Source organism: Acinetobacter sp. LT1 (assembly GCF_059800965.1).
Genome location: NZ_JBBAXE010000014.1, coordinates 1 through 57,671, shown reverse-complemented (window position 1 = coordinate 57,671; position 57,671 = coordinate 1). Strand labels below are relative to the sequence as shown.

General features: G+C 40.6%; 46 protein-coding genes and 1 pseudogene (1 of these 47 running past the window's edge). 11 read left to right on the top strand and 36 right to left on the bottom strand.

Going from position 1 to position 57,671, the window contains the following annotated elements; translation table 11 throughout:
* From WBW42_RS14000 to abaR, 8 genes are all read right to left on the bottom strand, one after another.
* Positions 1–948, bottom strand: the 5' portion of a protein-coding gene (locus tag WBW42_RS14000) for an alpha/beta fold hydrolase (RefSeq protein WP_032063976.1). It extends 918 nt beyond the left edge of the window; 948 of the gene's 1,866 nt are visible here — the first part of the coding sequence; the start codon lies at positions 946–948; its stop codon lies off the left edge, out of view.
* A gap of 53 nt (positions 949–1,001) precedes the next feature.
* Entirely contained in the window at positions 1,002–2,273 is a 1,272-nt protein-coding gene (locus WBW42_RS13995; protein WP_032063977.1) for a DUF1302 family protein, read from the bottom strand.
* The gene (locus WBW42_RS13990; protein ID WP_032070599.1) at positions 2,270–6,016 is read right to left on the bottom strand and encodes an outer membrane lipoprotein-sorting protein; all 3,747 of its coding nucleotides are present in this window, start codon (positions 6,014–6,016) and stop codon (positions 2,270–2,272) included. Before WBW42_RS13990 ends, WBW42_RS13995 begins: the two co-directional genes overlap by 4 nt.
* Positions 6,017–6,040: 24 nt before the next feature.
* Positions 6,041–10,000, bottom strand: coding sequence for a non-ribosomal peptide synthetase (locus WBW42_RS13985; RefSeq protein WP_032070598.1), 3,960 nt, complete (start codon positions 9,998–10,000; stop codon positions 6,041–6,043).
* Positions 9,997–10,257 (bottom strand): acyl carrier protein, encoded by a 261-nt coding sequence (locus WBW42_RS13980; RefSeq protein ID WP_002118032.1) that lies wholly within the window; start codon positions 10,255–10,257, stop codon positions 9,997–9,999. Before WBW42_RS13980 ends, WBW42_RS13985 begins: the two co-directional genes overlap by 4 nt.
* Positions 10,254–12,029 carry an acyl-CoA dehydrogenase family protein gene (locus WBW42_RS13975; RefSeq protein ID WP_080777024.1) on the bottom strand — a complete coding sequence of 592 codons (1,776 nt, stop codon included), beginning with the start codon at positions 12,027–12,029 and terminating at the stop codon, positions 10,254–10,256. Before WBW42_RS13975 ends, WBW42_RS13980 begins: the two co-directional genes overlap by 4 nt.
* A gap of 50 nt (positions 12,030–12,079) precedes the next feature.
* The gene (locus tag WBW42_RS13970) at positions 12,080–13,969 is read right to left on the bottom strand and encodes a fatty acyl-AMP ligase (protein WP_032013093.1); all 1,890 of its coding nucleotides are present in this window, start codon (positions 13,967–13,969) and stop codon (positions 12,080–12,082) included.
* A 687-nt stretch (positions 13,970–14,656) separates the two neighbouring features.
* Complete coding sequence (gene abaR, locus WBW42_RS13965; protein ID WP_032012783.1) at positions 14,657–15,373, bottom strand: LuxR family transcriptional regulator AbaR; 717 nt, start codon at positions 15,371–15,373, stop codon at positions 14,657–14,659.
* Positions 15,374–16,155: 782 nt separating this feature from the next.
* Here abaR and WBW42_RS13960 point away from each other — a divergent pair.
* Together WBW42_RS13960 and abaI are read left to right on the top strand one after the other, a co-directional pair.
* Entirely contained in the window at positions 16,156–16,572 is a 417-nt protein-coding gene (locus WBW42_RS13960; RefSeq protein WP_002118068.1) for a DUF4902 domain-containing protein, read from the top strand.
* A gap of 63 nt (positions 16,573–16,635) precedes the next feature.
* Positions 16,636–17,202 carry an acyl-homoserine-lactone synthase AbaI gene (abaI, locus tag WBW42_RS13955; protein WP_080777020.1) on the top strand — a complete coding sequence of 189 codons (567 nt, stop codon included), beginning with the start codon at positions 16,636–16,638 and terminating at the stop codon, positions 17,200–17,202.
* A gap of 126 nt (positions 17,203–17,328) precedes the next feature.
* Here abaI and pdxR read toward each other — a convergent pair whose 3' ends face one another.
* Positions 17,329–18,840, bottom strand: a complete 1,512-nt coding sequence (gene pdxR / locus WBW42_RS13950; protein WP_032012781.1) for a MocR-like pyridoxine biosynthesis transcription factor PdxR — start codon at positions 18,838–18,840, stop codon at positions 17,329–17,331.
* Between the two features lie 272 nt (positions 18,841–19,112).
* On the opposite strand from pdxR, the gene WBW42_RS13945 reads away from it, so the two are divergent.
* The 4 genes from WBW42_RS13945 (at position 19,113) to WBW42_RS13930 (ending at position 23,415) form a co-directional block, all read left to right on the top strand.
* Positions 19,113–19,508, top strand: a complete 396-nt coding sequence (locus tag WBW42_RS13945; protein WP_005804779.1) for a nuclear transport factor 2 family protein — start codon at positions 19,113–19,115, stop codon at positions 19,506–19,508.
* 11 nt (positions 19,509–19,519) lie between these two features.
* Positions 19,520–20,956, top strand: a complete 1,437-nt coding sequence (locus tag WBW42_RS13940) for an NAD(P)/FAD-dependent oxidoreductase (RefSeq protein ID WP_032012780.1) — start codon at positions 19,520–19,522, stop codon at positions 20,954–20,956.
* A 58-nt stretch (positions 20,957–21,014) separates the two neighbouring features.
* Positions 21,015–22,454, top strand: a complete 1,440-nt coding sequence (locus WBW42_RS13935) for an amino acid permease (protein ID WP_005071933.1) — start codon at positions 21,015–21,017, stop codon at positions 22,452–22,454.
* 64 nt (positions 22,455–22,518) lie between these two features.
* Positions 22,519–23,415, top strand: coding sequence for an EamA family transporter (locus WBW42_RS13930; protein WP_005071928.1), 897 nt, complete (start codon positions 22,519–22,521; stop codon positions 23,413–23,415).
* Between the two features lie 123 nt (positions 23,416–23,538).
* Here WBW42_RS13930 and WBW42_RS13925 read toward each other — a convergent pair whose 3' ends face one another.
* The 7 genes from WBW42_RS13925 to WBW42_RS13895 form a co-directional block, all read right to left on the bottom strand.
* Positions 23,539–24,900, bottom strand: a complete 1,362-nt coding sequence (locus WBW42_RS13925; protein WP_029768578.1) for an MFS transporter — start codon at positions 24,898–24,900, stop codon at positions 23,539–23,541.
* 120 nt (positions 24,901–25,020) lie between these two features.
* On the bottom strand, positions 25,021–26,046 hold the full coding sequence (locus WBW42_RS13920; RefSeq protein WP_014208100.1) for an enoyl-CoA hydratase/isomerase family protein: 1,026 nt from the start codon (positions 26,044–26,046) through the stop codon (positions 25,021–25,023).
* Positions 26,047–26,058: 12 nt separating this feature from the next.
* Positions 26,059–26,832, bottom strand: a complete 774-nt coding sequence (locus tag WBW42_RS13915) for an enoyl-CoA hydratase (protein ID WP_032070596.1) — start codon at positions 26,830–26,832, stop codon at positions 26,059–26,061.
* 21 nt (positions 26,833–26,853) lie between these two features.
* On the bottom strand, positions 26,854–27,981 hold the full coding sequence (locus tag WBW42_RS13910; protein WP_005804783.1) for an acyl-CoA dehydrogenase family protein: 1,128 nt from the start codon (positions 27,979–27,981) through the stop codon (positions 26,854–26,856).
* 11 nt (positions 27,982–27,992) lie between these two features.
* Positions 27,993–29,642 carry an AMP-binding protein gene (locus tag WBW42_RS13905; protein WP_032070595.1) on the bottom strand — a complete coding sequence of 550 codons (1,650 nt, stop codon included), beginning with the start codon at positions 29,640–29,642 and terminating at the stop codon, positions 27,993–27,995.
* Between the two features lie 77 nt (positions 29,643–29,719).
* On the bottom strand, positions 29,720–30,610 hold the full coding sequence (gene mmsB / locus WBW42_RS13900) for a 3-hydroxyisobutyrate dehydrogenase (RefSeq protein ID WP_032070594.1): 891 nt from the start codon (positions 30,608–30,610) through the stop codon (positions 29,720–29,722).
* Between the two features lie 11 nt (positions 30,611–30,621).
* Positions 30,622–32,139: a CoA-acylating methylmalonate-semialdehyde dehydrogenase gene (locus WBW42_RS13895; RefSeq protein WP_005071922.1), complete on the bottom strand. Its 1,518-nt coding sequence runs from the start codon at positions 32,137–32,139 to the stop codon at positions 30,622–30,624.
* A 165-nt stretch (positions 32,140–32,304) separates the two neighbouring features.
* On the opposite strand from WBW42_RS13895, the gene WBW42_RS13890 reads away from it, so the two are divergent.
* A complete protein-coding gene (locus tag WBW42_RS13890) occupies positions 32,305–33,186 on the top strand; it encodes a LysR family transcriptional regulator (RefSeq protein ID WP_017387402.1) in 882 nt (293 codons plus the stop codon).
* A 62-nt stretch (positions 33,187–33,248) separates the two neighbouring features.
* Here the strand turns inward: WBW42_RS13890 and WBW42_RS13885 are convergent, their stop codons facing one another.
* The 5 genes from WBW42_RS13885 to WBW42_RS13865 all read right to left on the bottom strand — a co-directional run bounded on the left by WBW42_RS13885 (position 33,249) and on the right by WBW42_RS13865 (position 39,410).
* The gene (locus WBW42_RS13885; RefSeq protein WP_032012773.1) at positions 33,249–34,679 is read right to left on the bottom strand and encodes an amino acid permease; all 1,431 of its coding nucleotides are present in this window, start codon (positions 34,677–34,679) and stop codon (positions 33,249–33,251) included.
* A gap of 370 nt (positions 34,680–35,049) precedes the next feature.
* Positions 35,050–36,489, bottom strand: a complete 1,440-nt coding sequence (locus tag WBW42_RS13880) for an amino acid permease (RefSeq protein ID WP_032012772.1) — start codon at positions 36,487–36,489, stop codon at positions 35,050–35,052.
* Between the two features lie 161 nt (positions 36,490–36,650).
* Complete coding sequence (locus tag WBW42_RS13875) at positions 36,651–37,010, bottom strand: RidA family protein (RefSeq protein WP_000071347.1); 360 nt, start codon at positions 37,008–37,010, stop codon at positions 36,651–36,653.
* Between the two features lie 10 nt (positions 37,011–37,020).
* The gene (alr, locus tag WBW42_RS13870; RefSeq protein WP_032070593.1) at positions 37,021–38,124 is read right to left on the bottom strand and encodes an alanine racemase; all 1,104 of its coding nucleotides are present in this window, start codon (positions 38,122–38,124) and stop codon (positions 37,021–37,023) included.
* A 20-nt stretch (positions 38,125–38,144) separates the two neighbouring features.
* Positions 38,145–39,410, bottom strand: a complete 1,266-nt coding sequence (locus WBW42_RS13865; RefSeq protein ID WP_032012770.1) for a D-amino acid dehydrogenase — start codon at positions 39,408–39,410, stop codon at positions 38,145–38,147.
* A gap of 136 nt (positions 39,411–39,546) precedes the next feature.
* Here WBW42_RS13865 and WBW42_RS13860 point away from each other — a divergent pair, with 136 nt between their 5' ends.
* Entirely contained in the window at positions 39,547–40,014 is a 468-nt protein-coding gene (locus tag WBW42_RS13860) for an Lrp/AsnC ligand binding domain-containing protein (protein WP_005804788.1), read from the top strand.
* A 41-nt stretch (positions 40,015–40,055) separates the two neighbouring features.
* Here WBW42_RS13860 and WBW42_RS13855 read toward each other — a convergent pair whose 3' ends face one another.
* Complete coding sequence (locus WBW42_RS13855) at positions 40,056–41,201, bottom strand: acetyltransferase domain-containing protein (protein WP_032070592.1); 1,146 nt, start codon at positions 41,199–41,201, stop codon at positions 40,056–40,058.
* 75 nt (positions 41,202–41,276) lie between these two features.
* Between WBW42_RS13855 and WBW42_RS13850 the strand changes: the two genes are divergently transcribed.
* Positions 41,277–43,376: a TonB-dependent receptor gene (locus WBW42_RS13850; protein WP_199953044.1), complete on the top strand. Its 2,100-nt coding sequence runs from the start codon at positions 41,277–41,279 to the stop codon at positions 43,374–43,376.
* Between the two features lie 43 nt (positions 43,377–43,419).
* On the opposite strand, the gene WBW42_RS13845 is transcribed toward WBW42_RS13850, so the two are convergent.
* The 5 genes from WBW42_RS13845 to WBW42_RS13825 all read right to left on the bottom strand — a co-directional run bounded on the left by WBW42_RS13845 (position 43,420) and on the right by WBW42_RS13825 (position 46,393).
* Positions 43,420–43,797 (bottom strand): nuclear transport factor 2 family protein, encoded by a 378-nt coding sequence (locus WBW42_RS13845; RefSeq protein WP_032070590.1) that lies wholly within the window; start codon positions 43,795–43,797, stop codon positions 43,420–43,422.
* 28 nt (positions 43,798–43,825) lie between these two features.
* Complete coding sequence (locus WBW42_RS13840) at positions 43,826–44,203, bottom strand: ribonuclease E inhibitor RraB (RefSeq protein WP_017399750.1); 378 nt, start codon at positions 44,201–44,203, stop codon at positions 43,826–43,828.
* A 127-nt stretch (positions 44,204–44,330) separates the two neighbouring features.
* Positions 44,331–44,996 (bottom strand): RluA family pseudouridine synthase, encoded by a 666-nt coding sequence (locus tag WBW42_RS13835; protein WP_032070589.1) that lies wholly within the window; start codon positions 44,994–44,996, stop codon positions 44,331–44,333.
* 111 nt (positions 44,997–45,107) lie between these two features.
* Positions 45,108–45,809, bottom strand: coding sequence for a DUF1003 domain-containing protein (locus WBW42_RS13830; protein ID WP_017399751.1), 702 nt, complete (start codon positions 45,807–45,809; stop codon positions 45,108–45,110).
* An 80-nt stretch (positions 45,810–45,889) separates the two neighbouring features.
* A complete protein-coding gene (locus WBW42_RS13825; protein ID WP_014208083.1) occupies positions 45,890–46,393 on the bottom strand; it encodes a DUF2867 domain-containing protein in 504 nt (167 codons plus the stop codon).
* A 609-nt stretch (positions 46,394–47,002) separates the two neighbouring features.
* On the opposite strand from WBW42_RS13825, the gene WBW42_RS13820 reads away from it, so the two are divergent.
* A complete protein-coding gene (locus tag WBW42_RS13820; protein ID WP_126117784.1) occupies positions 47,003–47,704 on the top strand; it encodes an SDR family NAD(P)-dependent oxidoreductase in 702 nt (233 codons plus the stop codon).
* Positions 47,705–47,792: 88 nt separating this feature from the next.
* On the opposite strand, the gene WBW42_RS13815 is transcribed toward WBW42_RS13820, so the two are convergent.
* From WBW42_RS13815 to WBW42_RS13785, 7 genes are all read right to left on the bottom strand, one after another.
* The gene (locus tag WBW42_RS13815; protein ID WP_032070587.1) at positions 47,793–48,269 is read right to left on the bottom strand and encodes a hypothetical protein; all 477 of its coding nucleotides are present in this window, start codon (positions 48,267–48,269) and stop codon (positions 47,793–47,795) included.
* Between the two features lie 45 nt (positions 48,270–48,314).
* Entirely contained in the window at positions 48,315–48,689 is a 375-nt protein-coding gene (locus tag WBW42_RS13810; protein ID WP_126117785.1) for a hypothetical protein, read from the bottom strand.
* Position 48,690: 1 nt separating this feature from the next.
* Entirely contained in the window at positions 48,691–49,101 is a 411-nt protein-coding gene (locus WBW42_RS13805) for a hypothetical protein (protein ID WP_032070585.1), read from the bottom strand.
* The gene (locus tag WBW42_RS13800; protein ID WP_045126743.1) at positions 49,098–49,910 is read right to left on the bottom strand and encodes an alpha/beta hydrolase family protein; all 813 of its coding nucleotides are present in this window, start codon (positions 49,908–49,910) and stop codon (positions 49,098–49,100) included. The genes WBW42_RS13805 and WBW42_RS13800 overlap by 4 nt, the downstream gene beginning before the upstream one ends.
* A gap of 2 nt (positions 49,911–49,912) precedes the next feature.
* The gene (locus WBW42_RS13795) at positions 49,913–52,675 is read right to left on the bottom strand and encodes a type VI secretion system Vgr family protein (protein WP_032070583.1); all 2,763 of its coding nucleotides are present in this window, start codon (positions 52,673–52,675) and stop codon (positions 49,913–49,915) included.
* A 438-nt stretch (positions 52,676–53,113) separates the two neighbouring features.
* Positions 53,114–54,343 carry a beta-ketoacyl synthase N-terminal-like domain-containing protein gene (locus tag WBW42_RS13790; RefSeq protein WP_032070582.1) on the bottom strand — a complete coding sequence of 410 codons (1,230 nt, stop codon included), beginning with the start codon at positions 54,341–54,343 and terminating at the stop codon, positions 53,114–53,116.
* 920 nt (positions 54,344–55,263) lie between these two features.
* A complete protein-coding gene (locus WBW42_RS13785; protein WP_032070581.1) occupies positions 55,264–55,683 on the bottom strand; it encodes an NUDIX hydrolase in 420 nt (139 codons plus the stop codon).
* Between the two features lie 115 nt (positions 55,684–55,798).
* Here WBW42_RS13785 and WBW42_RS13780 point away from each other — a divergent pair, with 115 nt between their 5' ends.
* A complete protein-coding gene (locus tag WBW42_RS13780) occupies positions 55,799–56,143 on the top strand; it encodes a CdiI-like immunity protein (protein ID WP_032070580.1) in 345 nt (114 codons plus the stop codon).
* Between the two features lie 230 nt (positions 56,144–56,373).
* Here the strand turns inward: WBW42_RS13780 and WBW42_RS13775 are convergent, their stop codons facing one another.
* Positions 56,374–56,874 carry an NUDIX hydrolase gene (locus tag WBW42_RS13775; protein WP_032070579.1) on the bottom strand — a complete coding sequence of 167 codons (501 nt, stop codon included), beginning with the start codon at positions 56,872–56,874 and terminating at the stop codon, positions 56,374–56,376.
* A 269-nt stretch (positions 56,875–57,143) separates the two neighbouring features.
* Positions 57,144–57,560: pseudogene (locus WBW42_RS13770) on the bottom strand (GNAT family N-acetyltransferase); the annotation flags it as partial.
* Positions 57,561–57,671: the final 111 nt, after the last annotated feature.

Sequence of the window (57,671 nt, the reverse complement as noted above, 5' to 3'; positions counted from 1 at the left end):
GACATGATAGTTTTCATTAGAAATAAAAGCGAGCTGCTCTTTTGAGCCACCAAGCAATACCTCAGGTAATTTCTCGAGCAGAACTTTAGGTATTTGCAAATGTGGTGCGCTAACCCCTAAGTGCTCGGCAGCTAGGTTAACTAGACGATGACATTTAGGTGTCGCAGGATCAAGTAATACATACTCCTGAGCAATAGTCTCAGGAAAAGATATCGTTCGGATGAGAAAGCTCACGATATATTGCATATTGCAGAGTGGCAGGAATGTATCACTCCCACCAGGCAGCGCCAGCAGACGTCCTTGATATAACTTATCAATCATTTCGGCAATACCAATATATTGCATATCACCATAAGTATAAAAACCATCAATGACTGTCGCCGGATTTATTGCGGTCCATGGCACATTTAAACGCTTACATGTCTCAATAAAAGCTTGATGCCCTAAAATTTTCGAAGCTTCGTAACCACCATATTTATAATACAAATCATCAGCAGACTCTTGCGGCGGGGTAGCGACACGATATCCACCAATCCAGATAAATCGCTCAAGCTGCTTCAATGTCGCAGCCCATTCAATCAGAGCAAGTCCTGATTTTACATTCGTACGCTGAGCTTCAGCTTTGCTAATGCCCCAATTAAATGATGCAGCAAGATGATAAACAACATGGATCTTTGTTTGAGCATCCGTTAGTAGAGAGTCCAGCTTAAAGTCACGGCTTAAATCATATTCAACAAACGAAATAGATGGATCAACTAGCCCTTCTGTTGCAATAAAACCTAACAGCTTATCTTTCTTGGTTGCAGCATTGCGCAGTGCAGCAATCACCTGATGACCTTCACGTAGAAGATCAACGATCAGTCTACTGCCAATGAAACCCGCTGCACCTGTTACTAATATGGTCTTCTGTGAAAAATTATCTTTTTTTGCGTTATTTAAATTATCCATATATCACCTTATTAGGTACTGGGCACTCCAGCATTGTTTTGGAGCGAATTGTCTTAAAAGTTATATCGAACCTGGCCATATACCAGACTGTTATCTCTAAATTGTCCTAACACCGTATCATTTCTGCCCCAGAAGCGATCTCCACCTACATTAAACTGCCAGTGATCATTAAGGTTGTAATTAATACGAACTCTCAACATCTCATTGGGCTCTGGTGCAAAATAGAAACCTGTTACTTCTAACTTTAGGTTGTCATTCAGGAGGTTAAGTGCATAGCGCAGCATAGCTCCATACTGATCGCGCTCATATTGGTTACTGATGGTTTGCTGATAACGGTAAACTTCTCTCAATAATGGATTTGTTAGACTATCGGCAGATCTTAAGTCCTCCGTATGTTTATAGACACCTACTAAACTCACGGTGGAATTCTTCAATGCTAATTCTGGACCGATGACTACAGCCAGATTATTTTTTTTGTGCGTAAGATCTTCACTACCTTCTGAGTCAGTTTGGGTATAGGCTGCTTCACCGCGCCATACGATATCGTTATGGTTATAACTGAAATCAAATCCATAGACAGACATAGGATTATTTTTCAGTTGTAAAGTTGCTCCTGTTTGAGATAACGACTGGAGTGACAGATCGGGCATATGATCCAAACCCGAGAAATATGATGCACCAACATCTAAACCATCTACAGAATAATCCCAGCGCACTGCAAATGCAGGTCGGCTCTTATGGTCTATGTCATATTGAACACCAGCAATCTGACGCAATGGAATTACATCTGAACGACTACGCGGATACCACAACGCTGTCCATTTATTGGTTCCAGATTCAGGAATATACGTCAATTTGATTGCATCATTTCCAAGACGTTGATCTGTTTCATCTGGTACTAGGCGCGTATAATCACGGGGTGATAGATTATCTGTTGGATTAATCCCATCAGCTCTCCCCCAGACTACAATCTGGCGGCCAACATCAAGATAGAACGTCTGATCCCAGTTGTAAGAGGCGTACAACTCACGTAAGTTGCGATTCACCTTACTCACCTGATCTGGGTTTACAGTATGGTCCGTTTCGTCTCCAATATTTATGTCGTAATGGATCTTAAACTCAGGGTTAAACTTGAGCGTACCATTGGACCAGAAACTTGCTTGCCCAATGTTTTTTAACGAACTTAAATCACGATCTGATGACCAGACATCGAGTCTGGCTGAGTTCTGGCTTACAAAACTCATTTCGCTGTCATCTGCATAAGCATGCTGCAGTAGCATAAAGCTACTGCAGCATGCAAATACCCAATAGGCACCTTGCGTCATTTTTCAAGGCTCTGCGGTGAGAAAATCTTATCGGATAAAGTTTTCTCTGCGACAAAATCATTAACGATCACTTGTGTCATATGCTGAGTTTGCAGATTCTTCGCCATAGATTTCATGGCTTGCCATCTTGGTTTTACTTTGCCGTAAGGGCGGATATCCGTGAACTCAATATGCTTTAACGGTTTGCCTGCTGTGTCCCATATATCGATGGTTGCTGTAACAAAGTTGTCTTTGAGAATGCACATGCGACGTTTGCTATAACCAAAGTCACTCTTCACCGTATTATTGATTGGCGTTGCTTCGATCATATAGCAATCTTTGCCATTAAATTTGCCATCTGCAAGTTTCGTGTACTTCCAGTCACTTAACTTATAGCCAAGGACATCACCATAACTAAAGTCCGTGCCAATAAAAGCATCACCCTTATTCGCTGATGCAAGACGGCGTACTTTTTTCAATGCAGGCAAATAGACAAACATGCTATCACTGCCTTTTACATTCTCAATCAATAACGTCGTGGTTCCCTGTACATCTGCAGGCGAGATAAACTCGGTCAAACGCATATTATTCTGAGTATTTCCAGCAAGCTTGGTCATATTTTTAGTCAAGCGCACACGTTGCTCACCATTTTTAGAAGTCAAAATAAATTTGGCACTAGCACTTGAAGTCAGGAATTTAGAGGCATCATCACTACGATTAACAATGTCTTGAACTTCATCTGCATGAGATGTTTTAGGTAATGAAAAGGTGAGCGCAGTACCTAACAAAAGGCTTGTCACAACAGTTTGTGCAACGGGGATGCTTTTCTTATTTGAGGAAAAGATGAAACGAGGTTTTAATATTAGAATCATTGTAGGTACCATAATTAAGGTTGCAAACACACTGAAAAGCATCGCAATCACAATAAACATCGCTAGCCATTGATGTACGTGGAAGCCCTGCGATAAGGACAATACGCCATACCCGCCAGCGACCGCAGTCGCGACAAAAAGAGAAGCCTTACCAGCAGTACTTAATGTTTTACGAATAGCATCTTTGATATCTCCCCCTTCTTCGCGCAAGATTTCACGCAAACGATAGAGGAAATAAATGGCGTAATCCGCACCAATACCTACAGCCATGGCCGAGATAAGGGAATTTGGAATATTGAGCGGAATGTCGAGCCAGCCCATCACACCAAAGATGGCAAGAATTGAGAACAGAAGTGGTGTCAGGACAATCAGCCCAGCTGAAATCGAACGGAAGACCAGTGCTGAAATAAAGAATACGGCAAATGAAATTTGTAGAATGTTCATGAGCTTGCCGTGAACCATTGTTTCAGTCAAAGCAATGGTTTGCGTCACGTCACCACCAAAACTCACTACAGCCTTGTCACCCAATTGAGCCGCCATATACGTTTTTAGCGATTCAAGGATTTCTTTAATACGGTGGTTGCTGCCCGTTTTCATAAGAATCGTGATTTTGGCATAGCGCTGAGTAGTATCAATGTAGGATTCAAAATCAGTCGGCTCACCAGACATTGAATACAACAGCAGATATTGAGCAACAACATCTTTGGTTGCAGGAACCTGAAATGCCTGTGGCTGATCGGCATTCATTGCCTGATTCATTCGTTTGATATAGTCCACGATAGAGATTGTTTTACCAACCTCTGGAATTGAATTCGCGAACTTCTCTGTATTATCAATCGCTTTTAGGATCTCTGGGTTTTCAATACCGTCACGAACCTTCGTATCGACCATAATATAAAGGCTGTTTGTGCCACCAAGTGACTGATTCAAGAACCTGTCATCCTGCTGCATCGGAAGATCACGTGAGAAGAAATTCCGACTATCGTTATCTACCACAATACGGCTCGTGCCGATCGCAAGAAAAACACCAATTGCCGCAATCGCAGTCATTAATATCATTCGTGGACGAACTGACAAAATGGCATCGCCAATACGATTTGGAATCCAATCCCAGATCGGTAGCCCTTTGCGTTTGACCTTGGTAACCGAAGGCGGTGGCAACATTGAGCGTAGTGCCGGAATAAAAGTCATCTCAATGATCAGCGTACTGATGATCCCGATTCCAGTAAAAATACCGAATGAACGAATAGTCGGAATATTGAAGGTCAACAGAGAGAAGAATCCAGCCGCCGCAATTCCACCAGCCAGCACCATAACTGGACCAACACGAACTAAAGACTGCACCACAGCTTCGCTATTGGCAGCTTTAGGTTCCATCCCTTGAGCAATCAGACGATCAAAATCTTCATAGTAACGCTTGAGCAACTGCACGGCGTGCCCTGCTGCAATGGCCAGAATCAAAATTGGTGTAGGCGAGTTAAAGATATCCATAGGCTGTTTGAACAGCCCCATCATGCCCATACCCCATGCCACAGCAAGCAAAGCTGTAACGAGTGGCAGAATCAAACCCTGCTTACTGCGGAATGCTTCAAAGTGCAACAATCCAATCACCAATACGGCAATCGGGAACAAGATATTGATACGCTTAGAGTAATCTTCAGCTTTATCTAGATAGACAGGATTACCGCCGACACTGAGCGTCATATCTTTAGATTGTTCGCTTTCTACAATTTTGTTGATCGGAGCCATCATCTTCTGGAAGCCCTCTGGACTTTCCTCAAGCTCAAGCAAAATCGCAGCAGTTCTTTGATCTTTAGACACCACTGAATTCATATAAGTTGGATTCATTGCCAACACTTTTTTCAGTTGATCGATATCATCCTGAGTTACAGAACTGGTCGGCAGTAATTTTTTGGCATCAAACCCTTCCGAATTAGCCATGATTCCTTTCGCTTGACGTGCAGCCAAACTCATCATAGTTGATCGAACAACGCCGGGGGCGTTGTCCACTTCTTCGGTAATACGTTTGACTTTTTCCAACACTTGCGGTTGATAAATATCACCTTGCTTCGGTGTAATACCGATCACAACCATATACTTGGAGCCGAATTTTTTTTCGATCAGCTTGGTCGAGGTGATATAAGGATGCCCATTCGGTGCAAGTGCGCCTGGATCAATAATAATTTTTACACCAGATGCAAGGTATGCCAAAGCAATCGTCAAGAGCATGACCACTGTCAGTACAATACGGCGATGTCTAAGAATCCATCGCGCATATTGCTCCATCACTAGATGAGTCTTTTGAAGTGGTTTTTCGATCTCTTGCGATGATTCTTTGATCTCCTGCAATGGTTTTTTGATCTCTGGCGATGGTTCTTCTATCTCCTGCAATGGTTTTTTGACTTCTACCGATGGCTCTTCAATCTCTTGCGTTTGCGTACTCACTGCCTCATAGGTTCCGCCCTTCTGAGCCAGCGCCTGAAGATTAGCAAGATCTTTTTTGAACTGGGCAAGAACCATTTTTTTTAGCAGTGCATTAGGAAATACACCAAAAAAGCCGCCCGGCTCTGCCTCAAACAACCATTCAATCCATGTACCTTCTGGATGAGGTTTGAAGCGATAAGTACCTTTGTAATAAAACGGTCCTTCTAACACTTGGAAGGCATACAATTCATTCGGTACCAGGTGTGTAATTTCACCTTTAAAGGCCAACTCACGACTAGCAAAGCTCAAATTGAGTTCATACTTGCTGCCCACACGCGGAGTAGTGTCTAGTAGCTCTGAATGCTTACATGACAATTGCCAGCTTGCATCATTGCCCGGGTTTGCAAGATATTTAAAAACTTTATCAATCTCGGCCGGTATAAGGAAAGCATGTTCTATGGTCACCATAGTGGTTCTACCTTCTTGTATTTCTTATGCAGGAATTGGATACATCTGATCAATTGTCTTGGCCACAGCCGCAACGTTCTCAGCGAACATAATCGATGAATGGTCACCAGGTAGATCCACTTGTGTAAGCGTATCTTTGATCAAATGATCCCAGCCGAGACTTTCCCCAAAATCTTCAGACTCATCTTTGGCTTTAACCAAGAGGATCGGAAAATCTTCAGGCTCTGGGAAATAGGTCTGTAGTGCGACGCCATTCGCCAAATAAGTATCAAAGTAAAGCCGGAAATCTGATGGGTTAGCATCCAGAGGTATGACATTGATGGCCTTAGCTTCTTTAAGCACATGATCAAACATGTGATCTGGACTCAATTCACGCAAGTATTGCGCTGATATCGTCAGCTTTTTGCCATAAGGCACAGCCAAATCACGAGCAAACCAAGACAAAAGCATGGCATCATCAGCATCTTCAGGCACATTCTCTGGAATTGGAGCACGTGTATCAATCATGACAATCCCTGTGACCTGCTGCCCCATTTGACGCAACTGACGACTGATCTCGTATGCAATCGCACCGCCAAAACACCAACCACCGAGGAAATAAGGCCCTTGAGGCTGCATTTTTTGCATTTCAGCAATATAGAGTGTCGCCATTTCTTCAATCGCCACTTCAGCAGCATCTGCTTCAATCAGACCCGGAGACTGAATAGCACGTAAAGTACGGTTCGGATTGAGATGACGCGAGAGTTCCATATAACAGAAGGTACTGCCACCAATCGGATGGAAGAGCCATAGCGGCTGTTCATAAGTTCCGCTGCGCAGTTCGATTACGATTGAAGGTTTGATTTCTTTATTTTCACGGATGATCTCCCCCAAACTCTCAACAGTTGAGTACTGTGCAAGTAAAGCAACTGATAATTCGGTACCAAATACCTTCTTGAGATGATTGACAAGTTTCACAGCCAGTAATGAATGCCCACCTAATTCAAAGAAATCATCATGTATACCAACTCGCTTGACTGATAAAATCTGCTCAAAGGTAGTACATAACTCGATTTCGATCGAATCGCGTGGAGCAACATAATCGTTGCTCTGCTCAAACACTGGCTCAGGGAATGCCTTACGATCTAACTTATTGTTAGCCGTCATTGGAAACTCATCCAATCGGATAAACGTACTTGGCACCATATAAGCCGGAAGATGGATTTGTAGAGTCTTTTTTAAACCAGCCATTTCAATATCATGTCCAGTCACATAAGCCACCAGTTTCTGATCATTGTCGGCTGTGGTCTTAACCAAGACTACTGCATCTGTAATACCATCGATCTGTTTGAGGACATTCTCGATTTCGCCTAGCTCAATACGGAATCCACGGATTTTGACCTGAAAATCCAGACGTCCGTGATGAGTCAAACGCCCATCCATTCGCAGACAGACTTTATCTCCGGTGCGATAGAGTCGACCAGCATTTGGTAGGGATGGTAAAGTTCTAAATTGTGCATCTGTCAACTCAGGTCGATGCCAGTAATCGACTGCAAGACCATCGCCTCCAATCCAGAGCTCTCCCATAACGCCTCGTGGAACCAATCGCTGCTGTTCATCAAGAACATAAAGCTGGGTGTTCGCCATTGGTTCGCCTAAATCAATATATTTGGCATCGGTGATGTGGGCTGCACTGGACCACACAGTTGTCTCGGTCGGACCATAGACGTTCCAAAGACAGCTGACTTTACCCAGTAGTTTTTCTGCGAGTACAGGATCTAGCGCTTCGCCTCCGCTAAGTGCAGTTAGATGTGGGATACCTTTCCACTCACTGTCCAAGAGCATTTTCCAAGAGGACGGCGTTGCCTGCATAACATTGATTGACTTCGCCTGCATATACTCAACCAGCAGGTTCCCATCTAGAGAGATCTCACGTGGGCACACATGCACCACACCGCCGTACATCAGTGGAATCAATAGTTCAACAACAGAAATATCAAACGCATAAGTAGTGATTGCTAATAACTGCATATCAGCAGTTGCTTGCAGCCTATCATTCACAGACAGTAAGAAATTAGCTATTGAAGGATGCCCAATACGCACGCCTTTAGGTTTACCTGTCGAGCCGGAGGTGTACATCACATAAGCGGTATCACCAAAGGCAAGCGTCTCACGTACTTGCTCAAGGGGAACAACACCAGCTTGATTGATATCTAGACGTGGTACAGAGACTGTAAGAGCATCCATCAAGTCAGTTTGGGTCAAGATGACTTTAGGTTCAGCATCTTCTACGATGTTATGCAAACGTTCTCTTGGGAAACTAGGATCCAACGGTACATATGCTGCTCCTGCCGCCCAGATTCCGAGGACTGCCGCGGGCAATAGCACAGTGCGGTCTACCATCAGACCTACACGATCCCCATTGGTAATACCATGTGCACGTAAATATTCAGCAATCCCAGCAATATGCTGACCTAACTCATGATAGCTGACAGCATGATCTCTAGAAGTCATAGCATGATTGTGACCACGCTCATCGATCTGTTTTAGAATCATTCCCAGTAGATCATGTCGAGGATAGTCGGTCACCTGACCACGTAGATAGCCTAGCTGAATGCCATTCGCATAATCAGGTGCGATATCTAACTCAACGATCTTACGTTCAGGATGAGCCACCATTTCCGATAGTACAACTTGCAGTAGTTGCACCATATTCTCGGCAGACTCCGCAGAAAATATTTCAGAGTTGTATTTCAGTACGCCAATCAGTTCACCCTGATATTCACCACCCATTTCTAGCATAATATCTAGTTGGCCTTCTTGTTGGCGAACTGGAAAGCTTCCTAGCGTAAGGTCTTGACCAGCTAAAGTAGCTGGATTCTGGATTGGTAAGAGTAATTCTTTAAACTCATCCAAACCACCTAGACGTTCCCAAAACATTCCAACCTGAGCCAATGGGTTGATACTGCCATCACGCTTTGGTGAAACAGCTTCAACCACTCTGGAAAAAGCAACTTTTTGATGTTTAAGACTCTGTTTTAATTGTTCCTGCACCTGCTGTGTAAATTGACGTAAAGTCTGATCAGCATCGATGTCTATGTTAAGAGTAATTGTATTGACAAACTGTCCTAGTGCATTGCGCAAAGAGCGTTCAAGTCGACCTGCTACTGCTGTGGCAACGACTAGATTATTTTCATTTGATAGTTTGTTCAGCAGGATATAGAAGCCCGATAGTACAAGACCGAACAAGGTAATTTCATAATCTTTCGCCAAGTTTACAAGACCAGACGATACTGACTCAGGTACACGGAAAATTACCGAGCTACCTTTATGTTGTTGCACAGCTGGACGTGGATAATCAAGTGGAATGCTATGCACATGTGGAGCATGCTTTAACGCATTTTTCCAAAACAGTAAGCTTTCATCAGCATCACCAATCACGTTGCTCTTCTGCTTATCTGCATATTGAGCGAACTCGATTCCGTTCACTAGATTTGACTCTGTCACTAGCCCAAAACGCTTGCAGACATCACGCAGCAACAAGCCAATTGACCAGAAATCCATTAAGGCATGATGAATCACAACTGCAATCACATAGTGATTCTGACCACGCTCATAACAATGGATACGCCACAACGGTGGCTGAGTCAGGTCAAATGGTTGCTTGGTATCCTGTTCGACTAATTTCGTCAAATCAGAAGCTTCAACATGACGAGCATCAGAGAGAATGATATTAGGATATACACGATCCCAAATGATTTGCTCGATACCCTGATCATTGGCAGGCATGCTTACACGTAGTAACGGATAATCATGTAACACTGCTTCCAAAATCTCCATCGGCTTATTGCCTAATGGCTGGTTGACCTTCACATCAAAAGCCACCACCATATTGTAGGCACTGCAAGTTGGCTCAAGACGCTGGATATACCAAATACCAAGTTGTTCTGCAGAAATCGCATGACGCGACAGAATTTTTGGTTCTAGGCTCGCAATGTTATTCATGAAGCAACTCCCTGTTGCAACTCAGAAACCAGATATTCAGCCAATGCATTGATTGTTGGGTAATCCCATAGCAGTGTCGGCTCAAGTTCCAGTTTTGTCAGATCTTCTAAGTCCCCAGACACAGACAAAGCAACGATCGAATCAAGACCATAACTGGTAAATTTTTGCTCTGGATCAATCGTCTCAGGCTCTACACGCATCTCTTTAGCTACTAGCGTACGAATGATCGCGCTCCAGTAAACTTTATCCTTATTCATGGGGTAATCTCCTCTTTAACTGGTTTGGCATCACGCGGTGCCAATGCGAAATCGATAACAGATAACATGTGGTTGGTTGAAATTCGGTCTAGCAAATCTGCTAATGTGCTTTCACGTAATGACGTAATAGGAGGAGATGTCTGCCCTTCAGCAGCATTTAGGAAAATGATCAACCATGCTCCATCCTTTAAAGCAGTCCTTAAGCCATGACGGTTGAAGACCCAGAAACCCAACACAGCAATGCGGGCAAACAGTTCTGCGTAGCCTCGAGCGAGACTAAAACGCAAAGTTTCAAACTCTTTGCTTTCCTCAGAGTTTGAAAAGTAATTCTGAATTTTTTGATCCAATGAACGCTGTTCAACCAGAAGCCGGTCTGCATGCTCACGTAGCGTAGATAGCATTTCAGTAGACAACCCTACTGTGGCTTCGGCATCGTTGAGCATTTCAATGATTGTCCCCAGCGACTCCATCACCAAATCGCCATCTCGGTTGAAAATCTCAAGCCCACGGAAATCAATAGCGTCTGTCTCCACTTGTAAGTCATACAACTGGCGATAACGTGCTTTGGCTTCGGCTTGGTTGAGATGGTCGGCTTTTTTGCTACGACCTTTATTGGCTGATTTGAGCTGAAAACTCAGACTGTCTAGACAAACGGTGCTACTTCCGTCAAACACACTAACAATCAGATGGTCTCTGAATGCTTTCTGGTACATTCCATCTGCATATGCATTTCTTAAGAAGAAACGTGACCCAAGCACTGAAGAAGTGATCTTGGCAAGTGACTCTACATACTCAGGCACCAGTACCTTGACGATTGGCGACCATGTACTGAACTGATTAATACAAACGTGTAATCCGCGCGCGCCAACGAGTGATAACACCTCCGCTGCTAATAGATAGGCATAGGCTGTAGCGAGCTGCTCACGCACCAGTGGAATGCTTATTACTTTTTTGTTATATAACTCGCGTTCGATAGCAAACTCGGTCGCGATTCGTAGCATCGTATCGCCAGCCCCCAGCGAGAAACTACTGCAATATGCACGCGTTACCTGTAGGGTTTTGAGTCCAAGTTCCAACCCTTGGCCCTCTTCACCGATCAAAGCATCTTTGTGAATTTCAGCGTTGTTAAAGCCAATACCACTAATATCTAAACCACGCATGCCCACTGTTGGCAGGCGGTTCAGACTATAGGTTCCTTTAGAAGCCATATGACGCTTATCAAGCCAGAATGCGCTCAAACTACGTGGTCCACGATCGTTCGATGTTTTAGCGATCAGGCTTAAAGAGTCTCCTAAAGTGGCGCGGTTAATTGACCATTTTTCGCCATTTAAGATGTATTTACTCTCGGCAGGCTGTGCTGTCACTTCACTAGATAATAGGTCAGCACCATGCGCTTTCTCGCTATAAGCCAATGCTGGAGCAGCACCACTTAAAATTCGGCTAGCAATATTTTGGCATTGATTCGGATTACCACCGATCCACACAATCACAGACCAAGCGTTCGTGCTATAGGTCGAATTGATAGTTAGATCTCGTCGTGCCAACACGCGATGCAGATATAGCAACTCTTCACCAATTTCCATATGACCTCCGAGCTCTGAAGGCACATAGAAACGGTTCATACCCACCGCATTCAGAAAATCAACAGCACGCTGAGGATATTGCTCCTTCTCATCACGCTCGATGGCAGCGGACCAAGAAAAATCGTTGTTGTTATCATGTACGGAGCCTAAAATTTGCTCCAGACGAGCAGCAGACTGAAACTGCCGCAAATTGGATGTAAGTGACATGGATTTTCACTCAAATGATTAAAGGGTAAGGGTTAAAACAAAGCACTTTTCAGACGATTAAAAATCAGCGCGCGTACTTCACGTTCCTTGATCATTGAGTTGAGAAGATTGGAGCTATAACGAATCAGCTGCCCCCGCTGCTCACGATCACGGATGACTTCTAAACCGTTTTTGACATAGTTTCGAGCAATCACTGTTCTACGGTTTGGATGGGTTAAACAGACCAGTTGACCGCGTTCGATTTGCTCTTTAATTTTTCTTCTTCTAATTTTGCCGCTAGTAGTTTTGTTAATTCGGCCTTGATGCAGTAAATAGACGCCTTCTACAGGTAAGCCAATATCAGCTGTCACTTGTTCCTTGACCTGAGTTCTAATGGCTTCAAAATTGAGAGTCTTGTCTAGTGATTTCTTCTTGATCTCAAGTACAACCGTAACACCCTCAGAATCAGCAACATTCACTGCCGCAACACAGCCTTTACGAACAGCAGGATGTGCCATTTCAACAGAGCACTCGATATCTTGCGGGTAATAGTTCTTACCACGGATGATAATCACATCCTTAAGGCGGCCAGTTACATATAGGTCTCCGTCTTTGACAAAGCCCATATCACCCGTTCTCAAGTAGTGCACTTGACTCGGCTGACCCGCGTCATCAATGATAGTCGCCGCAAAAGTTTCCTGATTGACCTCTGGCTTCTGCCAGTAACCTGCTGTAACGCTCTCACCTGCTAGCCAGATTTCACCAACTTCATGAGCCGCTACTTCTTGACGGGTATGCGGATTGACAATACGGCAATCAATATGTGCCGAGATCTTGCCACAGCTCACCACTTGCACGGCGGTCTGATCTTGACTGGCCTGTATCAGATTGGCATTTAACTTGTCACGATCGATTGAAATTGCATTGAGAGGGCCAGTTACGCCACTAACTAAAAGCGTAACTTCTGCCAATCCATAGCATGGCAAGAAAGTATCTAGTCTCAGTTCCGACTGGGTATTGAACTTTTCCATGAAGCGTTGCATGACGTGAGCCTTGATCGGCTCAGCGCCATTAAACAGCACCCGTAAACGACTCAGATCAAGCGATGCAGCCTGCTCATCAGAGATGCGGTGCAGACATAATTCGTAAGCAAAGTTTGGTCCACCAGTAATTGTGACACCTTTTTCACTGATAAATTGCAACCATTTTAGAGGTTTACGAATGAAGTCCAGCGGTGACATGACATAGCAAGTCAGGCCCACATACACAGTTTGCAAAACTGAACCAATCAACCCCATATCGTGGTAAACAGGTAGCCATGTAAGGCCAATATCTTCAGGTTGTGTGCCAAAAGCTTCAGCAATCATGACTTCGTTTGCCATAATATTCTTATGGGTAACAATTACCCCTTTAGGCCAACCTGTTGATCCCGAAGTGTATTGCAGGAAGCAGATATCTTCTTCAGTAATGAGCGGGAAATCTTTTTGTACCAAATCACGCTGTAGCTCAGTATCAACGGCATGTAATATTAAGCTTTCATTTTGAGCTTTTAGTGTGATCAGACCTGATAGCTCAAGAATCTTTTTGGTGGTGAGTACTATTTTTGGCTCACAGTCATTCATAATATTCAAAATATTAGAAAAACCATTACGATTAAACGGTAGGCTGACTGGCACCGCGATAATTTTAGCTTTTAGGCAGGCAAAGAACGATACGATAAAGTCCAACCCAGGCTCAAACAGCAATACAGCGCGATCACCACTGTCTACAAGATTCATTAATACCTGAGCTTGATGTTGAACCCGAGCGTTCAAATCTTTATACGTAAGAGACTGAATACCACCCGATTGACGCCCTAAATACTCGAAAGCAACCTTACTTCCATTTAAATTTGCGTGGGATTCCAATGTTGCAATGATATTATCCGTATCCATTACAGCCATAACTTACTCCGATTAATTATAATGCACCCTTAAAATTCGCTAATTTAGAAATTACATTTCTCGTCGGGGCTTTTAATAAAAATGAATATACTTTTTGTTTAAAATATAAATTCACATTATATTTTATGGTTGGGCATCATTTATTACACCTGTAAGTGCTTACAGGTTGGCCTATATTTATAAAAATCGAGAAGCTAGACACCTTTTACAAATCGTTTTCTTATTTCGATTTTTTTACAATTAGATTAAATATTAAACTTATTTTCATCTTTACTTTTTTAGTAGTTAAAAAAGTGTCTAAAAGCTTTCAATACATCAGCGAATTCTTATCTCATATAATTCTTTTATTGATATTTTAGTTTTTTGAGATTTAATTTCTTATAGCAATAAGCTATTTAAGTATAGATTAACAATCCACCCATATTATTCATTTAAAAATAAATCATATTTCAACATTATAATTTCTCACAACCAATATATACTTTTATAAATCAACATAATTAATTTTAACTTTCGTCATAAAATCATGAATACTAAAATAATATGAAATTAAATTTTTCCAGTTGGTTTAATTTTAAAATAAAACTCAGATAAATAGCTTTTATAATAAGCTATAGTAATGATTGATTTAAAATATAAATATTACAAGCATTTACTTTATTCAGATGTATTGTTTATACGTATACTTTATAAAAGTCCTAACATCACAGCTCGGATAGCTGCTGAAATTTTATTATTCACATTTAACTTCTGCATTGAATTTCCGAGGTGAAAATTTACTGTTCTTTCAGTCACCCCTAGAATCTGGGCAATTTCTGCAGACGTTTTACCCTCAGCAGTCCAACGCAGTGCCTCTTTTTCTCGGTTCGTTAAATAAAGATTAAACTGAGCGAATTCCACCTCATTTACAACTTTAGCAATGCTAGAATGTACTGTTTGAGACAACCAATACATATTTGTATATTGTGCCTTTTGCTCTTTTTCCGACAATTGGTCATTGGATCTTGCGAGTGTTAACATCCCTCTGGTTCCAATAAAGTCGCGACTTGACTGAGCCCAACCGACATTAAGGCCATAAGAGCTCGCCTCCTCCCAGAAATCTTTTTCTTCTTGTGTCTTTGCAAATTGGCTCGACCAGACAAGAGGTTGAAGTGATACCATACAATGCTGCACAGTTGGATCTATCTTCACATATTGCCGTTCCACATACCGCTTTTGCCATGCTTCTGGATAATTATTCAACATAATCATTTTTGGTTCAGCAATAGATAATGGCGACTGCATACCATAAGCACAATAATCAAATCCAAGCTTTGAAGCTGTAGATTTAACGATCTCAAACAGCTGGTATTCATTTTTTACGATCAGAAATTCTGATAATAAATCCTCTTGCCAATTTTCCATTTACTCTCATTAGACTCCATTCACAAATCATTTTTTGTTCAGTTGCATATTGTGAATTCAAACAATCCAATTGAAGCGTAGGTCTCTTCGTTTACCTTTATTTCAACAAAGCTTTTAAATACCTAATTTTCTTTATCTGATTTTTCAATTTCAGATTTTGAATTCATCATCTAATTAACAACTCTTTTAAGCCAGATATGGTTGTAAATTATTCAGCCAAACTAAATTTATGAGAGCTTCTAAGGTTGTTATATTCCATGTGCGGATTATGCTTGAAAAATTAAATTTTACGGGATGCATTTTATTCCAAAAATTAAGTATTTTAAAAAAGATCAAGGAGACCTATTAATTATTATTGATAGTCAGTTTTCATTAATTTAATTAAACAATATTTTCTATCAACTATCTAGCCGGTATAATTTTACTAATTATTATGTAAAGAAACTAAAGACACCTTTAATAATTTAATAAATCAAGCAATTACATTATCACTCTCCTTACTTAGGATTATTATTTTAACAATGAGAGTTGATGCACACTAAAAGATCTACAACAACTCCAATCTATCTAGCATTTTTTAAAAGGCAGTTTGCATATTAAAACTACAAAATTCTCATTTTTCATAAGTAAGCCTTAAAGGCTGAATAACTCTCTAGTAAGAACAGCTTAACGGTGTATGCCATACAATTACATTTAACCTGTTAAACATAACAGTATTTTATTGGCAATAATTTATGTTATTTATCCATTGAACCCCAATTCAAGTCACTTGAACAGGTAGCATGGTCACCATCCCCCCTCATTTCTCAATATCAGCAGATGGTTTTATTCGACTGAATGAAAACCAGCTTATGAACTATCCACTCCAACACCTCATATCTATTGTTGAATCAACACAAATTGAAGATTCTCAAATTCTCTATTATGGTTTTACTGAATGGGCAACATCACTGACCCCAGCTTTAAGTACGGGATGGGATTGGGAATTTATTGAGTACAATGGCATCACGAGTATAAAAAGAATTGGACTGCCTCGAAGCAATATTATGCTTGTTGATGTATCTGGTACAGATATTGGATTTGAAGTTACTGAAACACTAATTGAAAAGAAAATCGATACTTTGTTCTGGGAACAGTTCATTTATGCTCAAATCAATACAACCCAAACAATGGCTAAATTAACTCCATATTTCTCTTAGAAACCTGTAAATTCTTACAGTTACCGCTTCCTCACCTGTTAAGTAAAGTCACTTGAAAAATAAGTGGAAGCACTTGTAATGAATGTTATTGCTGGATTTCAAAATAATTTTTCAGAAGGCCTATATACTAAATTTAAAAATTACCGCTATAGGGTATTTGTTGAATATTTAGGTTGGGAGTTGAACTGTCCTAATAATGAAGAACTAGATCAGTTTGACAAAGTCGATACCGCCTATGTCGTCGCTCAAGATAGAGAATCTAATATTATTGGTTGTGCCAGATTACTACCAACTACTCAACCTTATTTACTTGGTGAGATATTTCCTCAATTACTTAATGGAATGCCTATTCCTTGCTCACCAGAAATTTGGGAGTTATCAAGATTCTCAGCAGTAGATTTCTCAAATCCGCCATCTTCAGCTAGTCAAGCTGTGTCATCGCCCGTCTCTATTGCAATTCTGCAAGAATCTATCAACTTTGCAAGGGAACAAGGCGCAAAACAACTCATTACCGCCTCTCCTCTGGGGGTAGAGCGGTTATTACGTGCTGCGGGTTTTCGTGCTCATCGTGCAGGCCCACCCATGGTTATTGATGGCTATGCGATGTTTGCATGCTTGATTGATGTGTAGTTCATAATCAATTAGGTACACATTGAACAGCTGGAGCGAGAAAAAAGTAGCACTTGCACCTCTTTTTTCGCTTCAAATGTACTAAAAGCACTACCCGAAAAATTAGTTTGACTCATAAAAATTTTTTTAATTGTATTTCTTATAATCATTAACTGCCTGATCTAAAGCCTGAATTCCCTCATCAATTTTATCGGCAGTAATAGATCCAATGCCTAACCTTAAAAAATGTTGATGGTGATCTGTACTTAGAAAAAATGGCTGACCGGCCTCTATAAAAACTCCTACATTAGCTGCGTATTGGGCTAAAACAGTACAATTGATATCACTTTGGGTATCAATCCAACATGCCGAGCCACCATTTAATGCATAAACATTCCATGTGGGAAAGTGATGGTGTAATGCTGATATTAACTGCTCACCACGATATTTATGGAGTTGAAACTGACGACGTAACATGCCGTGGTAATAACCTTGATCAATAAAAAAGGCAAATACTCTTTGATTAAAAACATTGGGGTGCCGAAGCATTAGACGACGCAAATGACGCAACTCATTAATGAGTTCTGGGGCTGCTACGATGTACCCTAAGCGTAAACCTGGTGCTAGAGGCTTAGATAAGCTCCCGATATAAACTACTCTCCCATGCCGATCTAAACTTTTTAATGCAGGGATCGTAGTATTTTGAACTAGAACCTGTGCATCGTATTCATCTTCTATAATGATACTGTCTTGCTGCTCCGCCAGTTGTAAAAGCTTTTTACGGCGTGAAGGAGACATGGTTATGCCTGTTGGGCATTGTCGTCCTGGTGTCACATAAAAATAATCACAGCCCACAGCATTTGTTAGGGTAACGCCTTCATGATCAACCGCTAATGGCACAATATTTGGTGTATGCAACATAAAAATATTTCGTGCATCAGGATAGCCAGGGTCTTCTATACCAACACTTTGTTGTTCTTTAAGTAGTAGTGCTGCCAACATATACAATGCATGCTGGCTTCCTACCGTAAGTAATATTTCATTTTCTTTGGCCATAATTCCACGGGTCGGTAAAATATGTTGCCGTATTGCATTTATAAGAAAAGTATCATCACCTTGTTGTGTAATATCCCTTGCCCATATCGATGCATCTTTAGCTGATAAAGCTTTAACAGCACACTCACGCCAAGATGAGGCCGGAAAACTTTCAAAGTCAGGCTGACCATATATAAACGGGTATGGGTAACTCATCCAATCCGCAGGTTTATTAATATGCCTTTGTGCTGATGGGCGAAGACGAAAGCGTGAAACCCATTCTGTAGATTTTGATGTCGTTTTTATCGTTTTGCTTTCACTACTATCAATTTGGAAGCTGGGATGCACAAAATGTCCACTACGTTGCCTAGACTCTAAAATACGTTCAGCTACGAGTTGTTGATATGCAATAGTCACAGTATTACGACCAACTCCAAGTTGATCTGCCAAATAACGACTTGATGGAACAGCCATACCTGGCTTGAGATAACCTTGTACTAATGCAGTAAACATCATACGGCAAATTCTTCCCTGCAAATTGAGTCCACTTTGCTCAGTCTCTGCAAATAATACGTTCCATATACCTGGTGCTTCTGGATTTGTTACAAACTGATCTCTTTCCATAGTGCATTTCTCGACCTATTTTGAAGCCCAAATGCTTAACATGGTGCATTTTGCCTCTGAAGACCTATGATTTACCGAAATCTGGCATCATAAATACAAATGCAAGACCTATTCCAACATATAAAAAAAATAAAAAATTAATAAATTTTAAATATTTAAATTAATTTAAGTCTGGCTCCATCAAAACCTTAAATCTGGTACTACGGCTAATTGCTCTATTTCCGTACAGTTTAATCATCAAAAAGGATTCGTATGTATTTGGAGTTAAAAAGATGAACCAAGCTCAACTTTTGCAACTAATCACTGACTTTTCTACAGCATGGAATAAACACGATGTAGAGCAACTCATGGACTGTATGCATCCTGATTGTTGTTTTGAAACAGTTGCAGGTGATGAGGTATACGGTACACGTATTCAAGGGCATGAGGCTGTTCGTCAAGCATTTGAAAATACTTTTAAAAGTTTTCCTGATGCACAGTGGCTTAATGGTAAACACTGGTTGAGCGAAGATGCGCTATACGGAATTTCTGAAACAACATTTACAGCATCAACCCCTGAAGGTGGAAAGATTGAAGCCAACATGGTTGATGTTTTCACCTTTAAAGATGGAAAAATTTTAGTCAAAAATGCATTCCGTAAAAATCGCCCCGTGCAAGCAGCCGCTTAAGGAGCCTGCCCATGAATCAATCAGTACAACAATTAACTTCTCTAGACAAAATAGTTGATCCAATATCTGAACCCATTCATCGTGGCTTTAAAACCTACAACGCTAAATTTGATCCGTTGACAGATAAGATCGTAACTGGCAACGAACAATACGCACCAACCTACTGGGTTGCAACGGCTGGAACACCTCCCGATGATGATGGCCCATTACCAGGTGATACAGAGGCCGACATTGTCATTATTGGTGGCGGTTTTACTGGTCTTTCAACTGCGTTAACTCTTGCAGAACAATTTGGTACTGCGCCATTAGTTCTTGAAGCAAATCGTAGTGCATGGGGTTGTACAAGCCGAAATGGCGGACAAGGTCAAAATGCTTCTGGTCGGTTATATCGTTCACAGTGGATCGAAAAATGGGGACTAGATATAGCCAAACGTTTAGATGCAGAAATTCGCGAAGGTTTTGATTATTTTAAACATCTGGTAACTGGTATTGAATGTGATGCACAAGATGGTGGGCATTTATATATTGCTCATCGTGCAAAAAAACTGGCGTTTTTAGAAAACGAAGGCAAAGTCATGAAAGATGTGTTTGGTTATAACACTCGTATGCTAAGCCGCGAACAACTTCACGAAGAATTTGTTGGAGACCAAGAAGCTGCCGGTGCGTTACTCGAACCTGATGGTATTGGTGTACATCCTTTAAAATTGGCTTTTGGATATTTAAAAAGAGCGCGTGCTGCCGGCGCGAAAGTACATACCTCAAGTCCTGTATTAGATTGGGAAACACGTAATGGTATTCACTATCTACGTACCCCCCATGGCACGGTCAAAGCTAAACGAGTCGCTGTAGCAACAGGTGGTTATACACCTAATGGTTTGCATCCAAGCTTGTCTGGCAAAATCATGCCAATTTTATCTAATTCTATTGTCACCCGTCCGTTAACAGCTGCTGAGCTTAAAGAAGCAGGCCTACATAGTACAACGTTCATTACAGATACTCGCACTTTACGCCATTATTACCGCTTATTGCCTGATGGTTCAGTACAGTGTGGCAGCAGAAGTGCTTTAACAGGAGCCGATGCAAATAACCCTGTACATCTAGAGCGTTTAAAAGAAGGACTCTATCGCAAATTCCCAAGCTTGCGTGGTATACCAATTGCATATTCATGGTGGGGTTGGGTCGATGTCAGTCATGACATGATGCCACGAATTGTACAGCCTAATCCTGATGAAACTATCTATTATGCAATTGGCTATGGCGGCAATGGTGTATCTTTTTCAGCAATGGCAGGACGTCGTCTTGCAGAACGAATAATGGGCATTCAACGCCCACAATTTGATCTACCTATTTATCAGTCACCATTACCTTCACATTTATTTCGACCTTTTAGACGGTTGGGGCAAGCCTTGTTGTACCGCTGGTATTACTTAAAAGACGAAATGCTTTAAGTGTTATTCAACGATCAGCCTAACGATACGGTTATAAAAATTATGAGGGGAGTTAGCCATGTATGATTCAGATTCAAACCAAGATTTAAAAAGTAGCTTGAAGCCACGCCATGTCCAGATGATGGCACTTGGTGGTGTCATTGGTATGGGGCTATTTGTCGGTAGCTCAGTAGTGATTCAATCTGCCGGCCCTGCAGCCATTCTTTCATTTCTCATCACAGGTACCTTAATCATTTTAGTGATGCGTATGCTGGGGGAGTTAGCCACTGCTTCACCGGTAACAGGTTCCTTTTATGCTTATGCTCGCTACGCTTTTCAAGATTCACCATTTTTATCTCGCCTCGCTGGATTTATGACAGGCTGGATGTATTGGTATTTTTGGGTGATCGTGATTGCCCTTGAGGCAATTGTTGGGGCTAAACTTCTCGCTTACTGGTTACCTGATATTCCCCAATGGATCGTGAGTCTGGTTCTGCTCGTTCTATTAACCGCAACCAATTTGTTCTCTGTCAAATCTTTTGGTGAATTTGAATTTTGGTTTTCATCTATCAAGGTTGCAGCAATTGGGGTATTTATTTTCCTTTGTTCATTATATTTATTTGGTTTCTGGCCAAACCATCAAGCTTCAGGACTAGGTGAATTATTAAACCATGGTGGCTTTATGCCAAATGGTTGGGTTCCTGTGTTATCAGGTGCAGTTGCGGCTACTGGTTTTTATTTTGGTGCTGAAATCGTCACAATTGCTGCAGCAGAAACAAAAAATCCAGAGCAATCTGTTGCTAAGGCAACTCAATCTGTCATCACTCGTGTATTGCTCTTTTATGTTTGCTCAATCTTTTTAGTCGTATGCCTTGTGCCGTGGAGCAGCCCCGATATCGCAACACCTTATGTAAGTGCACTTAAAGTACTCAATATCCCTTTTGTTGCAGATATTATGAATGCTGTCATTTTAGTTGCGGTTCTGAGTTGTCTAAATTCAGGAGTTTATGCTGCAAGCCGTATGTTGTTTGCTTTAACCAAAAATGGTGATGCCCCTCGTGCCTTAACTAAATTGTCTAAAAATGGAGTCCCTGTTCGTGCCATCTTATTCAGCACACTATTTGGTTATATTTCCATTTTAGCTTCGTATTTTTCACCTGAGGGTATCTTTCCTTTCTTGGTCGAGTCCTATGGTACGGTAGCTTTATTTGTTTATATCATCATTGCCCTTTCTCAAATCCGTTTACGTCGTCACCTAGAACGTGTTGCCCCTGAACGAATTAAAGTTCGTATGTGGTGTTTCCCATACCTCAGTTATGTTGCCATTATTGGTATGGTTTGTATCTTTGCCGCAATGTCCCTCATTCCAAGTTTACAAAAAGCGTTCTGGTTCGGTATTGCTAGTGCTGCGATTTTATTCTGCATTTTTATGATTCGTGACTATGTGGAACTACTTAAATTACGTAATCAACATCCCAAGTTAGATACTCTCGTTCCTGCGAAGCATAACAAAATCTAACCTCCTCTCGTTTACACGACCTGTCTTTTAGATAGGTCGTAAATCTCTTTTCAGGAATAAGCACATGTTGTTGAAAGATAAACTCGCTGCTTTTGCAGTGGTGTTCATCTGGGGTATTAACTTTTATTTTATGAAAGTTGGTGTGAGTGAAATTAGCCCCATGATGTTGGGATGTTTACGCTATATTTTAGTTCTAATCCCCGCTCTACTTTTTATTCGTATTCCACAAGTCGGATGGAAATGGCTCTTGGCATATGGGTTTATTAGCAACTTTTCTCAATTTGCCTTTATGTTTAGTGCTATTGCCACAGGTATGCCTACTGGGCTAGTTGCTTTAGTTGTTCAATCACAAGCCTTTTTTACAGTGATGATTGCTGTATTTCTTCTTAAGGAGCAAGCATCTTGGAATCAATGGCTAGCAATCGTTATCGCATCATTAGGACTATTACTGATTGCATTAGGTCAACAGCATAGTCATATCCCTTTATTAGGCTTGATACTCGTTTTATGTTCAGCATTCTCTTGGGCATGTGGAAATATTGTTATAAAACGAATGGGGTCCATTAATCCAATCGGGTTAGTCGTTTGGGGAAATATTCTTACTCCTCTTTGGTTTTTATTATTCGCTATCCAAGATACAGGTTGGCAAGGTGTCGTTGTAGACTGGCACGCCTTAACATGGCGTGGTTTGGGAGCTGCTGCTTTCTTAGCTTATTTCGCAACTATTATTGGATATGGTTTATGGATTTATTTGCTGACACGTTATCCAGCAGCCAAGATTAGCCCACTTTCGTTATGGGTTCCTGTCATTAGTATGATTTTTGCCAATATTTTTTTAGATGAACATTTAAATAACTGGCAATGGCTTGGTTCTGTTGTTGTGATGCTAGGTTTAATGGTTCATCTACTTGGACAAAAAATCAAAACGCATTTGATTGGAAAAAAGCCACTTCACCCCTGATACAATATATTCGTACAAAAACCAATCTCATCTCTACAACAGCTATATATCGTCATTATCTTAATTTTAAGCTTACCTCAATAAAGGCCTAAGAAAAACTTAGGCCTTTATTCTCCAAATAGCTCAAGAATGATCTGAAGCATTCGTATTAAGATTTAAATTTTTAGGGTTTGTATGATGCGTATCTACTACAAAGCTTTTATCACGCGGCATAAATGACGTCGATATAATTGCGACTACAGCCATACTTCCAATATAAAGCATAATTAGATATGGATTACCCTGCCCGACACTCAACAATTTAGTAGCAATCATCGGTGCTAAACCGCCACCTAATACGCCAGCCAACTGTACCGAAATCGAGATTCCGCTATAACGAATTTCCGCTGGAAATTGACGTGCAAAAAGCTGAGCTTGCGGCGCATACATAATTGGGAACACAACGCCAATTGCCAAAACAATTGCTGTCCACACTAATACCGGATCCTTGGTATTGAGCATGGTAAAAAATGGATAGCAGTAAAGCGCCAATATGCATAGACCAAACATAAACATATTGCGTTGGCCGACTTTATCCGACAAATGTCCACATAAAGGCGTCATAAATAAAATCACGGCTGCGCCGCAAATGGTGGCAAATAAAATGTCTTGGCGCGGGATTCCAAGTTGTGCAGTGGTATAAGCCAATGTAAAAGTTGAAGCAATGTAAAACCATGCATTTTCGGCAGCGCGAGCCAAAATAATGGTGATGAGTTGCTTTGGATGGTTTTTAAAAACCTGTAGAGCAGGAACTTTAACTTCTTCAGACTGTTGTTTTACTTTTTCGAAATCTGGCGACTCAGGCACTTTTACACGAATATACCAACCTACTGCCAGTAAAATAATACTGGCAAGAAATGGTAAACGCCAACCCCAGCTAAACAGTGCTTCTTCAGGTAATAACGACACCAGACCCAACGCGATTGAGGCTAGCATTAAGCCACCACCTGTACTAGCTTGAGGCAAACTACCCCAAAACCCTTTCCCGCCTTCGGGCGCATGTTCAACGGCCATCAGTACAGCACCGCCCCATTCACCGCCCATTGCCATACCTTGAATAAATCGCAAGACAACCAAGCCAATCGCAGCCCAATATCCAATTGATTCATAAGTCGGTAATAAGCCAATCAGTACGGTTGGGATCCCCATGAGCATCAAGGTCAACAGCAACATCGATTTACGGCCAATCTTGTCACCAAAGTGACCAAAGACTAAGCCGCCTAATGGTCTTCCAATAAATCCAACGGCATAGGTGGCAAATGCAGCAAGCACGCCGGTAAGTGCATCCAGATTTGGGAAAAATAGCTTATTAAAAATGAGCGCTGCTGCCGCACCGTAAATAAAAAAGTCATACCACTCAATGGTGGTGCCGACCATGCTAGAGATACCTGCTAATCGATGTGACGACTTTTTAGTATTTGAACCGTTTCCATGTATTGATTGCATCGTAATATCCTTTTTAGATTTTCTTGTTTTATCTTTTTTATGCTTATGACCAGCCCTGACCATAAGCATTTTCAGGTCTCGCCTTATCTCCTTAAGCTTTTTATGTTTTTGTAATTCGGTTTAGCTCAATTTTTCTAAAATTGGTTCAAATTTCGAATTACGTTCTTGCCACTGTGGTTGTTTGTCTTTATCGACAATGAGAGCGCGGACACCTTCAATAAAGTCACCATGTTCAAACCAGATATCCTGTAAATCACGTTCAAGCTGCATACACTGAGGTAAAGAGAGCCCTCGACCTAAATGTTGCAGTTTTAAACTGGTTTGCTTGGCAATAAATGAGCGTTGCTGCAAAATGCTGAGCATCTTGCTTGCCCAAGTCTTTAAGCTTTCATCTTGTTCATTTTCAAGACTTTGCTCGATTTCATCTAAATGCTGATATCCGAAGTGTTTACGGATACCTTCCGCCAATTGTTTTAATTCACTTTCGGCAGGGCGAGTAATAAATCGGGTAATGATACGTTCAATTCCCTCTTTGCTTAAACTTGGCGCGTCAACGAGAGCATCTTGCAAAGCTTGTAACTGCTCGCTTGGCACATGGTAGTCAATTAAATCGAGGTAAAGCGCATCACTACTGCTGATCTGCTCACCCGTAATGGCCATATAAACACCAATATCATCAAGGCGAGAAAGGAAATGAGTTGCACCAACATCTGGGAAAAAGCCAATCGCTGTTTCAGGCATGGCAAATCTGGACTTTTCACTGCTCACCACAATGTGGCAAGCCTGAGCCAAGCCAAAACCGCCACCTAATACATAGCCATCAAGCACAACAATGATTGGCTTTTCATATTCACGCAGTATATTTAGCATTTTATATTCGGCACTAAAGTAGCCTTTGTAATCAGCCGTGCCATTTTTATAACTGTCATAGAGATAGCGGATATCTCCACCTGCACAGAAGGCTTTTGGACTATTTGATTTGATTAAAACTGCCTGAACAGCAGCATCATTTCGCCACAGTTCCAATTGGGCACCAATACTTTTAATCATATCTAGCGACAATGCGTTGAGATGAGTCACTCGGTCTAAGGTAATCATGCCCAACTTACCTTGTTGCTCAATCATTAAGTGATTTTCTGTATTCATTTTATTGATCTCTTATTGATTTTTAAAATTTGGTTTTCGTTTTTCAACGAACGCCTGCATTCCTTCTTTTTGGTCAAATGTTGCAAAAATTGAATGGAACATACGTCTTTCAAAGCGTAAGCCTTCAGTAAGGTTTACTTCAAAAGCTCGGTTAATCGTTTCTTTAAGCATCATGTTTGCAGTTAAAGATCGCGCTGCAATTTTTTCTGCCGCTTGCAAGGTTTGTTCAAGTAATTCTTCTTTGCTAAACACACGTGCAACCAAACCACTTTGCTCTGCTTCTACAGCGCCCATTTGACGAGCGGTAAAACACATTTCCATTGCTTTGGCTTTACCAATTGCATGGGTTAAGCGTTGTGTGCCACCAATGCCCGGAATTACCCCTAAAGTAACTTCGGGTAAACCAAACTTGGCGTTGTCAGCACAATAAATAAAGTCACACATCAGTGCTAATTCGCAGCCACCACCCAATGCATAGCCACTCACCGCTGCAATTAGAGGTTTACGGCGCTGTGCAATACGGTCTGCAAGATGAAAAAAGTCATCTAAATAAATATCAGGAAATGCCAAATCAGCCATTTCTTTAATGTCAGCTCCTGCGGCAAAAGCTTTTTCTGAGCCTGCCAATAAGATGCAGCCAATTTCACGATCTTTTTCGAGCTGATCTAATGCCTGATTAATTTCACTAATTAATTCACTGTTTAAGGCATTGAGCGCTTGAGGGCGATTTAATGTAATCAGTCCAACCCCATTACGCTTTTCTAATAAAATACTTTGCCACTGCATTACTTATTCCTTGTTCTGATTTTATAGACTACGTGCGATGACTAAACGCTGGATATCACTCGTGCCTTCGTAAATTTGGCAAATACGGGCATCACGATAGATACGTTCAATTGGGAAGTCTCTGAGATAGCCATAGCCACCAAACACTTGTAGTGCACTCGAACACACACGCTCAGTCATTTCTGAAGCAAATAACTTAGCCATTGAAGCTTCATTGAGACATGGTTGTCCTGCTTCTTTTAAACGCGCAGCGTAGTGAACCAGTTGTCTTGCTGCTTCAATTTCAGTTGCCATACTAGCAAGGCGAAACGCGATGGTTTGATGCTCAAAAATTGGTTTTCCAAAAGTAATACGTTCTTTGGCATAACGAGTTGCTTCTTCGAGTGCCGCACGTGCTAGACCAACTGCTTGTGCAGCAATACCAATACGGCCACCTTCTAAATTGGCAAGAGCGATTTTAAGGCCTTCGCCTTCTTTACCCAGCATTAAGCTTTTATGGATGCGCACATCGGTCAGCGCAATTTGGCAGGTATCTGAAGCATGCAGACCGAGTTTTTCTTCAACACGAATCACTTCATAGCCCGGTGTTTCGCGTGGGACTAAAAAGGCACTAATACCTTTTTTGCCCGCGCTCGGATCGGTCACGGCAAACACAATAATGACGCCGGCATTATTACCCGAGGTAATAAACTGCTTGGCTCCATTTAAGATGTAATCATCGCCATCTTTCACCGCTCGGGTTTTAATGGCTCCCGCATCTGAGCCAGTATGTGGTTCAGTTAAGGCAAAAGCGCCGATCATTTCACCTTGAGCCAAAGGCTTTAAAAAACGCTCTTTTTGCTCGTCGGTACCAAATTTTAAAATAGGCACACAGCCAACCGAGTTATGTACACTCATGATGGTTGAGGTTGCGCCATCTGCTGCCGCAACTTCTTCAAGAGCTAGTACATAGGCTAAGTTACCCGTGTCTGAACCACCCCATTGCTCTGAAACAAGCATCCCCATAAAACCGAGTTGCCCCATTTGAGTCAGAGTTTCTTTTGGGAAAGTTCCATCTCGGTCCCAATCACTGGCATTAGGCTTGATTTGTTCTTGGGCGAAACTTTTCGCCATATCACGAATGAGTAATTGTTCTTCGGTAAATTGCATTATTATTTCCTTTACCCTGCTTTAGCTTGTTGTTTAGCAATTTCTTGATTACGCAATAAAAAGCGCTGAATTTTACCACTTGGAGTTTTAGGTAATTCACTCACAAATTCAACTAAACGTGGGTAAGCATGTGCAGAAAGTCGTCTTTTAACAAATTGGCTGAGTTGTTCAGCAAGTGTATCGGAAGGTTGGGCATCCGCAGCTAAAATTACGAAGGCCTTAACCACTTCGGTACGGTCCGGATCAGGCACACCAATCACTGCTGCTTCAATCACAGCGTCGTGTTCAAGCAAAGCACTTTCTACATCGAAAGGTCCAATACGATAACCCGATGTAGTGATTACATCATCACTGCGCCCTACAAAGCTCATGCTGCCATCGGCATGAAGCTCAGCAGTGTCGCCAGTTAAATAGTAATGACCGACAAATGGTGATTTTCGGCTTTCTTTATAGCCGCCGAACCACATCATTGGAGACTGGCTAATGTCGACTGCTAAAATTCCTGGGGTGTCCGCTGGAAGCTCTTCACCTTGTTCATTGACAATAGCAACACGGTAGCCCGGACTTGGGAAACCTGCTGAACCTGCATGAATTTCATGTTTTAAACCATGATGATTACACACCACCATACCCACTTCAGTTTGTCCGTAATGGTCATAAATCGGAGCATCAAGCACTTGTTTAAACCAACGTATTACTTCTGGATTCAGTGGCTCACCTGCACTGCTCACTACACGGAACTGCCCTTTTAACGGCGTCATTTGTGCTGGATCAGCCGCCATCATCATACGATAAGCCGTTGGTGCACCTGCCAAGTTGTTAACTTTATAATCTTTCACAATTTGACATAGGCTATCTGTGCTGAAACCACCCTCATAGAACAAAGTAGCGTGACCCAAGAATAACGGCCCAGTAATCGCGTAGTACAGACCATACGCCCAACCCGGATCAGCAATATTCCAAAACGAATCTTCTTCGGTTAAACCAATGGCATCTTGCATATATCGACCAAAGGCAATTAGTGCTTTTAATGGCACTTCCAAGGGTTTAGCAGGACCTGTAGTGCCTGAAGTAAACATGAGCAAGAAAGGATCTTGGATGCTACGCATAACCAGATCACATTGATCAGACTGCTGTTTCACTTCATTCCAAAAGTTAAAATCACCTGCTTTAAGCGGAGTGCCTTGTGCGTCGGCGACAGTCACAATTGCAGGGCAATTTTCAATTTCATCAAGCTTGCTACGGTTGCCCATATCGGTCACCACCAGCTTACTTTGTGCAAGCTGAATACGGTGCTCAATCGCTTTTGGGCCAAATGCAGTAAATAGTGGTTGATAGACAGCACCAATTCGCCAAGCTGCAAAAATAGTCACGATCAATTCAGGTGTTCTTGGTAATAGACCTGAAATACGGTCGCCTGCTTTTACACCTTGTGATTTTAGAAAGTTGGCAAATTGACTCGACCACTCTTTTAATTCACGGAAGGTATATTGCTCTTTTCGTCCGTCTTTTCCTTGCCAATACAGTGCAATTTTGTCGCCATCTGCGTGTCGTTCACAGCATTCATAACAAGCATTTAAGGCATCAAGTGAACCTGATAACATCTGTTTTGCAGTGCTTTCCAAATCGAAAGTCTGTGCAGCATTTTGATAATCCATCATATCTTTTCCCTCAGTCCGGATTTGTTGTTATTCACGACAGGGTTTAATGTGTTTAAAGCCATCCTTTGGCTTTACCATTATGCCTCTTGTGGCAGGTATTGCTGAATAATGCTCGAAAAGTCGAGATTGGCATTACCTCGCATGCACATTTGCTGATACAGCTGTTGCACCATGCCACCTAATACAACTGGTTGTTTGACTTGGCCCGCGGCCTCTACAGCGAGTCCTAAATCTTTCAGCATCAGCTGAGTTGCAAAGCCGTCTTGGTAACCTCGAGATGCTGGGGCATTTTCATTAATATGCGGCCATGGGTTACATACATCCGAACTCCAACAACGACCGCTTGAGGTGTTAATGACGCCTGCTAATGCTTGTGGATCGATACCCAACTTCACACCAAGTGCCATACCTTCAGCAACAGCAGCCATTGAAATACCTAAAATCAGGTTATTACAGATTTTGGCAATTTGACCTGCACCGACATCACCACAATGAACAATATTTTTGCCCATGTGGCTGAGCACAGGTTTTACTTCGTTAAAGGTTTGCTCATCGGCACCCACCATGAACGTTAGAGTTCCGGCTTGAGCACCAATGGTTCCACCTGAAACTGGTGCATCACAGATTTTAATATTTTTACCATGCGCAACAGCAGCAATGTCTTTAATGGTTTGTGGGTCAATGGTACTACTATCAATGCATAAGCTACCTGTTTTTAGCACTTCCAAGACACCATTCTCACCTAAGTAAACTTCCTTAACATGCTTTGCCGCAGGCAACATGGTAATGACCACATCTGCTTGTTTAGCTGCATCCTGCAGGCTGCTACACACCACCCCACCTGCCTCGGCGAAGTGCTGAATCGCGACTTCACTGAGGTCATAACCATAAACTTTGAGTCCAGCTTTAAGTAGGTTATGGGCCATTTTGCCGCCCATATTGCCTAGACCGATAAAGGCGATATTCATCCGTGATCCCCTTAACGTAAACTAATAGTTGTATTTACACCGCCAACTTCATGGCTATCTTCAAACCAGCGACTGGTAATGGTTTTGGTTTGAGTATAGAACTGCACAGCTTGTTTGCCGTATGGCCCCAAATCACCCAGTTTCGAACCTCTTGAACCGGTAAAACTAAAGAAAGGCACTGGCACAGGAATTGGAATATTGATACCAACTTGACCAATATCAATTAAGTTTTGGAAAGTACGTGCAATCGCACCGCTTTGTGTAAATAGACCTACACCGTTACCAAATGGGTTGGCGTTGATAAGCGCAATCGCTTCATCAAGTGTGTCTACACAAATAATTGAAAGAACAGGGCCAAAGATTTCTTCTTTATAAATACGCATGTCGGTATTTACGCCGCTAAAAATCGTTGCACCTACAAAGTTACCCGATTCATAGCCTTGAACTTGAACATCACGGCCATCGAGTAGCAACTCTGCCCCTTGCTCAACACCGCTATTAATTAAATCAAGCACACGCGCTTTAGCACGTTTTGAAATGACTGGGCCAATGTCAGTATTTGGTTCATGGCCTGCGTTTACTTTTAAGGTTTTGGCTTTTTCGACTAGCTCTTGAATCCACTGTTTGCTGTCACCGACCATGACTGCAACCGACAATGCCATACAACGTTGTCCTGCTGCACCAAATGCTGCACCCACCAAAGCATTTAAAGTTTGTTCTTTATTGGCATCAGGCATGACCACAACATGGTTTTTTGCACCCATCATCGACTGCACGCGTTTACCATGTTGCCCTGCCAGGTTATAAACATGTGTTCCAACTGCAGTTGAACCTACAAATGAAATCGCTTTAATATCTTTGTGCGTACACAAACGGTCAACCACCTCTTTACCGCCATGCACAACGTTGAGCACGCCAGCAGGAATACCTGCTTGAATCGCAAGCTCAACCAGCATCATGGTTGATAACGGATCTTGTTCTGATGGTTTTAAAACAAAGGTATTGCCGCACACGATTGCCATTGGGAACATCCAAAGTGGAATCATGGCTGGGAAATTAAACGGCGTAATACCCGCACAGACACCCAAAGGTTGCTGCAAGGTATAAGTGTCTACACCACGTGCCACACCTTCAACATATTCACCCATTTGCAAAGTGCCGACCGAACAGGCATGTTCAACCACTTCTAGACCACGTTGAATATCGCCTTCAGCGTCTGCCAAGGTTTTACCTTGTTCAGCCGTTAGTACTTGTGCAATTTCTTTCATGTTGGCACGGATTAAGTCTTGTAACTTAAGCATGATGCGCATACGTGCCTGAATTGGGGTCTGACGCCAAGAAGCAAAGGCATCTTGTGCAGCTTGAATAGCAGCGTCAACTTCTTTAACCGTTGCAAATGGTACACGACCAATCACTTCCTGAGTCGCAGGGTTAATAATGTCTTGCCATTCCTGTGTTTCAGATTCGATAAAATTTCCGTTAATGAGCAATTTAGCGGTTTCCAATTCGATTTTTTGGATTGTGTTCATAACCTCTCCGTAGGCCATATTTTTATTGTGTTCAATTATTAGAAAATACTTATCTATGTATTTTCTTTATTCCAGTTTCAATTGAGACTAGCAAAGAAAACTTTGACCACCAACGGAAATTCATGCACGATTGTTGTGCAAATATGCACAAGGATGACAACAAAAATGAAAGTGGATTGGGATCATCTACATTTTTTTCTGGTTTTAGCTCGGACTAAAACTTTGACCAATGCTGCGCGGATTATTGGTGTCGAGCACAGTACGGTTGCTAGACGGATTCAGGCCCTAGAACTTGCTTTGGGTACAACACTGTTTAAGCGTGAAGCGACAGGTTATGAGTTGACACTCGAAGGGATGGCACTTGTTCCTCGAGTTGAGCAAATGGAACAAGCTTTCTTACAAATTGAGAAACCACATCAACCTTTGCAAGGTCGTGTGCGAATTGGCACACCTGAAGGTTTTGGTACTGCGTTTTTAGCTCGCTTACTGGCTGAGTTCTCGATTCAATACCCACTGCTCACCATCGACCTAATTCCAGTGCCGAAAATGATTAAGCTTTCACACCGTGAGGCAGATATTGTGGTGTCAATTGATCGTCCTACGTCTGGCCCTTACATCATTACGCGATTATCAGATTATTGTTTAAAAATTTATGGTAGCAAAAACTATCTAACCCAAAACCCGCCTATCCGAGCCTTAGAAGATTTAACCCAACATCGCTTTGTGAACTATATTGATGATCTGGTCTATAGCCCCGAGTTGTACTGTTTAGAACGGTTACCTCTAAAGCTGAATGCCAACTTCCGTAGCAGCAGTATTTTGGCCCAACAAATCGCGGTGAGTGCTGGCGCAGGACTTGCGATTTTGCCCAAGTTTTTGGCAGATGATAAACCGGAACTTGAAGAAGTGTTAGAGCAACAAGTTCGCTTTACCCATACGTTTTGGATGCTGACCTTTGTTGATTTACAACATGAACCACGCATTAAATTGGTTTGGGATTATTTACGTAAACAAGCTGACAAATATCAGCATTTGTTGGTTGATTAAAAAGCCTAAATAAAAAAGCCAATCACTTATGATTGGCTTTTTTTGAAATCATTTATAGTTCATTAAACGAGTTCTTGGTCTAATTTTTTGATACGTGGCTTATAGAACACAAAATACGTAACGCTTAAAACCACCAACCATACTGGACTCACGTATACCGCTTTTAATGTATCTGGCTCGAGTGCCAAAATCACCAAAGTAAACAAGAAGAATGCTATAACGGCGTATGCCATCAGCACGCCACCCGGCATTTTAAATGTTGATGCGGCATGAAGTTCAGGACGAGTTTTACGATAACGTAAATAGCACGCCATGATTAAAATCCACACGCTAATGAATAAAATTACACAGAGTGAACTTGCTAGGGTAAATGCTTCCATCGTGTTTGGAACAAAGTACTGAAGCACCGCTCCACCCATAATGAAAATACATGAGAAGATTAAGCCGTTTGATGGCACTGCACGTTTTGATAAACGACCCAATGCGCTCGGCGCTTGACCGTCTTTTGATAAACCGAACAGCATACGGCTCGTTGAAAATACACCGCTGTTCATTGAAGACATCACCGAAGACAGTACAACCAAATTCATGATGATTGCTGAAATCGGAATACCTGCATTTAAGAACAACTCAACAAACGGGCTCTTATCTGCACGGATATGATCCCAAGGTGTCACTGACATAACGATAAAGAGCGACAAAACATAGAACAGGATAATACGTAATGGAATCGCATTAATCGCTTTAGGTAGATTCGTTTGTGGATCTTTCGTTTCAGCAGCCGTTGTACCAATCAATTCAACGCCAATGAAAGCAAACACGGCGATCTGAAAACCTGCCAAAAATCCACTTACACCTTTTGGAAATATGCCGCCATGAGACCAGACATTACTGATGCTCACCACATCACCGTGAGGAGCTTGGAAATGAGTGAGGATCATGTAGCCACCCACTCCAATCAAGCCAATAATGGCCAAAATCTTAATGAGTGCGAACCAGAATTCAACTTCACCAAATAGCTTAACAGTAAGCAGGTTAAGCCCTAAAATGAATAGTACACAGCCTGAACTAATCATGGCTTGTTGCATGGGTGAGAAACTAGCGCCTTCGGGCAGCCAGAAACTTAAATAGTTAATGACCGCAGACAAATCAGCAATACCGACCAGTACCCAGCCTAACCAATAAGTCCAGCCTATATAATAGCCAGCCCATGGTCCGATCAAATCATAAGCCATATCGACAAATGATTTGTAATGTAAGTTGGCAAGCAGTAGTTCACCCAATGCACGCATCAGAAAAAAGAACATGCCACCAATTATCATGTAAATCACGAGGATTGAAGGACCTGCGAGGGAGATGGTTTTGCCCGAGCCCATAAATAAGCCGGTTCCAATTGCACCGCCAATTGCAATCATTTGTAGATGGCGATTATTTAATTTCCGTTGTAAATGATCAGGGGAGCTTGCCTCATCAGAATGATGAACCATTGTCATATTAGAAGTCCTTTTTATATTTTGCTTAACTTAAATCAGCAACCTATAGGGAGAAAAACGAACCGTATATCGTGGGTTGCTGAGTCTATACCTCAGGACAAGATGTTCAAGTATATTTTTTCCTTAATTGATAAATCGTTTGTCCTGATTTTTTTAAGTCACATTATTTATGTACTGCCTTCACGGCAATTTTAATTAATCAATCTGGGTTTCCAGATTAGCCGAAGTGTAGCATGTGATCCTGCTATATGTACTTTTCCAATACTCTCCAAACTGCTCTATTGATCCAAAAATAAACAATATTATTCCGATAAAAAATCTAATAAAAATAAAAAAAGCCAATCATGATTGATTGGCTTTTTAATAAAACTTAATGATCGTTGACGAGTTCACGTCCTAGTTTTTTCATACGTGGTTTATAGAGCACATGATAGGTAACACCTAAAATGACCAGCCATACTGGACTGACATATAGAGCTTTCAATGTATCTGGCTCTAATGCCAAAATAACTAAAGTGAAAAGCATGAATGCCAAAACAACATAACTCATCCAAACGCCACCTGGCATTTTGAATGTTGATTTTTCATGTAATTCAGGACGTAATTTACGGTAGCGTAAATAGCACACCATGATGAGACTCCAGACACTAATGAATAGAATCACACAAAGTGAACTTGCCAAAGTAAATGCTTCCATCGTGTTTGGAACAAAGTACTGAAGCACCGCTCCGCCCATGATAAAGGTACAAGAGAAAATCAAACCATTTGAAGGAACTGCGCGTTTTGATAAATGACCAAATGCACCCGGTGCCTGACCGTCTTTTGATAAACCAAACAACATACGGCTAGTTGAAAACACGCCGCTGTTCATTGAAGACATCACCGAAGAAAGTACAACTAAGTTCATGATGATGGCTGAAACAGGGATACCCGCATTTAAGAACAACTCAACAAACGGACTTTTGTCTGCACGAATATGGTCCCACGGTGTTACTGACATCACAATAAACAGTGCCAACACATAGAACAAAATAATACGTACCGGAATCGCATTAATCGCTTTCGGTAAGTTCTTCTGCGGGTCTTTGGTTTCAGCAGCCGTTGTACCTACAAGTTCAACCCCGACAAAAGCAAATACAGCAATCTGGAATCCTGCCAAGAAGCCTTCTGTACCTTTCGGGAATAAACCACCATGTGACCAAACATTACTGATGCTTGCAACAGCGCCTTGCGGAGCTTGGAAATGGCTGAAAATCATGTAGCCGCCCACTCCGATCAGACCAATAATCGCCAAGATCTTAATCAGCGCAAACCAGAATTCAATTTCACCAAATAGGCGTACTGTTAAGAGGTTAAGACCCATCACAAACAACACACAACCTGCGCTAATCATGGCCTGCTGTATTGGTGAGAAACTTGCGCCATCGGGTAGCCAGAAACCTAAATAGTTAATGACTGCTGAAAGGTCCGCAATACCCACCAGCACCCAACCTAACCAATAAGTCCAGCCCAAATAATAACCAGCCCAAGGACCAATCAGATCATGAGCCATATCAACAAAAGATTTGTAATGCAGATTTGCAAGGAGCAACTCGCCCATTGCACGCATTAAGAAAAAGAACATTCCTCCAATAATCATATAGATCAAAAGGATTGAAGGACCTGCGAGAGAGATAGTTTTGCCCGAACCCATAAATAGGCCGGTTCCAATTGCACCGCCAATAGCAATCAGTTGTAAATGACGGTTAGACAGTTTTCGTTGCAGATGATCAGGAGAATTTTCCGTATCTGAATGACGAGCCGTTGTCATATTAAAATTCCTTTTTGAATTCCTTTGTTAAGATCAGCAACCTACGGCGAAAATTGAACCGTATGCCATAGGTCACTGAATCTGTTCACCAAAAATGACTGGTTAAACCGTATCTATCTTCCTTCTGTTAGATACATCATCATTTTTGGAGTAAAAACGAATTACTTTTGTGCTGCCGTCACGGCAATTTCAATTAACCAATCCGGATTGACCAAATCGGCCTGAATTGTGGCACGCGATGGAGCAACACACCCTTTTAACCAGTCAACCCAAATTGCATTTACGGTTGAAAAATCAGAAAGATTTTTTAAATAGAGCTGTGCAGAGAGCAAGCGAGATTTGTCGGTATTGGCTAATGCCAAAAGTTCATCAATTGTTGCAAGAATTTCACGAGTTTGGCCTGCCACGTCTTGCTCGGTATTTTTAGGTACCTGACCTGACAGATAAACCACTTTGTTAAAAACAGTCACGGCGCTCATGACTTCGTTAGTGTTAATCTTTTGTATATCTGAATTAGACATTCGGATTTCCTTATACCTGATTAATAAATTGAACACGGGCGGTGACAGCACACATCAGTTCATAGCCCACCGTACCTGATGAAACTGCGACATCATCAATAGGTAAAACGACGCCTGTACTTGATTGGCCCCAAAGCACGACTTCACTGCCGACTTTGGCACTTTCAATACCTGTTAAATCGACTGCCAACATATCCATGCTGACACGACCAATTGTGCGAGTGCGGACTGAGTCCACTAAAACAGGCGTACCTGTTGGTGAAATACGTTGATAACCATCTGCATAGCCACAAGCGACAATCCCAATCGTCATCGGTTGCTCTGCGACAAAGTTTGAGCCATAACCTACGCTTTCATTCGGCTCTAAATGCTGAACGGAAATAATTTCACTGCGTAAGCTCATGGTGGGTTGTAAGCCCCAGTCCGCAATACTATGCGTCGGGTAGTCTGGCGAGCTGCCATAGAGCATGATGCCGCTACGTGCATAATCTGATTTGAGCTGGTCTTGATAACGCAGAATTGCCGCACTATTACTTACCGATCTTTCACCTGGTAAATCTTTAACAATTTCTTCAAATGCAGTGATTTGATAATCAATACCCTGCTGGCCGAAACGCTCTCCATCTGCATCTGAAAAATGCATCATGTGGGTAATCTTGGAGACATTTGCCAAGTTATTTAAACGTTCCCAAGCCTGAACATAGCGCTGTGGTTTAAAACCAAGACGGTTCATACCACTGTTCATTTTTAGGCAAACATCAAATTGAGCAGGATAAGGATGCTTTTCTACCCACTCGATTTGCGCTTCACTATGAATGGTGAAACTGAGTTTGTACTGCACACAATCAAATAAATCTTGAGGAGAAAAAACTCCTTCGAGCAATAAAATTGGACCTGTCCAACCTAGAGCACGAATTCGTTTTGCTTCATCAAGATCAAGTAAGGCAAAGCCATCTGCTGCTTTAAACGCTTCATAAACACGTTCAATTCCGTGTCCATAAGCATTGGCTTTTACAACGGCAAAGACCTTACTGTTTGGCATAGCCTTGCGTACCACCGCCAAGTTATTTTGTAAGGCTTGACGGTGGATGACTGCGGTAATAGGACGAGGCATGATTACTTTCCTAACGTCCGTTATGCAGCATGCGCGTGTGAATAACGCTGAATTGAAAGGCCATCGGTACTGATATCAGTCTTGTGATTCAATACGATGTCACTGATTAATTTTCCTGAACCACACGCCATGGTCCAACCTAAAGTACCGTGACCTGTATTCAAGAACAGGTTTTTAAAGCGAGTTGCGCCAATAATCGGTGTACTGTCTGGTGTCATTGGACGTAAACCCGTCCAGAAAGATGCCTGTGCCATATCGCCGCCCGGGAACAAGTCCTGAGTAACCATTTGCAAGGTTGCACGGCGGTCTTCGTTCAGACCTAAATTGAAACCGCTTAACTCTGCCATTCCACCTACGCGAATACGTTGGTCAAAACGAGTAATCGCAATTTTGTAGGTTTCATCAAGCACTGTAGATTGTGGAGCAAAAGCAGGGTCAACAATAGGAATCGTCAACGAATAACCTTTCACAGGATATACAGGTAACTGTAGATCGAGTGGTTTCAAGAAATCACGTGAATAACTACCAAACGCTAGAACATATCGATCTGCGGTTAAGACCTTACCATTGACCTGAACGCCCTTAATTTCATCGCCTTCAACAATCAATTTTTCTACGTTCTGGTTAAACTGGAAGTTAACACCCAACTCTTTAGCAATTTGAGCTAAAGCATTGGTAAATAAATAACAGTCACCTGTTTCATCATTTGGTAAATGTAAACCACCAACCAGTTTATCTTGTGCATTTGCCAACGCTGGTTCTACACGACCAAGTTCATTGCCATTTAATAATTCGTAGCTTACGCCGCATTCTTGTAGCACGCTAATGTCACGTTGAACCGCTTCCATTTGTGCATCTTTACGGAATAACTGCAACGTGCCTTTTGCACGGTTTTCGTAATTAATGCCTGTATCTTTTCTAAGTTCACGTAAGCAGTCACGGCTGTATTCAGCCACGCGCATCATACGTTCTTTGTTTACAGCATAACTTTGCGGATTACAGTTTTTTAGCATTTGAGCCATCCACTGTAACTGCCACATGCTGCCATCTAAATTAATCGCAAGCGGTGCATGATGTTGAAACATCCATTTCACAGCTTTAAAAGGAATTCCTGGTGCTGCCCAAGGAGTCGAATACCCAGGCGAAATTTGACCTGCATTACCAAAACTTGTTTCTTCGGCAGGACCTGACTGACGATCGAGAACAGTAACCTCAGCTCCTTGTTGAGCTAGATAATAGGCACTTGCCACTCCAATAACGCCGCTACCTAAAACAATTACGCGCATTTCCATTCCCTCACGCACACCAGTTTATTTAACTAGTATATTTCTGCTTCAATAGTTTATTTCACTGTTTTTCAGGCTATAATCTAGGTAAATTTATGTTTTTCTCGCGAGAATTTAAAAAAAAGAGGAAATATCTATGCGCCCCTTAGATCGTATAGATCGCATGATTCTGGACATTTTGCAGCGTGAAGGACGAATTGCGATTAGTGAATTGGCATCGAGAGTTAACCTGTCGACTACCCCCTGTTCGGAGCGTGTAAAACGCCTTGAACGCGATGGCATTATCATGGGTTATTACGCACGGCTAAACCCAGCCTTTGTGGACCGTAACCTGCTGGTCTTTTTAGAAATTAAGTTATCTGCCAAATCTGGCGATGTGTTTGATCAGGTAGCCAGAGACTTAGTCGAAATTCCTGAAGTGCTTGAATGTCACCTTATTTCAGGCGAATTTGACTACCTCGTAAAAGCGCGTTTAAAAGAAATGAGTGCATATCGCCGCTTATTAGGGGATCTGCTAAAGAAACTCCCCGCTTCGGCATCGTCACACAGTTATGTGGTCATGGAAGAAGTGAAAGAAACTTTATATTTAGATGTAAGCAAGTAAAGCGAAGCTCCATTGAACTCGCTTTACTCACGTTTTAAAAATTAGAAATATTTTAAAATCGAAATATGTTTATTTTGATGTTTGAACTTCGAGAACCACTTAACTGCTGGATAGAGCGCAAAAGACAACACAATCGTGATTAACCACAGCATCCACACATGATTGACCGACAAATACTTTCCGTAGTTAGCTCCCCACACACTGAGTGCAAACACATACATGAGTTTCAACACATATAAATGCAGTAAGTAAAAGAACATAGGCACCGAGCCAAACACCACCAAGGGTTTTAGGAATGAATATTGCTGCATACGCTCAAAAGCCACCAGCACAAGCAAGCCAATTCCAACATTCAGCAAAATAAATAATAAAGACGGTGGATACTTAGTGAGGTTAAAAAAGCTCATGAGGCTCAGTTGTAATGACTCAAAATGTTGCCACGGCTGGTCGCCATAGACATTGATAAAACGCAGTAAAACAAACAATCCAATACTTACTAAACCAAGGCTAAGTAAAGTGCGGCTTCTTTGCTTTGCTGAATATTTTGAACTAAAGAACTGACCTAGCGCATAGCCCAATAAAATCACGCCAATCCAAGGTAAAACAGGATAGCTTGTGCGAAGCTTGATGCCTGCAATCTCAATCCAACCACGGTCATGTAAAACCAACCATATATTTTGTAAGACGCCTTGTGAGAAGTGCACCGAATCTAACAAGTTGTGCCCAAAAACAATAACCAAACCTGCGCCCGCAAGAACAGGCAAAGGCAAACTTACACAACACGCTAGCACCACCATACTGATACCAATCGCCCAAATCACTTGTAAATAAATGACTTCGGGTGGAAAAGTTGCTGTCCATGCAAAGTTCACGAGCGTAAGCTCTAACACAATTAAAAATAAGCCGCGTTTTAATAGAAAGGCACGCGTTTGTTGTAAGTCCTGTTTTTTGGACTGAAATAAAAATGCAGAAATACCCGTTAAAAGTACAAAAACCGGAGCGCAAATATGGGCCAATAATCGACTGCCAAATAAAGCCGGTTCTGTTACTGTTACGTCCATTGGATCGGTAACCTGTTTATGTAAATAGAAAGTTTCTCTTACATGGTCGAGCAACATAATAATGATGACCAGACCGCGTAAAGCATCAATCGACTGTAAACGTTCAATATTTTTTTCTATAGACATAGCGGTAATCAATAAAATAATGTAACGTTATACTATTACATTTAATTCCTTTTGTCTTTTTATGGCTGATTATTTATGCGACACAAATTAGGATTGTTGTCTTCGTTAGGTCTATCATTTATATCGACCCTCACTTGGGGAGAGGAAACATCAACGGTACTTGAGACCATACGCATTCAGGCCGAAAGCACCCGAGAAGATGTGAGCCAAAATAGCTCGGCAACTAAATTTACTCACGATGTTTTAGATGTCCCTTTTAACCGTGCTTATCTTTCTAAACAAATAATGGAACAACAAGACGTTCAACGAATTGATGACGCATTAAGCTTAGTGAGCGGTGTTTTTCATCAAAATAGTTTCGGTGGTGGTTTTTGGGATAATTACTCTTTCCGCGGCTTTAGTACCGATCCCAATTTAGGTGCCTCAATGATCCGCAACGGCTTGAGTGTCAACCGAGGGATTAGTGCTCCAAAAGATGTAGTAAATATTGAATCTTTAGAGTTTTTAAAAGGTCCAATGGCGGCGCTATATGGCCGCGGCGAAACAGGAGGCTTACTTAACCTCAACAGTAAAAAACCACAGTGGGAAAGCGAAAGTGAAGTTAACCTACGTGCCAATACCCAAGAACAATACAGAATAAGTCTGGAACACACTGCCCCTATTAACGATGAACTGGCCTATCGTGTAGCAGTGGCTCATGAAGATAATCAAAGCTTTCGTGATCATGTCAGTAGTGAACGCTGGTTCTTTTCACCGCAGCTCACATGGAAAATTTCAGACCAAACACAACTCGACTTTGATAGTGAATTTACAGAGCATAAAGGAACCTTTGACCGTGGTGTCAGCACCGTCAATCACCAGTTTGTGATGGACCCGAAAACCTTTACAGGTGAACCTGACGACGGCGATTTGAAAATAAAAGATTACTTTTACCAATTACGTCTGAGTCACGAATTTAACCCTGACTGGAAGCTAAATAGTGCTGTCAGTTATAAAGATGCCAAAATGGTCGGCTTTGCAACCGAACCTCGTCGTATGCAAGCCGATGGCCGTACTTTAGAGCGTCAACGTCGCTATCGTGATTATACAAGCCAAGATGTGCTGGCTCAGACAGAGTTACTTGGCAAGGTTGATACCTCGTGGGCTCGCCATGAAATTTTACTTTCAACCGAGCTTGGTCAACTCGACTATAAACAATATCAACTGCGTCGAAACCATGATTCAAACTCTCCCACTACAGTGAATACTATTGATATTTACCAACCTGAATATGGTAAATATTTACCGAACTTAGCTCCATTTACCAACACTAAAGAGCGCCAACGCTATTTTGCACTCAATATTCAAGACCAGATCTTTTTTAATGATCAGTGGAGTGTGCTATTTGGCAACCGTTTTGATCAGGTCGAACAAGACTTTGAAAATCACCTGACTCAGACTGAAAGCAACCAAACGCTTCACCAGAATAGTCCACGTTTCGGAGTAAATTTTAAAGCCTCTGACCAATGGGCGTTTTATAGCAACTATGGTCGCTCATTTGCCATGAATAGTGGTATGAATCGAAATGGTCAGACTTTTGCCCCTGAAAAAGGCGAAAGTTATGAGGTCGGCACCAAATATAAAATAAATGATCAAAGTGTGCTTAGTCTCGCTTTGTTTAAAATGAAAAAACAGAATGTACTGACAACCGATCCAATCGACAGTAATTTTCAAACCGCAGCAGGTGAAGTGAGTAGTAAAGGAGTTGAGTTTGACTTAAATAGCCAGATCACTGATCGCTGGTTCGTCAATGTCAACTATAGTTATACCAATGCTCAAATTGAAAAAGACCAAGACTTGGCAAAAGGCGCGCGGCTGAGCAATGTTCCTAAACACCAAGGTGCTATAAGCACTAACTATGAGTTTCTACAAGAAGGTGCAAGAAAAGCAGGTGTAGGTGCCAACCTCACCTATGTGGATGAGCGTAGCGGGCATAATCTAGATAATGGCTTTAATTTACCGAGTTATACGCTGGTCAATTTAAATGGCTACTATGCCCCATCTGATCGTTTACGTTATCAGCTCAATGTAAATAATCTGTTTGATAAAACCTACTATGTCTCAAGCTATAGCGATTTATGGGTTCAACCAGGTGAGCCACTGAACGCCTCAATCTCAGCACAATGGAAGTTTTAATTGATACATAAATAAAAAGCCCGAATTATTTCGGGCTTTTTTATTAGAACATACCATTTTCATTGACGAGCGGGACGGGCTGTACTTGCCCAATATCCCAAAACTCAGCAATTTTGCCCTTTTCAAAACGACAAATATGAACCACAGCCAAGGTGGTTAAGCCGTTCATTTGCATTTCAAGTTTTGAATGCACAGCAACCAAATCACCTTCTTCAATGACATGTTGAACATCAAAGACTTTGTTGGGAGTTTCAATTGCACTTTCACGCATCCCTTCCTTCAAAGAAGTCGCATCACCTGCAAAATAAGGGTTGTGATGCTTGAAGTTCGGCGCAGTGTAATTGCTGTAAGCTTCATCAACTTCACCAGCTGCGGCAAGCTCTAAAAACCGTACTGCAACTTGTTTTTGAGATAAGTTCATGATTATCTCCTACTCTTTATTTTAGACCTTACTGCAACAGGTCATCTTCTTCGTCTTCCTCGAACACATAGGCCATACAGCCCCATCCATCATATTCGCCCTGAAATTTCTCAGCGATGCTGGCAAACCATTGCTCTAAATCAACAATATCTGAATACTCAGGTTCCATGTTAACGAAGATGGTAATCACCCACTCATTTGGCTCAACAGAGTCATCTTGAAAAAGTGAAACTTTTTGTTCTTGGTAAAGCAAATAGAGTGCACATTGCTCAGCATTTTTCTGATCTTGAAAAGCAATTGAAAATTCAATTTCATGCAGCTCGGTTAAATCATCCCCATCTTCAGCCATTTGCCAAAGTACGTTGCCGTTATCGTCATCTGGAAATTGTTCGTAGTCACGAGTCATAAAATGATCCTTGTTGTTGTCGCAGTATTAATATTATTCGACATCAAGAATACCCGACTTTTATTGCAGTTTGGGTATATATTCAGTTCCCAATTGCATCAAATTAATTCTTTTAATTATATAAATTTTAAAAAGGCGCTTGGGATTGAATGACCACATCTGTTCCTTTCAATGGATGTTGGAAAGCCAAATATGCAGCATGTAAGGCCATGCGATTTAAGTGAAAACGTTTAGGTTCAGGATGATATAACTTGTCCCCCATAATCGGATGTCCTATATGCATCATGTGGACACGTAACTGATGTGAACGCCCTGTTACAGGTTCAAGTAACACTCGACTTTGATCTGTTTTTTCATCATAAACCAACGGTTGAAACAAGGTTTTAGCATGTTTGCCTAATTCAAAATGTACAATTTGTCTTGGGCGATTTTCCCAGTCAGTAATGAGAGGAACTTCAACGCTGCCCTCTTGTGCGACTTGGCCTTGCACCAACGCAATATAATGCTTTTTAACTGTTCTGGCCTGAAACATTTTACTTACAGCAACTTCTGCATCGCGATGCTTGGCAAACATGAGTAAGCCTGATGTCGCCATATCTAAACGATGTGTGACCTTCGCTAAAGGGAACTTTTCTAGCACCCTTAAATAAGCACTGTCATGATGCTCAGGTAACCGTCCCATTACCGACAACAGGCCCGCAGGTTTATCAACCACAATTAAATCATCATCTTCAAATAGAATTGAAAGTGGATCTTGTGGTGGAGCGTAAACAAAGTTGTCGTTTAAAGGCATGGTTGTAGAAGCAGCAATGGAGCATGGCGGCAAATCATAAAGAAATTTCGGTTCTACCGCAAAATAATCTATAACGCTATACTCATGTTCCACGTGAAACTCAGAAAATCTTTATCGTTTTTTATTCATTTCAGCCAAAAGATCGAGCTGAATTTCTTGAATATGCGCAAGTCTTTCCCATTGATGCGACAAAAGATGGTCCATTTTTTCATGTAAATGACGAATCTCAAGCTCGGCTTTTAAATTAATTTGATAGTCATGTTGAGAGCGCAAACGGTCTTTGGCCTCTTGGCGGTTTTGACTCATCATAATAATAGGCGCCTGAATTGCAGCTAAACATGACAACACTAAATTCAGCAAAATAAAGGGATAAGGGTCGACGGGACGGACTACCATTACGACCGTGTTTAGAATAATCCAACCTGTCAAAAATAGAGCAAAGCAAATGAGAAAAGCCCAGCTGCCACCAAATGTCGCGATCTTATCTGCTAACTTTTCGCCAAATGTCCAATTCTGATCAAAGTCGGATTCGGTATTTCGGCTAATTAGCTCATGGCGTTGCATACTGCCAATCACTTCATTTTCTAAATTAGAGAGTTCACCCTTTTCGGAACGTAAAATTGATTGAACGTACTTAATTCGATAATCTGCCAGATCGGCTCGACAAATAAAACTTGAGTAATTCCAATCTGGATAGTCTTTTAAAATTTCATCACTAATGACATTACGAATGACTTCACCAGACACTAGATCTTTTAAAGGAAAATTTTTCCCACAAACGGCGCACTGCCGACACTGATTTTTATTCTCCATATTATTCAGCTCTTTATTATGATAATAAGATTATTATATAAACAATTTTGGCTGATCACATCGTAAATAAAAATAGTAATCTAACCTAAAATCTGTAAAGTCGCTGGTACGATTTTTCGATGGGCAGGAATTACAGGTAGCATATACAATCGCCCAAGCCAATTTTTAATATGCACTATTGTAGTTACGGTAAGCACTTGGGTATCTTCATTTTTATAAATAGATAAAGTCACATTTAAGTGCTTGTCATCATCTCCAATCACTAACTCATTTTCGGTACGCTGCAAAAAAGTAAAAATTCCAATCCGGTCGCCTGCGACATACTCATTTTCTTTTTTATTTGAATCAATCTGTTTGAAACTTCCTAAGTCTTTAAGCCCAATCTTTGAAGTAATTTTATTACGCATATTCATGCTCCACTCTACCCACTGCGGAGTGTGCTGGAATAGCTTAATAAGCTGCTGAAATACATTTAGGTCGGGCTGCCCAAGCACAATACTCCACGAATCGTGGAAGTAAGCATTATTCAGTTGAGATGAGATTTGACTGTCGGTAGGTAAAGCAGAAAAATAAGGCTTATTCATAAATTATATTCTTGTAAAGTATCGTTTTTATTATAGAGAATTTTTTAGGGTGTCAAGGGAAAACATCTATGGTTTACTTCAACAATCATAACTTTGTAAGTTATAACCTTGTGCCTATAAACTTTTGATCTATAGCGTCCTAAGCCGAATCGAGACCTTTTAGGTGAGTACACACTAACGTTATACGTTTTGGTGCATGCTACTCTTTTCGATCCCTATCACACCCTTGAGATATAGTTTAGCCAGCACCCTGCGGGATTGTTTTTCTAAGAAAAGCTAATTTTTACTATTTTTGGGAATTTTTACAACATTAAGCCAATTTAAAAGAATTTATTCCCATTTAAAGATAATTAGTTAAATTTAAATTCCACTTTATTTGTGTTTTTCGGTTTATTTTACCAAGCAAAAAATTTGTAAGCCAAATTGGAAGTTCGTTCAACAGCGCATGTTTAGCCGAATAACTCATGTAAAACTAACTCCCTAACCCCGCTTTTAAGCATTTTTATTCTTTGGGTACTATTCTTAGAGATAACTTTTGCGCTTGAATACATTATAAAAACATATTATAAACTATTTCTAACCAAATGATTGGTTTTTTGGAACTTTATAATGAACAACAATATTATAATTTTTGGTTATGGAACAGGTATTTCCAAAGCCGTAGCACATAAGTTTGGTAAAGAAGGCTATAAAATCGGTTTAGTGGCACGTAATGCTGAAAAACTTGAAAAGGCCATTTTAGAACTTAAAACACAAGGTATTGAAGCTTACGCTTTTACATGTGATTTAGCGGTTCTTGAAGATATACCAAATCTTATTAATCGTATTAAAGACCGATTAGGAGAGATTAAAAATATCCATTGGAATGCTTTCCATGATATTGAAGGCAATATCTTAAAAACCCCTCCACTAGAGCTCACCAAAAGCTTTCATATTCGTGTTTCGAGCTATATTGCGACGGTACAAGCTTGCTTAGGCGATTTAGAGAAGAATCACGGTAGCATTTTATCGACAAACGGAATTTTTGCTTTCGATGCAGTGGGTATCGACTTGGTGGCTAAAGAGTACTCATCCTTAGCAACTACCGCTGCCGCTCAATACAAAGCCACCAACTTGCTTGCTCATAGTCTAGCGGACTCAAATGTTTACGTGAGCCAAGTGATTGTGAATGGTTTTGTTGATGGGACATCTGGAGCACAAGATAAGACTTACACGGTGCATCCAGAAACGGTTGCAGAGCAGTTCTGGTATTTACACCAGCATAAACAAGAAACTGTTTCTCTTTGTGGTGAAGCCATTCAAGCTGCTTAAATAATTTTCTTATGAGAGGAGAAGCGTAATTAATTACGCTTCTCTGAACTTTTTTAATTTTATGTTTCTATGCCCCAGAAATATTTAATTATTTTTCATACTCTGAAGGATCAATTGTGTATTCTTTGAATAAAATTGAACGCACAGAGTCTTTTATACGTTCATCATGTTTAATAATTAAATAAATATCTTTTTTAGTCAGAGGAATTTCTTTTAGTAAATCAGACAAGTCCTTCGACCTTATACCACTGACTTCACTAGGTTGTTTTAAGATATCTGGGTCTTGTTCTTCGAATTTAAAATCTACACCTTGTAAATTGAAATAAACCATAACTCTTCTGTTCAAAGAGTCACTATCATCATATAAAACAGTACCTTCTGGCAAAATATAATATTCTGGCAAAGTGCTATTTTTCGAATATTTACCTTCAAACGAATATATCTTTAAAGGTTTTTCTAAAACATGAATTTCTGGTACTTTTGTACTTTTCCAGAAGTAATAGTTTATTAAGGACTGTATGATGAAAAGTAAAATTAGTATGGTAATTAATAAATTCTTTTTCATACTTATCTCTTATTTAAACCAAATAAAATCATATGGTTAAATATCTTATTCATTTACAATAAATTCATAGGTCTTATCTAACTTCCCATCCCCACTAGCATAAAAACCCGCATATATATGAATTGTAAAAGTTCCCTTATACTTTGGAACTCCAGAAATTTTTAAATTATTATAAGCATCCGCTTCATGTTCATCTATTGGGCTAATAGAGATATTCATATCACTAGGGAAATTAGTTTCAACTTCAAAAGAATATGGTATCACTCTACCACCTGATATGTTTAATTGCTGATTATATGCCTTACCTACATAGGCTACTGGAAGTCTTTCAGGCTCAATTGTATATTCGTGACCACACCCTGCCATAAGTAACAAGGGAATACCTAAAGTTATCAAGTCAAGTTTCAGATTTTTAAACAAATTATTTTTCTTCCCATATAATTGGAAATTTTTCTGATTTAGTTACATTACCAATCATTGCAGAGAAAATTGCTTGGCATTCTAAATTGATTTTTTTAACTGAACTGATATCTATAGGTTCACAGCTTCTATTATCACTATTTGAGCAGAATTCTACAGATACATCAATTTTGTTATTTTCAATTTTATTTATATAAGCATCCAACATTTGATTGTTATTAGCAGTATTTTTGCAAACAATTTTTTTTGATGAAGATTCTTTTACTTTATCTAGAACCTCATTGTTCTTAAAATTAATAGAAAAATTTAACTTTTCATTACTTTTAGCTATATTATCTACCGTAAAGTTTGAAAAACTCTCACTACAACCTATTAAAGCCAATGAACTCAATAAGAATACTTTTTTTATCATTTTATGACCTTTTTTAACTCAGAAATTAAAAGATCTGAAGCTGATATTTTATTTTCTAAAAATTTTTTTTCAAAAAACATTTCAGAAGCTTGTCCATGATGATAGGTAGAAACACTATTAAAATTAGCTTTTGCCGTATCATCGTCATTCCATCTTCCACCTAAAATTGCGATATAATCATCTCTATAATTCCTTAAAGGCTGAGAAAAGATATTAATCCATTTTTTCGCGACTGGATCTGGCTCTAAATAATAAATACGAGCACGGTCATTTCCAACGCCACTTTTGCTAAGTAGAATCCCTACAGGATCTATTGTTATCAGAGTATGAACTGTGCAGATTTTCGCTTTAGATAATTCTTCTGATAATCCTGCAACATTCCATCCTCCTAAACTATGGCCCACTAAATTGATCTGTGTATTTGGTTCTTCTTTTAAAATATTTTTGATATCTGTAAGTAAATTTAATAAAAGTTTTCCTCTATATCGCTTAACCACACTATCAGTACTATAAGCCTCTTCATAACCATAATATTCAAATTTAGCTTTAGTTATTTGTGAGCTAGATGCTTCTTTAAATTTTCTCATACATGATTTCATGATGCCCGTAGGGCCAGCTCCAATATCATCTGGAAAATCTATATCCAAAGGACGTCCCAGAAATTGATATTTATCAGCAGCACCACCAACAAATGCAGTAAAACTTTGCTTATATACATCTAATACAACAGGCTGTATAGGAGGCATGACACATGCACGACCGCAGGTTTGTTTTGCAAAGCTTTCTAAAGCTATAGCAGCATCATTCATGTTTAAATTTCCACATGTATTTTATATTGCTTATTCGGCTCTTCAGTTTCTAACTTAACCAAGCCAGTTCGATCTAACTTACCGCGCTCAATTTCTTTATCATGTTCATCAAAAATAATATATTCCGTACCAGGTTTTAGTTTATTTCCTTGTTTATCCATTACATCAAACCATAAACCATATTTTTGTTTTCCTTGTTCTGGTAGATACGGTAATGAACTATTCACACTCCCGCCCCCCATAAACAAATGCTGCCCAGCCTTCACTTCAAACTTGCCACTTGTGGTCATAAAAATACCTGAACCGGTAATTTTGACTTGAGAGCCGCCTGCGGTGAGTACAATTTCTTTGGCTGCTGTGGCCTCAATTTTGTCTTCTGTCGAAATCACCTGCACAGCTTTACGGGCAATTAAATCTGCTCCGTCACCTTGAGCCTGTATCTCAACTTTGCCTTTGCCTGCATAAAGCCTCGCTCCTTCTTGAGCCGCAAAAAGGCTAATTTTATTTTGGGCATGCGCGATTAAATTCTTTTGGGTAGACAGGTTAATACTGTCTCCAGCAGTTTGGTTGAGCTGCCCATCTGCACTTAAGTGAATGTCTTCGTTACTGCTCAATGCAACACTATTTGGACTCGCCAACAACATAATCGCCTCTTTAAAGGTTTTGGCTTTTGCGTTGTCTTGCTGCTCAAGTTTTTCAATAAAAGATTTTAGGTTTTCTAAATTTTCTAACGGATCAGTTTGCTGATTTTTGGCGACTTCACTGAGTGCCTTGGCATTGTTCAGACCGCCTTCGATTTGTTGTTTGGCCTCATTTGCATCTAGGTGTACACCTTGAGCTTGGTCCTGTTTATGGGTACTAACGAGTAAACCACTGCCTGCTCTGACTGCACCCCACTGGTCTGTTCGTAGCTCAAAACCCTCCCCACGACCATCACTTTCCGCCTTGTCTTTTGGATGGCTTAAGTTACCCAAGTTGAGCTGGCTTGCTGCATGGCTACTTTGCAGTTGGGCACTGATTTGCCCTGTGGTGTCATCAAAACGGAGTTGGTTAAAGCCTTTACCGTCGACTTCTTCTGAGCGAATGCCGCTGAGCTTTTTAGTATCAGGTAACTGCCCTTTCTGGTCGAACTGCGTTGGGTGACGTTCAGCTTCATGAATACGGCCCACCACAAATGGACGGTCAATATTGCCATCAAAGAAGTCGATGACAACAATCTCACCCACGCGAGGCAGGAAGCGTGCGCCATAACCTGCACCTGCCCACGGAGTGAGTACGTCGACCCAAGCGGAGTCGGTGTCATTGTCGTTACTTCCCGCTCCACCGTCATGACTGTGGTCGTCAGTTCGTGTAAACAAGAAACGGACTTTAATGCGGCCCCACTGGTCAACATGAATACTTTCGCCCTCTAATCCCACCACTTTAGCGCGCTGTGGGTAAGCGGCTGGTCGGTGCTCTAGTGGGTTATATTCAGGGACAGCTTTAATATTGCGACGAACCACGTTCAGCTCAGCAAAGTGGCGTTGCTCTGGGTTTTGGCTATCGATTTGAGCTGCCTTGAGCTTGTCTTTTGGTAATAATCGCTCGAGTTGCTGTTGTAATTCTTTCGGTAAATTATTCTGGTTGTAGTAGTGCTTGCTTAAGATTAAGAATTCTTTATCGGCACTGTCATGTTGGTCGAGTTCTGGGTGATCATTAAGTTCAAACCAGTAACCGACCTGTCCATCACGGACGTTACCCGAAACGGTAAACTGTTTAGAATTTAGGTGATGATAAGCATTAATGTGCTGGTTCAGCTGTTCAATCTGACTATTGCCTGAAGCTGTGGCTTGGTCTTCACCGTTTAAGTCCTGCATCCACGCGGGGCTGACATGCCATGCATCTTCAAGGTTTAAGCTGGCATTGTCATAGTGTTCACTGTGCTGCTGCTTAACTTGTACGCTGCCACTGCCTTCCTCTTGTTGCAGCGCATCGGCTTGCCAGCGTTGCACATGAACCGAAGTCGGTTGTAAGCGGCGCTCTGCCTTGACTTGAGTAATGGTATCGAACTGTTCTGTCGCACTGCTGCGTTGGTAGCGCAGGCTACGACGTTCAAGTGCCTGATAGTTTTGGTTATCATCAATTAAACGTAACACTTGTGGCTGAATGGAAGCATTCGGATCCACTACTAAAAGCTGTGATTCATCGACCAACCAGTTAATGCCTTCACTACGCCACAAACGGGTTAAAAAGTCATAATCGCTTTCGTTTGACTGCATCACAAATGGACGCACATCATAGTCTTTGGTTAATCCTGATGTATCAAGGGTTAAGCTTGAGGCAAATAACGGGCTTTTCCCTTGCCATTCTTTAAATAAAATTTCGCTAATATCGCGCACGCTTTTGTTCATAAACACACGGCTATTACGGCGTTTATGCCAAAGTGCAGTTGGGTCTTTTAAGGTTAAGTTATAAATGGTGAGTGAACCGTCACTTTGACCTTGGTTCGCTTCGGTAATAATTCCTGTTGTTCTAAAAAACTGCCCCATGTCAGTGACTTGATCGACAGCAACCTGACAGCCAATAAATTGTTTTAATGCAATATGGGCGTTGGTCGACAGACACAGTAATTCAGCAACGCTACCTTGGTTGAGCATATGCTCGCCTTCAATGCGTTGCAAGAAAACTTGCTGATTTAAAGACTGATTTGAGAATTGGATATGAACAGCGCGATTTTGTGAAACAAGGCCTAAACGCTCCAATATACTCGACACACTCATCTGCATTTTTATTATCAATCAAACTTATATTTAGGCCGCATTTTAATTAAAAAAAGACTAATCTGTCTATCTATACTCATTTTCAAAATGTAACTAGTCTAAATATGCAGTTTTAGGTTAATTTCTTATTAAATAGGTATTTAAACCGTAAAATTAGATCATTTTAAGGCGGTGTGAATTATTTGTAGATGCTTAAGTGATATAGCTGAGCACGGTATAATGAATGCGTAGTACAACTTGGCGAAGAACTATTTAAGCCTTTATAAATTTAAAAAATCAAGTAATTTCAAATAACTGCACATAAAAAATTAATAAGCTTGAGATTCAAGACAGTTCTTTTTTGAGTGAGCACTATTCATAAAGTAATTAATTCCCACCACTTATAAAATGTATGTATGACCTATTTTATTGTTTTTATAAGGTCACATTCATTTCGATTTTAAATTACCCTTCCCATTTTCTAAAAACGAGACAGGTATTTACCCCACCAAAACCAAAGCTATTACTCATCACTGTTTTTAGTTCGACTTCTCTGCTCGTTTGAACAATATCAAAACTTTTAGCTTCTTCTCGTAGCTCGGTAATATTAATACTTGGCGCGATAAAGCTATTTTGCAGCATTAAAATAGAATAAATGGCTTCATGTACCCCTGCTGCCCCCAAACTATGTCCAGTCATCGACTTGGTCGAACTGAGTGGCGGTACTTTTTCGCTACCAAAAGCTCTTTCTATAGCCAATAGCTCTGGAATGTCTCCGGCTGGCGTTGAAGTGCCATGCGTATTGATATAGTCAATCGTTTCAGAGCCATTTTGCTTGGCTTCTGCGAGTGCCAATTTAATGCAACGGGTCGCGCCTTCGCCACTTGGGGCTACCATATCGACACCGTCACTATTGGCAGCGTACCCAACCACTTCTGCCAAAATTTTTGCTCCGCGCTTTTGGGCATGGCTTAAAGACTCCAAAACCACCATGCCACCGCCGCCAGCGATCACAAAGCCATCGTTATCTTTTGAATATGGGCGTGAAGCTGTTTCTGGTGCATCGTTATATTTAGAGCATAATGCGCCCATCGCATCGAATATTGCTGTTTGGGACCAATGGTCTTCTTCACCGCCACCTGCCAGCATTAAGTCTTGTTTTCCAGAAGCGATTAGGTGAAATGCATAGCCAATTGCATCGGCTGAAGTGGCACAGGCACTCGCGATTGATTGAGAGATACCTTTTAGGTTGAAAGCATTTGCTAAGTTAGAACTAACCGTATTTGTAAGATAGCGTGGTACTAAATCAGACGATACTTCGCTTGCACCTTTTTCTTTTAAGCTATGCAGCATGTCAATAATTGAAGCTGTCGAGCTGCCACCTGTTCCTCCAATCACGCCATATTTTGAGTTGTTGGCAATATCACTCACATCAAGCTCAGCATGTCGTAGCGCATCGACTGCCGAGTTATAGGCATACATGGCACAAACGCCCATGTGTTTTTTTAATTCTGGATCAATATTTTCAAAATCCATTTCGGCAGTGGCACTCACATGACTTCGAAAGTTTAATTTTGCATAGACATCGTTATAGCGAATGCCTGAGCGACCTGCTTTTAAGGAGTCGGTTACTTTCTCTAATGTATTTCCAATACAGGAATTAATTCCCATACCTGTTATTACGACACGTTCCATTCTTATCTCTATAAAAACAACAAAAATAGATCTTAACAATCAAGTTCTTTTTTGGAACTGGCAAAATATTTCTATATTTATTATTTTTTCTCATCAAATATAAATAAAAAGTTAATAATAATATTTTATTTTAAAAATAAATTTAGTTTTATTATTAAATCAAAAATATTTTAAATATTAAATTGACGTAATTAAAATCACCAATTATTATCTCGTTGCTGGCCTACATTGCCAGACGGTTTTGACAGACCGTAACTCGTAGCGGGTTATAGTACAATCTATAAGTCGTTAGACCCTTGCGTCCCCTTTTCTTTGCGGTAGGACGGGAGGGGGACGCCCCGTGCGTGCTGGTTCTACGAGTCCAGTCTGTCAACCCCCTTTCGTTCTACCACCATAAATTAATTCGCGGTAATCTGGTGGTAGGACTCCATAATTTTAAGGAGTTGACTATGACATTTTTCAAACTTATTCCCTCTCTCATTTAACTATTTTATTTATTTAAAATTTAGGTTTTTAATGCCTAGTTTTTTAAATTTATAAATTAATTTTATTTTAAAAATTTAATTATTTTATTTTCCTATATTTTTAGGAGGATTAATTATTACCTAAAAATTATTTTAAATTTATTATATTTTTATTCTACTCATGGATATAAATCACTATGAGAATAATATGACAATTTATAAACCTATTATGGCTTTAAGTTTCGTTCTAGGTAGCTATGGTTTTTCAGTTTGCAAAGTCCTGTTCTCCCACGGGACTTTGCCCCTACTTTTTAGCTTCATGCAGCGGTGTGACAAAAGTAGTCTGGGATAAGCGTTTGGCTTAGCTCCTTTATCTCTGTGCTGCAATGGTTTATTACTTTAAATCAGCGCAAAAGATTAAAGCCTGTTGTGGCGCAGAGGCTTAAAGATGTTTGGTTAGTTGAGCTTGTGTTTAGATTTAATAAATTCAAATAATTCTTTAAAAAGAGGATGCCATTCTTCTGTTGGAGGGTTTAAAAAAGGATGCCAGAAAAAATCGAAAGTTAATCCATTATCATCTTCACAAAAATGTGACCATTTATCTTTTAAAGCCTCATGTGTACTACACACAAAAACATGCCAATCAGGCCCTGCCTCTGAAGGAATATGTTTACCTAGGTATGAATGAATTTGAGCACTCTTTATTCCAGATTCTTCATAAAGCTCACGCAAAGCGGCGTGTTCTAACTGTTCTTGATGCTCCACGGTGCCTTTAACGATTTGAATTCCTGCTAACGGATGTCTAAATACTAAAATCTCCAAGTTATTATTTATTTCCCTAAATACCACAGGAACCACTTTTTCTATTAAAGTCATGATCATTTTCTTCTTTAAATTTAAGTGGATATTATAAAACTTAGTAAAATCTCAGCAACTTTATAATCAATCAAGCTATTCTGTGCTTACATTAAATTTTTGAACATTTATTAGAATGAACTATACATGGGACGAATTTGAGCAAAGACTTAACACCTATAGAGATGTAACTATTGATCTTGCAAGAATCTTGGATGCGCATGAACTTCAAATAAAAGAACTTCTTCAACAAATCCAATTATTAACTTATGAAGATTCTCTACCTATATTTAATCAGTTATATGAAATACAGGCACATTTAGCTACTGCCAAATTCCGCTATGATCTCGAATTAAATGAAGCTTTGAATATATTTGTTTATCATTTTGATAGAGATGACAAAGAGCTTATAAGCCAATATTGGTATAAAGAATTTAAGAAAAACAAAGATATTCTTTGGCCTTTACCTCAAAATGATTAATGGCTTGTACGTTTTAACCTACAAACTTTTAGGGATTTTGCGGATTGGCGACACCCCTCTTTTTTCCTAATATGAACTCATACAGGAACAGGATGTTCCGGAACATAAAACAACAATAATAGGTTCAAGCACCAGGAGCGTGAGATACGACAGGAGTCATATCTAGCAACCAAATACGAAAAAGCTCGACAGGACGTCGGGCTTTTTTTATATCTGAATATTGGAAGATTCTAGGGATTAAAAATCTCAGGTAGGCTATCTGCAAGAATATTAGGAATGTTGTTTGGATAAACAATCTCATCTGTTTGGCTTAGCTCTTCAAACGTCCACCAACGGCTTTTACTAATCACAAGCTTTTCATGTTCTGACCAGTTTGCTGTATTCACTTCTTCATTTTTAATAAAAACAATAAAAAGCCTTTCTTCAGAAATCACAACTTCTGCACTCGGCAACATCATTTCAAAATTGCGTGTTGCAACATGAGTGCCTACATTTTGTCTGACTGCGCCCAACTCTTCATAAAGCTCTCGGCAAGCTGCTTGCTCGAAAGTTTCCCCTTCTTCAAGCCCGCCACCTACGGTTGCCCAATATGATTGTCCAGCCAAAGCATCATTTGTATGAGTAAACTGAAATAACAAAATTTGATGATTTTCATTAAGAACTAATAGTCTTGAAGATTTTCTAATACGCATTTGATTTTTTCTTAAAGCAACAAGGTGGCTATTATTCATATTCACTTTGAAAAGTTAAATTATTTCTGAATGTACGCTTTAACCTACAAGCTTTTAGGGATTTTGCGGATTGGCGACCTCCTACTTTTTTCCTATGATGAGTTCATACAGGAACAGGATGTTCCGGAACATAAAACAACAATAATAGGTTCAAGCACCAGGAGCGTGAGATACGACAGGAGTCATATCTAGCAACCAAATACGAAAAAGCCCGACAGGATGTGGGGCTTTTTTTTATTGCCATTTAAAAATAACCTAAAAGAAAATTCTTATACTGTTTTATTCACAACATACCTTTGAACTACTTGGTTGAGAGTAATTTCAGAGTGAAGGCGGCCATTGTTTGCTTGAATAGTTTTTGCAGAAGCTAAATTAGATTTATAACAATGTATATGTAACTCCGTTAGGCCTAGCTTCCATGCCTCCTGAATTGTAAGCTCTAACAATTTCGAGCCAAAATTCTGTCCACGTTTAGAAGGACGAATACCTAAACCAATATGCCCACCACAATATTCAATCTGTTCATTGAGTTTAAGTCGCAAGTTAGACGCGCCAATAATTTCATTACCTTCTACTAACCAATATGTAATGTTGGGAACATGCCCTTCTTCTAGGGATTCCCCTTTTTCATAATCTCTCAGTTTATTCAAAAATGATTCAAAATTTGTATGGTCAAACTCCGTTGTCTGAATAGCCACCAAAATTCTAGACACACCTAACCATCTTTTGATGGGCCTTTTCATAATCTAATGGAGAACGCTGACCATTGGAACCATGTCTGCGTTTTGAATTATAGA

Bases quoted from the DNA above. Each gene is read 5' to 3' on its own strand.
- WBW42_RS13820 (WP_126117784.1), top strand. From the start codon at position 47,003: ATGAACAACAATATTATAATTTTTGGTTATGGAACAGGTATTTCCAAA.
- WBW42_RS13990 (WP_032070599.1), bottom strand. From the start codon at position 6,016: ATGGTGACCATAGAACATGCTTTCCTTATACCGGCCGAGATTGATAAA.
- alr (WP_032070593.1), bottom strand. From the start codon at position 38,124: ATGCCTCGTCCTATTACCGCAGTCATCCACCGTCAAGCCTTACAAAAT.
- WBW42_RS13985 (WP_032070598.1), bottom strand. From the start codon at position 10,000: ATGAATAACATTGCGAGCCTAGAACCAAAAATTCTGTCGCGTCATGCG.
- WBW42_RS13960 (WP_002118068.1), top strand. From the start codon at position 16,156: ATGGTCACCATCCCCCCTCATTTCTCAATATCAGCAGATGGTTTTATT.
- WBW42_RS13830 (WP_017399751.1), bottom strand. From the start codon at position 45,809: ATGGAGAATAAAAATCAGTGTCGGCAGTGCGCCGTTTGTGGGAAAAAT.
- WBW42_RS13850 (WP_199953044.1), top strand. From the start codon at position 41,277: ATGCGACACAAATTAGGATTGTTGTCTTCGTTAGGTCTATCATTTATA.
- WBW42_RS13910 (WP_005804783.1), bottom strand. From the start codon at position 27,981: ATGCAATTTACCGAAGAACAATTACTCATTCGTGATATGGCGAAAAGT.
- WBW42_RS13840 (WP_017399750.1), bottom strand. From the start codon at position 44,203: ATGACTCGTGACTACGAACAATTTCCAGATGACGATAACGGCAACGTA.
- WBW42_RS13790 (WP_032070582.1), bottom strand. From the start codon at position 54,343: ATGGAACGTGTCGTAATAACAGGTATGGGAATTAATTCCTGTATTGGA.
- WBW42_RS13835 (WP_032070589.1), bottom strand. From the start codon at position 44,996: ATGCCTTTAAACGACAACTTTGTTTACGCTCCACCACAAGATCCACTT.
- WBW42_RS13995 (WP_032063977.1), bottom strand. From the start codon at position 2,273: ATGACGCAAGGTGCCTATTGGGTATTTGCATGCTGCAGTAGCTTTATG.
- WBW42_RS13905 (WP_032070595.1), bottom strand. From the start codon at position 29,642: ATGATGGATTATCAAAATGCTGCACAGACTTTCGATTTGGAAAGCACT.
- WBW42_RS13885 (WP_032012773.1), bottom strand. From the start codon at position 34,679: ATGACAATGGTTCATCATTCTGATGAGGCAAGCTCCCCTGATCATTTA.
- WBW42_RS13945 (WP_005804779.1), top strand. From the start codon at position 19,113: ATGAACCAAGCTCAACTTTTGCAACTAATCACTGACTTTTCTACAGCA.
- WBW42_RS13925 (WP_029768578.1), bottom strand. From the start codon at position 24,900: ATGCAATCAATACATGGAAACGGTTCAAATACTAAAAAGTCGTCACAT.
- WBW42_RS13920 (WP_014208100.1), bottom strand. From the start codon at position 26,046: ATGAATACAGAAAATCACTTAATGATTGAGCAACAAGGTAAGTTGGGC.
- mmsB (WP_032070594.1), bottom strand. From the start codon at position 30,610: ATGAATATCGCCTTTATCGGTCTAGGCAATATGGGCGGCAAAATGGCC.
- WBW42_RS13895 (WP_005071922.1), bottom strand. From the start codon at position 32,139: ATGAACACAATCCAAAAAATCGAATTGGAAACCGCTAAATTGCTCATT.
- WBW42_RS13935 (WP_005071933.1), top strand. From the start codon at position 21,015: ATGTATGATTCAGATTCAAACCAAGATTTAAAAAGTAGCTTGAAGCCA.
- WBW42_RS13930 (WP_005071928.1), top strand. From the start codon at position 22,519: ATGTTGTTGAAAGATAAACTCGCTGCTTTTGCAGTGGTGTTCATCTGG.
- WBW42_RS13805 (WP_032070585.1), bottom strand. From the start codon at position 49,101: ATGATAAAAAAAGTATTCTTATTGAGTTCATTGGCTTTAATAGGTTGT.
- WBW42_RS13980 (WP_002118032.1), bottom strand. From the start codon at position 10,257: ATGAATAAGGATAAAGTTTACTGGAGCGCGATCATTCGTACGCTAGTA.
- WBW42_RS13780 (WP_032070580.1), top strand. From the start codon at position 55,799: ATGAACTATACATGGGACGAATTTGAGCAAAGACTTAACACCTATAGA.
- pdxR (WP_032012781.1), bottom strand. From the start codon at position 18,840: ATGGAAAGAGATCAGTTTGTAACAAATCCAGAAGCACCAGGTATATGG.
- WBW42_RS13890 (WP_017387402.1), top strand. From the start codon at position 32,305: ATGAAAGTGGATTGGGATCATCTACATTTTTTTCTGGTTTTAGCTCGG.
- WBW42_RS13880 (WP_032012772.1), bottom strand. From the start codon at position 36,489: ATGACAACGGCTCGTCATTCAGATACGGAAAATTCTCCTGATCATCTG.
- WBW42_RS13940 (WP_032012780.1), top strand. From the start codon at position 19,520: ATGAATCAATCAGTACAACAATTAACTTCTCTAGACAAAATAGTTGAT.
- WBW42_RS13795 (WP_032070583.1), bottom strand. From the start codon at position 52,675: ATGCAGATGAGTGTGTCGAGTATATTGGAGCGTTTAGGCCTTGTTTCA.
- abaR (WP_032012783.1), bottom strand. From the start codon at position 15,373: ATGGAAAATTGGCAAGAGGATTTATTATCAGAATTTCTGATCGTAAAA.
- WBW42_RS13785 (WP_032070581.1), bottom strand. From the start codon at position 55,683: ATGACTTTAATAGAAAAAGTGGTTCCTGTGGTATTTAGGGAAATAAAT.
- WBW42_RS13775 (WP_032070579.1), bottom strand. From the start codon at position 56,874: ATGAATAATAGCCACCTTGTTGCTTTAAGAAAAAATCAAATGCGTATT.
- WBW42_RS13800 (WP_045126743.1), bottom strand. From the start codon at position 49,910: ATGAATGATGCTGCTATAGCTTTAGAAAGCTTTGCAAAACAAACCTGC.
- WBW42_RS13865 (WP_032012770.1), bottom strand. From the start codon at position 39,410: ATGCGCGTAATTGTTTTAGGTAGCGGCGTTATTGGAGTGGCAAGTGCC.
- WBW42_RS13875 (WP_000071347.1), bottom strand. From the start codon at position 37,010: ATGTCTAATTCAGATATACAAAAGATTAACACTAACGAAGTCATGAGC.
- WBW42_RS13915 (WP_032070596.1), bottom strand. From the start codon at position 26,832: ATGCAGTGGCAAAGTATTTTATTAGAAAAGCGTAATGGGGTTGGACTG.
- WBW42_RS13815 (WP_032070587.1), bottom strand. From the start codon at position 48,269: ATGAAAAAGAATTTATTAATTACCATACTAATTTTACTTTTCATCATA.
- WBW42_RS13855 (WP_032070592.1), bottom strand. From the start codon at position 41,201: ATGTCTATAGAAAAAAATATTGAACGTTTACAGTCGATTGATGCTTTA.
- WBW42_RS13970 (WP_032013093.1), bottom strand. From the start codon at position 13,969: ATGGCTGTAATGGATACGGATAATATCATTGCAACATTGGAATCCCAC.
- WBW42_RS13860 (WP_005804788.1), top strand. From the start codon at position 39,547: ATGCGCCCCTTAGATCGTATAGATCGCATGATTCTGGACATTTTGCAG.
- WBW42_RS13845 (WP_032070590.1), bottom strand. From the start codon at position 43,797: ATGAACTTATCTCAAAAACAAGTTGCAGTACGGTTTTTAGAGCTTGCC.
- WBW42_RS13825 (WP_014208083.1), bottom strand. From the start codon at position 46,393: ATGAATAAGCCTTATTTTTCTGCTTTACCTACCGACAGTCAAATCTCA.